Genomic DNA, 57,671 nt, shown 5'->3' with positions numbered 1-57,671 from the left:
TACTGGTGATCGTCGATCAGTTGCGTCGTGGCGTCGAAAGCGAACAGGTTGTCCACCGTCGCCGCCAGTTCGAACGCGCCCTTGTAACCGTGACGCTTGACCCCGTCGATCCACTTCGGATTGGCCGCCCGGGAACGGATGACCCGGTTGAGCTCTTCCTTGAGGGTGCGGATCCGAGGCAAGTCCGGTTGGCTGTGATCGCCGTGGTAGCTGGCCGCGGCGGTTCCACCGAGGGTTTCCACCGCCGCCAGCATGCCGCCCTGGAACTGGTAGTAATCGTTGGAATCGAGCAGGTCATGCTCGCGATTGTCCTGGTTCTGCAGCACCGCCTGCACCTGGCTCAAGCGCCGGGAAAACTGATCCCGCGCAGCAGTGCCTTCATCTGCGCCACCGTAGGCGTAGCCGCCCCAGTTCAGGTACACCTCGGCCAAGTCCTCGCGGCGCTGCCACAGACGACCGTCGATGGCGCCCTGCACCCCCGCGCCATAAGCACCGGGCTTGGCGCCGAAGATCCGCCAGCCAGCCTGCCGGGCAGCCGCGTCCGGCTCGAGGCCCGACGCCAACAAGGCCTCCCGCTCGCTCCGCACCTTGGCCGCCAAGGGGTTCATGTCTTCCGGCTCATCGAGGGCGGCAACGGCCTGCACCGCCGCATCGAACAGCCGGATCAGGTTGGCAAAGGCGTCCCGGAAGAACCCCGATACCCGCAGCGTCACATCGACCCGGGGCCGATCCAGCAGGCTCAGCGGCAGGATCTCGAAATCATCCACCCGTTGGCTGCCCGTAGCCCACACCGGGCGTACACCCATCAGCGCCATGGCCTGGGCGATGTCATCGCCGCCGGTGCGCATGGTGGCGGTGCCCCACACCGACAGGCCGAGCTGGCGCAGGTGATCGCCGTGATCCTGCAAGTGCCGCTCCAGAATCAGATTCGCCGACTGGAAACCGATGCGCCACGCCGTGGTGGTGGGCAGGTTGCGTACGTCCACCGAGAAGAAGTTGCGTCCGGTGGGCAACACGTCCAGGCGCCCACGACTCGGCGCACCGCTGGGGCCCGCCGGCACGAAGCGTCCGCTCAAGGCATCGAGCAGGCCGCGCATTTCCGCCGGGCCACAGGCATCCAGGCGCGGGGCCACGACGGACCGCAGACTCTCGATGATGCTGCTCACGTCCTGCCAACCCGGCGCTTCCAATTGCTCGACCCTGCCTTCCAAGGCCTGCTCGATCAAGCTTGCCGCAAACAGCTCCAGGCGCTCGCGGGTATCGCCGGCGGTGCGCCAGGGCTCATCGCTGACCTGCCGCAACGCCTCGGGACAGTCGCCAGCCCACGGGTCGGCCAAGGCGCAATCCAACGGATCGAAGCCCAGCCCGAACGCCTTCGACAGTGCCCGCAACAGGCTCGACTGCGCGCCTTTGCCATCGCCCCGGGGAATGCGCAGCAACGCCAGCAAGGTGTCGATACGCAACCGTCCGCTGGGCGACTCGCCAAAGATGTGCAGACCATCACGGATCTGTGACTCCTTCAGATCGCACAGGTAGGTGTCCAGGCGCGGCAGCCAGATCGCCGCGTCCGCGTCGGCGTCCAATTGCAGCTCGCGATCGATATGGGTTTCGCGCACCAGGTTCAGGATGTCCCGCTGCAGTTCCCGGGCACGGCGCGGGTCGAGCAATTGCGCTTCGTAATACTCGTCGGCCAGCAACTCGAGGTTACGCAGCGGCCCGTAGGTTTCGGCGCGGGTCAGCGGCGGCATCAGGTGATCGATGATCACCGCCTGGGTACGCCGCTTGGCCTGGGCCCCCTCGCCTGGGTCGTTGACGATGAACGGATAGATATTCGGCAGCGGTCCCAGCAGCGCGTCCGGCCAGCAGCTTTCCGACAACCCGACGCCTTTGCCCGGCAGCCATTCGAGGTTGCCGTGCTTGCCGACGTGAATCACGCCATGGGCACCATAGGTATGGCGCAACCAGAAATAGAACGCCAGGTAGCCATGGGGCGGCACCAGGTCCGGGTCGTGGTAGACCGCACTCGGATCGACCTGATACCCCCGGGCCGGTTGGATGCCGACAAACGTCAGGCCCAGGCGCAGGCCAGCGATCATCAGGCGACCGGCGCGGAACATCGGGTCCGTCTCGGGCGCACCCCAGCGCTCCAGCACCGCCTGGCGATTGGCCTCGGGCAGCGTGTCGAACATGGCCTGGTAAGCCTCCAGCGCCAGGCTCTGATGACACGGCCGCAGGTCGAGACTGTCCAGGTCGTTGCTGACCCCGCCCAGCAACTGCTGGATCAGCGCGGTGCCACTGGCAGGCAGTTCGGCGGGCAGCGGATAGCCCTCGTCCTGCATGGCCCGCAGGATGTTCAACGCCGCCGCCGGGGTATCCAGGCCGACGCCGTTGCCGATGCGTCCGTCCCGGGTCGGGTAGTTGGCGAGGATCAACGCCACGCGCTTCTGCCCATTGGGCAGGCGCGCCAGTTCGGTCCAGCGCCGGGCCAGTTGCGCAACGAAATCCATGCGCTCGGGCACGGCCCGGTAGCAGACCACATCGCTCTGACTGCGCTCGCTGCGCCAGGCCATGTCCTTGAAGCTGATGGGGCGGCTGATGATCCGCCCGTCCAGTTCCGGCAAGGCAATGTGCATCGCCAGGTCCCGCGGGCCGAGGCCCTGCTCGCTAGCCCGCCAACCGGGTTCATTGTCTTGGGCGCAGATCGCCTGGATCACCGGAATGTTGCGACGAAACGGCCGCAAGTACGGCGTCTCCGGACTCGACTGGGCGAACCCGGTGGTGTTGAGGATCACTCCGGCCGCCACCTCGTCCAGCCAGTCTTCGACCTGCGCCAGGCAACCAGGCTCCTTGAGGCTCGCCACCGCTATCGGTAACGGATTGAGCCCGGCCACTTGCAACCGCTGGCAGAACACATCGATGAACGCCGTGTTCGCCGCTTGCAGATGGGAACGATAGAACAGCACCGCCGCCACGGGTTGATCGGCCTGCCAGTCAGCTTGCCAGTCGTCGAGGCTGGCACCGGTTTTCTGCGGATGGTAGATGGCCGTGCGCGGCAGGGTCTGCGGTTCAGCCCAAGCGTAATCGCGCCCGAACCATTGACTACCGAGGTTGTGAAACAGGTCCAGGGCATTGCCCAACCCACCCTGGCGCAAAAACTGCCAGAGCCGGTCGCGGTCAGCAGCGGGCACGTTGCTCAAGTCGCTGAGTTCCGGGTCCGGACGGTCGTCCCCCGGTACCAGGATCAACGTCACCCCGCGTCCGGCCAGTTCCATCAAGCGCTCGATGCCGTAGCGCCAGTAGCCGATACCGCCGTGCAGCGACAACAGGATGACCTTGGCGTGACGCAGCACGTCCTCGACGTAAAGGTCCACCGAGGCGTGGTTCTGCACCTGCATCGGGTTGGCGAGGCGAAACTGCGGGTAGTCGTCCGGCAACTGGCGCGCCGCTTCGGCCAACAGCGCCAGGCTGGAATCGCCGCTGCACAGGATCACCAGCTCGGCGGGGGTTTGCCCCAGGTCGGCGATGTTGTCATCCGAGACGAAGCCGCCAGGCTGGGTCCTGAGCAGGTGCATGGCTTAGACGCTGAGGGCGGCGCGCAACTGCGCTTCAAGCAGCCCGGCATCCAGCGCCTGGCCGATCAACACCAGACGCGTCACCCGGGCTTCGTCGGCCCCCCACTGGCGGTCGAAATGCTTGTCGAAACGCGTGCCGACGCCTTGGATCAGCAAGCGCATCGGCTTGTTCGGGATCGCCGCGAAACCCTTGACCCGCAGCACGCCGTGCTGGACCACCAACTGGGTCAGCGCGTCCAGGAGCAAGCTTTCGTCCGCCTGGGGCAGTTCGATGGAAATGGAGTCGAAGGCGTCATGATCGTGATCATCCTCGTCGCCGTCATGATGGTGATCGTGATGACTATGGCGGCTATCGATGTGCTCTTCGGAACCGGCACCCAGGCCGATCAGCACTTCCAGCGGCAGGCGACCGTTGCTGGCTTCGATGACCTTGACCGCCGGTGGCAGTTCTTCGGCCACTTCAAGACGGACTTTCGCCAGGTCTTCCGGGCTGATCAGGTCGGCCTTGTTGAGGATCACCAGGTCGGCGCTCGCCAACTGATCGGCGAACAGTTCATGCAACGGCGACTCGTGGTCCAGGTTCGGATCGAGCTTGCGCTGGGCATCGACCTGATCGGGGAAGGCGGCGAAGGTGCCAGCGGCCACGGCTGGGCTGTCGACCACGGTGATCACCGCATCGACGGTGCAGGCACTGCGGATTTCCGGCCACTGGAAGGCCTGGACCAACGGCTTGGGCAAGGCCAGGCCGGACGTTTCGATGAGGATATGGTCGAGGTCGGCGCGCCGGGCCACCAGCTCGCGCATCACCGGGAAGAACTCCTCCTGCACGGTGCAGCACAAGCAACCGTTGGCCAGTTCATAGACTCGGCCGCTGGCTTCTTCTTCGGTGCAACCGATGGAGCACTGCTTGAGGATCTCACCGTCGATGCCCAGCTCGCCGAACTCGTTGACGATGACCGCGATACGCCGGCCCTGGGCATTGTCGAGCATGTGTCGCAGCAGCGTGGTCTTACCCGAGCCGAGGAAACCGGTAACGATAGTGACGGGAAGTTTGGCCAGTGTTTTCATCGGATGCCCTTTGGCAAGGTGGCGGGCAAACGGGACGACAACCGCAGGCACAGGCGTGCGCGGAAGATTTCGCCACCGGATCACCCCGCCCGGTTGTAGTGAGAATCTGTCTCGAGGCAGGTCTCCTGGCTGACGGCGGGCCGATCCCGGCTTTTCATAGAAAGCCCTGGCAATTCCTGCGCCTTCCCGTGCTGCATGCACAGTGGCCTGGCAGGAACGTCACCGTTCACAGTTGCGGGGGCAGCCGCGGCTTGGACCGCGTTCCCTTCTTAGCTTCGGCGCAAACCGAAGAACCTCGAAGGCGCAAGGCTACGCAGGGTGTGCGGGCGGGTCAATGTCTGCGGATAAGTTCGCGGGTGCATGAGCGGGCCCCATCGCGAGCAGGCTCGCTCCCACATTGGAAGCGCATTTCCCTGTGGGAGCGAGCCTGCTCGCGATGGCCACAACTCGGTTTCATTGACGCCCCACCCCCACCCATGCTCTCCTGTGCAGGGTCTGTGTCGCTACACAGACCATTTGTTACGGGTGCCCTTCACAGGGTGAAACGGGAAACCGGTGAATCGTGTGCTTTACTTCAAGGCCACGTCAGTCCGGTGCTGCCCCCGCAACGGTAAGCGAGCGAAGCGTCAGATCCACTGTGCCCCATGGCATGGGAAGGTGACGCTTGCAGGCAAGGCCAAGGGCCCTGCCCCTCGTGAGCCCGGAGACCGGCCCGCAATTCAAATATCAACAAACCCGCGGTGGGCGGGCGCTGTTCGAATCCTGGCGGGCTTTGGCCCGGGGTTTCATTGCGCTCGATTTACCCACTGGCCAAGACAAGAACAGAGGGAAGCGCCATGTCGACCATCAGCACCACCGCCCGCACTACCAGCAGCACCACGACCCTGAGCCAGCGCCTGAGCGCGGCGATCCTCGCCTCGATCCTGGGAGCAGGCCTGGTCTATTTCGCCGGTTTCTCCCACATCGAGGCGGTGCACAACGCGGCCCACGACACCCGCCACAGCGCCGCCTTCCCGTGCCATTGAGACCTGCCGACATGATCAAGCGTATCGCGCAAACCGCTGGGTTCAGTGGTTTGCTGGCCGCCCTACTGCTGACCCTCCTGCAAAGCCTATGGGTTTCGCCGCTGATCCTGCAGGCCGAGACCTATGAAAAAGCCCCGGCGGCCGAAGCCCCTGTGGAGGCCCATCAGCATGCCGACGGCGCCGCTCACACCCACGATGCCGAAGCCTGGGAACCCGAAGATGGCTGGCAGCGCGTGCTGTCCACCACTGGCGGCAACCTGGTGGTCGCGGTGGGTTTCGCCCTGATGCTGGCGGGCCTGTACACCTTGCGTACACCTACCCGCACCTCCCAAGGTCTGCTCTGGGGCCTGGCCGGTTATGCCACCTTCGTCCTCGCGCCAACCCTTGGCCTGCCGCCGGAACTGCCCGGCACTGCCGCGGCCGACCTGGCTCAACGGCAAATGTGGTGGATCGGCACCGCGGCGTCCACGGCCGTGGGCATCGCCCTGATCGCGTTCGGCAGGCATTGGCTGCTCAAACTGCTGGGCGTGGCGACTTTACTGGTGCCCCATGTCATCGGCGCACCGCAGCCGGAGGTCCACTCGATGCTGGCGCCCGAAGCCCTTGAAAGCCAATTCAAGATCGCCTCGCAATTGACCAACGTCGCGTTCTGGCTGGCCCTCGGCCTGATCAGCGCCTGGCTGTTCCGCCGTGACGGTCAAGCTCACCACGAGGCATGAGTAGCGGGCAGGTGCTGGTGGTCGGCCTGGGCTGCCAGCGCGGTTGCCCGGCTAGCGTGTTGCGCGCATTACTGGATGAGGCATTGATGACCCACGGCATCGCGCTTGAAGCGGTGGGGGCCCTGGCCAGTATCGATCTCAAGCGTGACGAACCAGGCCTGCTGGCATTGGCGGGGCAACTGGCCCTGCCGCTGACCTTCTTCAATGCCGGCCAGTTATCGGGCTATCGGGAACGCCTCAGCCACCGCTCGCAGATCGCTTTCGAGCGCACGGGTTGCTACGGCGTTGCCGAAAGCGCGGCACTGGCCCTCGCCGAACAACTGGGGCAGACCGCTGCCACCTTGCGTATTCCTCGCCAAAAGTGCGCCCAGGCCACACTGGCATTGGCGGTCGCGTCGTAAAACCCGATAATCGCCCTCCATGGATCATGAGCGATCTTCATTCAGAGATCGCTCCCCCACCCTTTTTCAGGAACCGGTCATGACCGTCTACTTCATTGGCGCCGGCCCCGGCGATCCGGAATTGATCACCGTCAAGGGCCAGCGACTCGTGCGCAGCTGCGCGGTGATCATTTATGCCGGCTCCCTGGTGCCCGCCGCCGTGCTCGAGGGCCATTGCGCCGAACAGGTGATCAACAGCGCCGAACTGCATCTGGAACAGATCATCGCACTGATGGAGACAGCCCATCGCAACGGCCAGGACGTCGCCAGGGTGCATTCCGGCGACCCGAGCCTGTACGGCGCCATCGGCGAGCAGATTCGTTGCCTGCGGGAACTGGACATCCCCTTTGAAATCATTCCAGGCGTGACCGCGACCTCAGCCTGCGCCGCCCTGCTGGGCGCCGAACTGACCTTGCCGGATATCGCCCAGAGCGTGATCCTCACCCGCTACGCGGACAAGACCGCGATGCCCGCCGGAGAAGAGTTGGGTAGCCTGGCGCAACACGGAACGACCATGGCGATCCACCTGGGGGTCAATCATCTGGGAAAAATCGTCGGTGAGCTGCTGCCCCACTACGGCGCGGATTGCCCGATTGCCGTGATTCACCGGGCGACCTGGCCGGATCAGGATTGGGTGATGGGGACGCTGGCCGACATTGCCGCAAAAGTGCAGGCCAAGGGCTTTCGCCGCACGGCGCTGATTCTGGTGGGACGGGTGCTGGGCAACGACGTGTTCAGCGAATCATCGCTCTACCGCGCCGGGCATGCACATCTCTACAGGCCTTGACCCGTCAGCCGAACAGCACAACTCCCTTGTGGGAGCGGGCTTGCTCGCGAAAGCGGTGGGTCAGCCTGCATCGATGTTGACTGTGCTGACGACTTCGCGAGCAAGCCCGCTCCCACAGGGGGTCGGGGTGGCCGCAAATTATGTATCCACCACAGATCCTGTGGGAGCGAGCCTGCTCGCGATGGCGGCAGGCCGGCCCGCAACGATCAGTAGTAAGCGTTTTCTTTCTGCGTATGGTCGGTCACGTCGCGCACGCCCTTGAGTTCCGGGATACGCTCGAGCAGCGTGCGCTCGATACCTTCCTTCAGGGTCACGTCAGCCTGACCACAGCCCTGGCAGCCGCCGCCGAACTGGAGCACGGCGATGCCGTCTTCCACCACGTCGATCAGCGACACCTGGCCGCCGTGGCTGGCCAGCCCCGGGTTGATTTCGGTTTGCAGGTAATAGTTGATGCGCTCGTTGATCGGGCTGTCGGCGTTGACCATCGGCACTTTGGCATTCGGCGCCTTGATGGTCAGTTGGCCGCCCATCCGGTCGGTGGCGTAATCGACGACCGCATCGTCCAGGAACGCTTCGCTGAACGAATCGATGTAGGCGGTGAAGCTCTTGAGCCCCAACGCGGTGTCTTCGGGCTTTTCTTCCCCCGGCTTGCAGTAGGCAATGCACGTCTCTGCGTACTGGGTGCCGGGCTGGGTGATGAAGATGCGGATCCCGATACCCGGCGTGTTCTGCTTGGACAGCAGGTCGGCCAGGTAATCGTGGGCGGCATCGGTAATCGTAATGGCGGTCATGGAAACTCCTCGCAGGCTTGCCGGCAGTTTACGCCAAATCAGGGCGCCGGACAAAGTCCCAGTATTTTTGTCAGGAAAGCAGCCGGCGGCACGGGTTTCGCCGCCGGGACATGCCGGTCAGAGGTTCTGGTAGCGATTCATGTCCAGCACGCCGGCCTCCAGGGGCTCGGTTTCCTCGATGTAACGGCTCAAGTCATGGAAGTAGTGCCAGAACTGCGGGTGACTGCGACGAATCCCCCAACGCTCGACAATCCGCTCGAAAGCTTGCTCATCCTGGGCGTTTTCCATGGCGTCGACGAACGCCGGGACTTGTCCGGCCGGGATATTGAACATGAAGTTCGGGTAGCTGCTGAGCACGCCCGGATAAACCGTCAAGGTGTCCAGCCCCGGCTGATAGCGCCGCTCCTCGCCCAGCAGGAACGCCACATTACTATGGGCGCGGTTGCGCAGCAGGCTGTAGATCTCGCGATGACCGTTGGAGGTTTCGATGCGCAGCATCGTCGCTTCCGGCAACTGGTCGATGACCCGAAGCCCCGCCGCCGGGCGCGACACCAGGCGACTGAGGGCCTGCTCAGCGTTCTGCAAGGCCGGATCGATGTTCGGGCGCGAGCAATAGGCGCCGTCGCAGCGATTGATCGGATCGGGCCGCGCATTCAGCTCGCCATAGCGGACCAGCAATTGCCGGGCGAAATCGCCCTTGGGGTCGCGTTCGTCCAGCTTGAGAGCGGTCGGCTTGTCATTGTCGATGCTCTCGTAATCCAGCCACATCTTGAATTTGCCGCCGGACTGATACCAGTCGTCGAGATAGTCTTCACGGGAATCGGCCGGCATCAGGCGCAGGAAGTTCTGTTCCGCGCCATTGCGAATCAGGTCGAAGTACAGCCGCGTCTGGGCCTGATGGGAGACGTTGCCGAACACATCGAAATTCACCGCCAGTTGGTAATAGGTGCGCTCCAACAACGGGAAGTCGAACAGCCACATCGTCTGCGGTACTTCGCCGATCAGGCCCTTGGTGACCGAGGCGCTGTCGAAGTGCCGGAAAATACTCAGCAAGGCATTGTCGTTACCGGCCCACAGCGTCGACCAGCTCGGTGCCGGCAACTCGGCGTAATTATCCCGGCGCAGGGCCTCGTAGGCGTTGCGCTTGTCCCGATAGTCGAGCCACAGGCTGACAACGCTGCCCACATCGTCGTTCTGCCCCGGCATCGCCAGCAATGGCGTGGCCTGGCCGCGATAGTTCGGATCGGTGATGTACAGATCGTGCTCAGGGGCCTGGAACAGCGCCCAGAAATTGTCGCGGATCACGTCCGTGGCGATCTGGCCCCGACAGACCGGGCCGCGGATAAAGGTGCGCACGAAATATTCGGCGTTATCGAGCATGAACTGATAGCGGGCTTGGGCCGGGATCGCTTCAAAGGTGGAGAACGGGTTGGAGCGGCGCTCCGGGCCGTAGCCGGGCAACGCCGTGACCTGCCAGTTGCCCTTGTAAAACAGGCTCTTGATCCGCGCCATCTTGGCCGCACTCAGCCCGTAGGTGATGTGGGTCTTGTGCACGATCACCCCTTGCACAGCCCAGAGCCGGTAATAGACGCGGGTGCCGGGATCGTCGTTCGGGCGACGGGTGTTGATCAGGTCGATCGGCTGGCCACTGGGCGTGCGCGAACGCACCCACTGGAAGAAATGCCCTGGCTCGCCGTCCTTGAAATAGATGTGCGCCAAAAACCAGTGCTCAAACAACCAGCGGGCCACCAGGCTCTCCCGGGCGCCGGGGGCGTTAAGCAGGTTTTCCCATTGCACCACCTGCAAGGCTTCAGCGGAACTTGGGGCCAGAGCTTGCTGGTCGATGGGCGCGCCGGCGGCCAGCCAGCGCTGCAAGGTCTGGTATTGCTGCTCGGTCAGGCCGGTGACCGCCATGGGCATACCCTCCCTGGGGTGCGCGGCGGCGTACCCATCGAATTGCCCCGGCATCGCGCAGCTGTTTTCACGCCCGAGACCCAGCACGATCTCTTCCGGCAGCTTGGCGTTGGGCTGCAGCGGCGCGCCGTGCCCCAGCGCCAGCATCTGCGCCATCAACGCAGCCTGGCTGCCCTGGGCATCGAGCACCGAATAAAAGCCCTTGCGCTGCCAGGCCTGCGGGCCGGAGGCGTCATAGAACAAGCGGGTCGGGACGGCGGCCTCGCGGCGCTCGCCGTCATACACCGACATTTTGCTCGCGCCCCGGGCCGCACCTTCGCCGCTGCCCAGGTTCAACTGGCAAGCGGAGTCGTAGCAAGCGTGGCAGGCCACGCACTTCTCGGTGAAGATCGGCTGGATGTCGCGGGTGTAGGACAACGCTGGCACGGGATCCTTGGCGGCTGCGGCAAAAGACAACAGCAGCAACAGACTGCCGAATAAGACGCGGTACGGCATGTCTCGGTCCCTAAGAGATAGAGCAGCGATTCTACCGGGCCAGCAGCCGGTTGCAAACATGAGCGAAATTCATGCAAAAGCCACCCGCGATCAAATCCGGCACAGGTTTGCTATGATTCCTGGCTTCGTAATGGTCTTTTTTCCAGGTAGTCCTATGTCTGATCGCAGCGCTCGCCTTTATCTTCTCCAGCAAGCCCTCAAGGAACGCATCCTGATCCTCGACGGCGGCATGGGCACGATGATCCAGAGCTACAAGCTGGAGGAGCAGGACTATCGCGGCAAGCGCTTCGCCGACTGGCCGAGCGACGTCAAGGGCAACAACGATTTGCTGGTGCTGACCCGTCCCGACGTGATCGGCTCCATCGAGAAAGCCTACCTGGATGCCGGCGCCGACATCCTCGAAACCAACACCTTCAACGCCACCCAGGTGTCCCAGGCCGACTACGGCATGCAGGGCCTGGCCTATGAGCTGAACCTGGAAGGTGCGCGCCTGGCCCGCAAGGTGGCCGACGCCAAGACCCTCGAGACCCCGGACAAGCCGCGCTTCGTCGCCGGCGTGCTTGGCCCGACCAGCCGCACCTGCTCGCTGTCGCCAGACGTGAACAACCCCGGCTACCGCAACGTGACCTTCGACGAACTGGTGGAGAACTACACCGAGGCCACCAAGGGTCTGATCGAGGGCGGCGCCGACCTGATCCTGATCGAAACCATCTTCGACACCCTGAACGCCAAGGCGGCGATCTTCGCCGTGCAAGGGGTCTACGAAGAACTGGGCGTCGAACTGCCGATCATGATTTCCGGCACCATCACCGACGCCTCCGGCCGCACCCTCTCCGGCCAGACCACCGAAGCCTTCTGGAACTCCGTGGCCCACGCCAAGCCGATTTCCGTCGGCCTGAACTGCGCCCTGGGCGCCAGCGAACTGCGCCCGTACCTGGAAGAGCTGTCGAACAAGGCCAGCACCCATGTCTCGGCGCACCCGAACGCCGGCCTGCCCAACGAATTCGGTGAATACGACGAACTGCCGGCGCAAACCGCCAAGGTCATCGAAGAGTTCGCCCAGAGCGGCTTCCTGAACATCGTCGGCGGCTGCTGCGGCACCACGCCGGCGCACATCGAAGCCATCGCCAAGGCAGTGGCCGGTTATGCGCCACGACCGATTCCGGAAATTCCCCGGGCTTGCCGCCTGTCGGGCCTGGAACCGTTCACCATCGATCGAAGCTCGCTGTTCGTCAACGTCGGCGAGCGGACCAACATCACCGGCTCCGCCAAGTTCGCCCGGCTGATCCGCGAAGACAACTACACCGAAGCCCTGGAGGTGGCCCTGCAGCAGGTCGAGGCCGGCGCCCAGGTGATCGACATCAACATGGACGAGGGCATGCTCGATTCGAAGAAGGCCATGGTGACCTTCCTCAATCTGATTGCCGGCGAACCGGACATCTCCCGCGTGCCGATCATGATCGACTCGTCGAAATGGGAAGTGATCGAAGCCGGCCTCAAGTGCATCCAGGGCAAGGGCATCGTCAACTCCATCAGCATGAAAGAAGGCGTCGAGCAATTCATCCATCACGCCAAATTGTGCAAGCGCTACGGCGCCGCCGTGGTGGTGATGGCGTTCGACGAAGCCGGCCAGGCCGACACCGAGGCGCGCAAGAAGGAAATCTGCAAGCGCTCCTACGACATCCTGGTCAATGAAGTGGGCTTCCCACCGGAAGACATCATCTTCGACCCGAACATCTTCGCTGTCGCCACCGGTATCGAAGAACACAACAACTATGCCGTGGACTTCATCAACGCCTGTGCCTATGTCCGCGACGAGCTGCCCTACGCGCTGACCTCCGGCGGGGTGTCCAACGTGTCGTTCTCATTCCGGGGCAACAACCCGGTGCGCGAGGCGATCCACTCGGTATTCCTGCTGTATGCGATCCGCGCGGGCCTGACCATGGGTATCGTCAACGCCGGCCAGCTGGAGATCTACGACCAGATCCCGGTGGAACTGCGCGACGCCGTGGAAGACGTGATCCTCAACCGCACCCCGGAAGGCACCGACGCCCTGCTCGCCATTGCCGACAAATACAAGGGCGACGGCAGCACCAAGGAAGCGGAAACCGAGGAGTGGCGCAACTGGGACGTCAACAAGCGCCTGGAGCATGCCCTGGTCAAGGGCATCACCACCCACATCGTCGAGGACACCGAGGAATCGCGCCTGTCGTTCACGCGCCCTATCGAAGTCATCGAAGGTCCGTTGATGGCCGGCATGAACATCGTTGGCGACCTGTTCGGCGCCGGCAAGATGTTCCTGCCCCAGGTGGTCAAGTCCGCCCGCGTGATGAAGCAGGCCGTGGCCCACCTGATTCCGTTCATCGAGGCGGAAAAAGGCGACAAGCCGGAAGCCAAGGGCAAGATCCTGATGGCGACGGTCAAGGGTGACGTCCATGACATCGGCAAGAACATCGTCGGCGTGGTGCTCGGTTGCAACGGTTATGACATCGTCGACCTGGGCGTGATGGTGCCAGCGGAAAAAATCCTGCAGGTGGCCAAGGAGGAGAAATGCGACATCATCGGCCTGTCCGGCCTGATCACCCCGTCCCTGGATGAGATGGTGCACGTGGCTCGCGAGATGCAGCGCCAGGATTTCCATCTGCCGCTGATGATCGGTGGCGCGACGACGTCCAAGGCCCACACGGCGGTGAAGATCGAGCCCAAGTACAGCAATGACGCGGTGATCTATGTCACCGACGCCTCCCGCGCCGTCGGGGTGGCAACCCAATTGCTGTCCAAGGAACTGAAACCGGCGTTCGTCGAAAAAACCCGTCAGGACTACATCGAGGTTCGCGAGCGCACCGCCAACCGCAGCGCCCGTACCGAACGCCTGAGCTACCCCGCCGCTGTCGCCAAGAAGCCGCAGTTCGACTGGAGCAGCTACCAGCCGGTCAAGCCGACGTTCACCGGTGCCCGGGTGCTGGACGACATCGACTTGAACGTCCTGGCCGAATACATCGACTGGACGCCGTTCTTCATTTCCTGGGACCTGGCCGGCAAGTTCCCGCGCATCCTCACCGATGAAGTGGTCGGCGAAGCCGCCACCGCCCTGTACGCTGACGCCCAGGCCATGCTGCGCAAGCTGATCGATGAGAAACTCATCAGTGCCCGCGCAGTGTTCGGTTTCTGGCCGGCCAACCAGGTGCATGACGACGACCTGGAAGTCTACGGCGACGACGGCAAGCCACTGGCCCGCCTGCATCACCTGCGCCAGCAGATCATCAAGACCGACGGCAAGCCGAACTTCTCCCTGGCCGACTTCGTTGCGCCGAAGGACAGCGGCGTGACCGACTACGTCGGCGGCTTCATCACCACCGCAGGCATCGGTGCCGAAGAAGTGGCGAAGGCCTACCAGGAAGCTGGCGACGACTACAACTCGATCATGGTCAAGGCCCTGGCCGACCGCCTGGCCGAAGCCTGCGCCGAGTGGCTGCACCAGCAGGTGCGCAAGGAACATTGGGGTTATGCCAAAGACGAAAGCCTGGACAACGAGGCGCTGATCAAGGAGCAGTACACCGGCATCCGCCCTGCCCCCGGTTACCCTGCATGCCCGGATCACACCGAGAAAGCCACCCTGTTCCGCCTGCTTGATCCCGAGGCCAGCGAACTGAAGGCCGGCCGCAGCGGCGTGTTCCTCACCGAGCACTACGCCATGTTCCCGGCGGCGGCGGTCAGTGGCTGGTACTTCGCTCATCCCCAGGCGCAATACTTCGCCGTGGGCAAGATCGACAAGGACCAGGTCCAGAGCTACACCGGTCGCAAGGGCCAGGAGCTGAGCGTGACCGAGCGCTGGCTGGCGCCGAACCTGGGCTACGACAACTGAGTGAAGGATCACGGTCGGCAACGGCCGTGATCCTTTTTTTCACGGGTTGTCTATGCTTGTCCCATACCCATGGCAGACGAGGGATTTATGGACGATCCAGTCGACAACAAGCCGCCAACCCTGCTGCAGATGATGCACAGCGTACTGGCCGCCGCCTTTGGCGTGCAGAGCGGCAAGAACCGCGCCCGTGACTTCACCCACGGCAAACCGAGTCACTTCGTGATCCTGGGGATCGCGTTCACGGTGATCTTCGCCCTGACGCTGTTTGGCATCGTCAAGCTGGTGGTGCATCTGGCGGGGATATAGAACGATCTTCCTGCACATCAATCCCTGTGGGAGCAAAGCCTGTGGGAGCAAAGCTTGCTCGCGACGCAAACGACACGGTCGAGACCGCGTCATCGATCATCGCGAGCAAGCTTTGCTCCCACAGGCTTTGCTCCCACAGGTTTTTATTGCGTTGGACGACCGACTACTGATGACTGACCCAGAACACCGCCGTGCCTACCACCAGGATTATCAGGAACAGAATGGCCCAGGCATCAACAGTGCTGTCGCTTTTCCTTGCTTTGGTCGGATTGCTCATTGCATCGCCTCTTGTCGGTTTTTTAGGTGATTGCATAGGGACTCGACCACAGTTAAGACGATGATTGCCCATACGACAAATGTGGGTTCCATGCCGATAGACCCCATTAGGTCATTTGGTTCTTTACATATACTCAAACATCACTTTTGCGCATAACTCAAAACAGGTATCGTGCACCGGCTCCTTTAGGAGTGCGCGGCCGTGCGCGCAGAATTGCCGAGGCAGAACCCGATTCCAGCGAGCCAATACGCAGCTGTTTCTGATCGGCCCAAGCCTGAGACCGAGACTTATATGTACGTATATGACGAGTACGATCAGCGGATCATCGAGGACCGCGTCAAGCAGTTCCGTGATCAGACCCGACGCTATCTGGCAGGCGAGCTGAGCGAAGAAGAATTCCGCCCTCTGCGCCTGCAGAACGGCCTGTACATCCAGCGTTTCGCCCCGATGCTGCGGGTGGCGGTGCCTTACGGCCAACTGACCGCACGCCAGGTGCGCAAGCTGGCCCAGATTGCCCGCGACTACGACAAGGGCTACGCCCACATCAGTACGCGGCAGAACGTCCAGTACAACTGGCCGGCCCTGGAAGATGTCCCCGAGATCCTGGCTGAGCTGGCCACCGTGCAAATGCACGCGATCCAGACCAGCGGCAACTGCCTGCGCAACGTCACCACCGACCAGTTCGCCGGTGTCGCGGCCGATGAGTTGATCGACCCACGTCCATGGTGCGAGATCGTCCGTCAGTGGACCACGTTCCACCCGGAATTCGCCTACCTGCCGCGCAAGTTCAAGATCGCCATCAACGGCTCGACCTCGGACCGCGCCGCCATCGAAGTCCACGACATCGGCCTGGAGGCGGTCTACAACGCTGCGGGCGAGCTGGGCTTCCGCGTGCTGGTGGGCGGTGGCCTCGGTCGCACGCCGGTGGTGGGTGCATTCATCAATGAGTTCCTGCCCTGGCAGGACCTGCTGAGCTACCTCGACGCCATCCTGCGGGTGTACAACCGCTATGGCCGTCGCGACAACAAGTACAAGGCGCGGATCAAGATCCTGGTCAAGGCCCTGACACCTGAAGTGTTCGCCGAGAAGGTCGAAGCCGAAATGGTTCACCTGCGTGGCGGCCAGACCACCCTGACCGAAGCTGAAGTCCACCGCGTGGCCAAACACTTCGTCGACCCGCAATACAAGGCCTTGGACAACCAGGACTTCGCAGCACTCGACAAGGAACATCCGGGCTTCGCCCGTTGGCGCAGCCGCAACACCCTGACCCACAAGAAGCCTGGCTACATCGCGGTCACCCTATCCCTGAAGCCGACCGGTGTTGCGCCGGGCGACATCACCGACAAGCAGCTGGACGCCGTGGCCGATCTGGCCGACCGCTACAGCTTCGGTCAGTTGCGCACGTCCCACGAGCAGAACATCATCCTGGCCGACGTCGAACAGAGCCAGTTGTTCACCCTGTGGGGCGAGTTGCGCGAGCAGGGTTTCGCCACACCGAACATTGGCCTGCTGACCGACATGATCTGCTGCCCGGGCGGCGATTTCTGCTCCCTGGCCAACGCCAAGTCGATCCCGATCGCCGAATCGATCCAGCGCCGTTTCGACGATCTGGACTACCTGTTCGACATCGGCGAACTGGACCTGAACATTTCCGGTTGCATGAACGCCTGCGGTCACCACCACGTCGGCCACATCGGCATCCTGGGCGTGGACAAGAAAGGCGAAGAGTTCTACCAGGTCTCCCTGGGTGGCAGCGGCAGCCGCGACGCCAGCCTGGGCAAGATCCTCGGGCCTTCGTTTGCCCAGGACGATATGCCAGACGTGATCGAGAAGCTGATCGACGTGTACATCGAACAACGTACCGAAGACGAGCGTTTCATCGACACTTACCAACGTATCGGCATCGACCTCTTCAAGGAACGCGTCTATGCAGCGAATCATTAAGAACAACGAGGTCATCGACGAAACCTGGCACCTGCTGCCCAAGGACGCGACCCTCGATGGTATTTCCAACTGCGACGACCTGATCGTCCCCCTGGCCCTGTGGCGTGATCATTCCCGTGCCCTCAAGGCCCGCGATGGCGGCCTGGGCGTGTGGCTGGATGCCGACGAAGAAGCGGAAGAGATCGGCGACGACGCCAATCAGCTCCAGGTCATCGCCCTGAACTTCCCGGCCTTCACCGACGGCCGCAGCTACTCCAACGCCCGCCTGTTGCGTGATCGCTACGGCTTCAAGGGCGAACTGCGGGCCATTGGCGATGTGCTGCGCGACCAGCTGTTCTACATGCGCCGCTGCGGTTTCGACGCGTTCGCCCTGCGCGCCGACAAGGACCCCTACGAAGCCCTCGAAAGCCTCAAGGACTTCTCGGTGACCTACCAGGCCGCCACCGACGAACCGCTGCCGCTGTTCCGTCGTCGCTGAGTCCGCTGTAATGAAAAAGCCCTGATCCGGATATTCCGGTTCAGGGCTTTTTCATTTCCAGCAATCACCGAAGTTCAGTGTGGGAGCGAGCCTGCTCGCGATGGCGGTGATCCAGTCGATACTGCAGTGACTGACAGACCGCTATCGCGAGCAGGCTCGCTCCCACAGGGATTGAGGTAGCAGAGTTACCAGAACCGCTGCTGGGTCAGGCGGCTCCACCAGCTCAGCAGGACACGGTCCACCGAGCCGCTGGCCGCGATGCCGACGCGCTCCTGCAGGCTTTTGCGTTCGGCATAGTGCAGGTGGTACAGCTCGGCGCTCTTGGCGCGCTCGGCCAGGTATTCGTCGCTGGTCTTCAACTCGTCCACCAGATGTTTGCCGAGCGCGGCGACACCCAGCCAGACCTCGCCGGTCGCCACTTCATCAATGGCCAGTTGCGGGCGGTAGTTGGACACGAAGCTCTTGAACAAGTCGTGGGTGATGTCCAGGTCCTGCTGGAATTTCTCCCGGCCCTTCTCGGTATTTTCGCCGAACACCGTCAGCGTGCGCTTGTACTCGCCGGCGGTCAGGACTTCGAAGTCGATGTCATGCTTCTTCAGCAGGCGGTTGACGTTCGGCAACTGGGCCACGACGCCGATGGAGCCGAGGATGGCGAAAGGTGCGCTGATGATCTTCTCGCCGATGCAGGCCATCATGTACCCGCCACTGGCCGCGACTTTGTCGATGCACACGGTCAGCGGTACGCCGGCCTGACGGATCCGCACCAGTTGCGACGAGGCCAGTCCATAGCTGTGCACCATGCCGCCACCGCTTTCCAGGCGCAGCACCACTTCGTCCTTCGGCGTTGCCAGGGTCAACAGCGCGGTGATTTCATGACGCAGGCTCTCGGTGGCCGATGCCTTGATGTCGCCGTCGAAGTCCAGCACGAACACCCGGGGCTTGGCCGTCGGTTTTTCCTTCTGTTTCTTCTGCGCTTTCTCAGTCTTGCCTTCGCGCTTGCGCAGGGCCTTGAGCTGATCCTTGTCCAGCAGTGTCTGTTCCAGGCGCTCGCGAAGCCCCTTGTAGAAATCGTTGAGTTTGCTCACCTGCAACTGGCCGGCCGACTTGCGCCGCCCCTTGCTGCGCAGGGCAGCAAAACTGGCCAGCACCACCAGGATGGCGATGACCAGCGTCACGGTCTTGGCCAGAAAGCCGGCGTATTCGATAAAGAACTCCACGATCACTCCTAATTGATTCTCGACTCACCGCTCGAGGGCGGACATTAAACGCTCCCAGCATACCCATGCGCCTGCGTCGCTACCAGCCGGGAAACCTGTGGTTACCTTAAGCCCGGACCAGGCAGGACAAGGCTGTAACGGACATTTCAAACAAGCGTATGTTTTTTCATTGACAGCTCACCGCCATCCTCATAACCTCGCCAAACCTTCAACGTACCGGGATGACGCGGACGTGGGCAGTATCTATCTGATTCGACATGGCCAGGCCTCCTTTGGTGCGGACGACTACGATGTCCTTTCACCCAATGGCGTACGCCAGGCACAGGTGCTGGGTAACCACCTGGCGGAGCTGGGTGTCGTGTTCGATCGTTGCCTCTCGGGCGACCTGCGTCGGCAGCAGGATACCGCCACCGGCGCCCTGGGCCAGATGTCCGCCGCCGGGCTGCCGGTTCCCGAGGTGGAAACCGACTCCGCGTTCAACGAATTCGATGCCGACGCCGTAATCCGAGCCCTGCTGCCGGACATGCTGCCCCAGGAACCCGAGGCCCTGTACATCCTGCGCAATGCGGCGCAGAACCGCGCCGAATTCCAGCGCATCTTCGCGCTGGTGGTCGAGCGCTGGCTCAGCGGCCAGTACGACCCGCCCGGGCTGGAGAGCTGGCTGGGTTTCGTCGAGCGGGTCCAGGCCGGCCTGCAGCGCATCCTGGAACAGGCCGACAACAGCCACAAGATCGCCGTGTTCACGTCCGGCGGCACGATTACCGCCCTGCTTCACCTGATCACCCGGATACCGGCCCGACAGGCCTTCGAACTGAACTGGCAAATCGTCAACACCTCGCTCAACCACCTGAAATTCAGGGGGCGCGACGTGGCCCTGGCTTCCTTCAACAGCCATGCTCATCTGCAACTGCTGAAGACCCCGGACCTCATCACCTACCGCTGAGGCCGAATTAATCGTAGACCCTTGCTGTATCAACCCGATAAGGATCGAAACCATGACCTCCGTAGTCGACGCCGTACAAAAGATGAAAGAAAAATTCAACCCAGCTGCCGCTGCCGGCCTGGACCTGGTATTCGGTTTCAACATCACCGACGAAGACAAGCAGTACGCCCTGATCGTCAAGGACGGTACCTGTGAATTGCAGGAAGGCGAGAATGCCGACGCCAACTGCACGCTGGTGATGGACAGCGAAACCCTCAAGGGCATCGTCAGCGGTGAAACCGACGGCATGCAAGCGTTCATGGGCGGCAAACTGCGTGTCGAAGGCGACATGATGCTGTCGATGAAGCTCTCCGAGCTGTTCCCGGCCTGAGCCTGCGCACCCTCCCAGGGTGCCCTCGGCTGTAACGAATCCCGCCCCCGTGGCGGGATTCGCGTTTCTGCCTCCCCCGATTTCGCCCAGCACACGCAACCTTGATCCCGGTCAGTTGCCCCTCGCCTTCCAACCGCTAACTTAACGCCTCCATCAGATGCCAAGGACGGCTCATCGGGAGCTGGCACTCGTTTATCTCAAGGAAGGGAATTTCATGCCCACATTGAAAATCATTTTGCTATCGACCGCGTTCAACGGCCTGACCCAACGTGCATGGCTGGACCTGCGCGAGGCCGGTCATCGTCCCAGCGTGGTGCTGTTCACCGATCCGGATTCGGTGTGCCGGCAAATCGAACACAGCGGGGCCGACCTGGTGATCTGCCCCTTTCTCAAGGACCGGGTCCCCGAACAACTGTGGCGTAATCCCCGCCGGCCGGTGGTGATCATCCACCCGGGCATCGTCGGTGATCGCGGTGCCAGCGCGCTGGACTGGACCATCATGCGGCAACCCGAACGCTGGGGCGTCACGGCGTTGCAAGCAGTGGAGGAAATGGACGCCGGGCCGATCTGGGCCAGCTGCGAGTTCAACTTGCCCGAAGGTCTGCGCAAATCAGAGTTGTATAACGGCCCGGTCAGCGATGCGGCCATCCGCTGCATCCGCGAAGTCGTGGAAAAGTTTGCCGGCGGTTTCGTCCCGGTGCCGCTGGATTACAGCCGCCATGACGTGGTCGGGCGCCTGCGACCGAACATGACCCAGGACGACCGCACCTTCAGCTGGCACGACAGCGCCGTGTTTATCAAGCGCTGCATCGACGCCGCCGATGGCCAGCCAGGCGTGCTGGCGAGCTTGGTCGGCGGCCAGTTCTATCTGTATGACGCTCATCTGGATAGCCGTCGTGGCCTGCCCGGCACACTGCTGGCCGTGCGTGATGATGCGGTGCTGGTGGCAACCGGTGACGCAAGCCTCTGGATCGGCGCCCTGCGCCAGAAACCGCGTCCCGGCGAACCGACCTTCAAGCGGCCGGCACGTCATGTCCTGTCGGAGCGACTCGACGGCGTGCCGGTGCTCGACAGCTCATTGGCCCGAGAGCCGTTCAGCGACGAGGCTTATCAACCCATTCGCTACCGGGAATGCGGCGAGGTGGGCGAACTGACGTTCGAGTTCTATAACGGCGCGATGAGCACCGAGCAATGCCGGCGCCTGGTGGACGCGCTGCGCTGGGCCAAGTCCAGGGATACTCGGGTGCTGTTGATCCGCGGCGGGCGTGGCAGTTTTTCCAACGGTGTGCATCTGAACGTGATCCAGGCCGCCGCCCAACCGGGCCTGGAGGCCTGGGCCAACATCCAGGCCATCGACGATGTCTGTCTTGAGTTGTTGAGCGCCCGGCAGTTGGTGGTCAGCGGCCTGACGGGCAATGCCGGTGCGGGCGGTGTGATGCTGGCCCTGGCCGCCGATGTCGTGCTGGCTCGCAGTGACATCGTACTCAATCCCCACTACGCAACCATGGGCCTGTACGGCTCCGAATACTGGACCTACAGCCTGCCTCGCGCAGTCGGGCCGGACCGGGCCTGGACACTGACCCACGACTGCCTGCCCATCAGTGCCCGCCAGGCGTTGCGCTATGGGATGGTCCAGGAGATCGGTCCACGCTGCCCCGACGAGTTTGGCCTGTGGTTACTACAACGGGCCAACGGGGCCTGGCACGACCCCGCCTACGAAGCCATCCGGGCCCGCAAGGCCGAACGAAGCCTGTCGGCGATCCAGGCGTGTCGGGATGGCGAGCTGCAGCACATGCAGCGCGACATGGTGGAGAATCGCCACGGTTTCGCCGAAAAGTGCCGCAACTTCGTGTTCAAACGCAAGGCCTGTCGCACGCCGGAACGCCTGGTTGCGCCATGGGCGCGGATGACGAAGACCGAAGCCGTCCAGTGATTGTTGGTATCGGGGAGGCGTGCCAGCTCTTACAATGCCCGCTCCCCCCGCATCGGCCCGACCATGGACATCGATCTCGCCCGCACCTTCCTGGAAATTGTCCGCCACGGCAGTCTCGCCGCAGCGGCCGACAAGCTGCATGTCACCCAGACGGCGATTACCGCTCGGGTACAGAAGCTGGAAAGTCAGCTCGGTTGCGCGCTGTTCGTGCGCAACCGAGCCGGTGCGCGACTGACCACCGACGGTGAAGCCTTCGTCGTCTACGCCAATCAGCTCGTGCAGACCTGGGAAGCGGCTCGTCGGGACCTGCCCCTGCCCGAGGGCTATCGCAATGTCCTGCACATCGGCGGCGAGGTCAGCCTGTGCAATCCCTTGATGCTCAGTTGGGCCCGTGAACTGCGCCAGGCGATTCCCGGCCATGCCTTGCGCATGGACATCCGCGACGGCGAGAAACTGCTGCAACAGCTGGAACTGGGCCTGCTGGATGCCGCGCTGGTGTATCAACCCGAATACTGGCCGAGACTGCAGGTTGAACAGCTGCTGGAAGAAAAACTGATCCTGGTGCGGCTGGCCAGTTGCCCGGAGCCGTACGTGTACATCGACTGGGGCATCGATTTCCGCCATCAGCACGACACCGCCCTGCCGGACAAGGCCAAGGCTGCCGTCACCTTCAACCTCGGCCCCCTGGCCTTGCAATACATCCTGGAAAACGGCGGCAGCGGCTACTTCCGCACGCGGGTCGTGCAGAGCTACCTGGACAGCGGCATCCTGGAACGAGTGCCCAAGGCACCGGAATTCAACTATCCGACTTACCTGGTCTATTCCCGGGACCGGGATTCGGCAGCGTTGCAACAGGCGTTCGAAGTGCTGCGTACAGTCGTCAAGAGCGGCAGCGATTGGTCCCAGCGCTGGGATCCGCTGAGTTGATGCATTGGGTTAAAGAGCGGGGGCCGCTTTGCAGTCCGCGGAGCGGTGCGACGTTTCGCTGAATCCCACCACGGAAACAGCCCCCGCGCCATCAGGTTACTTGCGCAAGTGCTCCATGATCTCGTCCTTGACCTGCAATCGTTTCTTCTTGAGCGTCTCCAGGGCAACGTCGGACAGTGCGGCGGACGTCGGTTTCTCGGCGTCTACCACCTCGGCATCAAGCTGGGAGTATTTTTGAAGCAGCGAGTCGAGTCTTGGATTCTCGCTGCGCTTTTGCTGGATGTGGTCTTTTTCGCACTTGAGATCCTGGCACAGATCATGGGACACCGGCATGGAACACCTCCTTCTGACGGTCAATGACAGGCGCCTTTGAGGGACGCCTCAACCATCAGGATGGCCTTGCCGACCGGGTTCTGTCGACCGCCAATCCGACCAGCGGTGACCGTTCGTCGTACCGTGTCGCTTTGCGATCAAACCTTTGTCCACACGTCGCTCTCCATTGAACAGTGACATCAAGATCACTTGTACAACCTGTTTGGAGAATACCTATGGACGGATTTACCCTGCGTCAACTCGGTCTGGCAGTTGCCCTGAGTACCAGCATGGGCATGGCATGGGCCGCGAGTTCCAACGACTTCGTCGACAACGCGGCGGCCGGCGGCATTGCGGAAATCGAAACCAGCAAACTGGCATTGGAAAAAAGCGCATCGGCGGACGTCAAGGAGTTCGCCAACAAGATGATCGCCGACCACACCAAGGCCAACCAGGAGTTGATGACCCTGGCGAAAAAGCACGACATCGAAGTGCCGGACGAAACCACCCTGGTGAAGAAAGCGAAGGCCAAGATTCTTGACATGCGCGACGAATCCTTCGATGCCGCCTATGCCAACAATCAGGTCAAGGCCCACGAAGAAACCATCACCTTGTTCAAGAAAGAAGCCGAGACCGTGACGGACGACAAGAAGCCCGGCAACACCGAGCTCAAGGCGTTCGCCCAGAAGATGCTGCCGGATCTGCAGCACCACCTGGAACTGGCCAAGAAACTCCAGGCCGCGCACCCCAGCAAGTAATCTCTTCCTGACTGTACTCAAAGGCTCGTCCTCCCAGGAGGACGAGCCTTTTTTGCGCAGATCGGTCAACCGCCGTCGGTGTCGATATCGGCGTCAGTATCATCGCCGGATTTCGGCCGGTCAGGATCGGGCTTGAAACCCGGGCTGAAGGTGTTGTCGTTTTCCTGGTGATGTCTTTTCTGATCGACCTCCTCGGCAGCGCTCTGGGCCTGGTCCGATCCAGCCGGGCTGACCGGCTTGGCATCGGGCAGTTGGGGATCGATGGCCGGGTCGTTGCGGGGTGACGGGTTCTGCGTCTGACCTTGTTGCGCCGTGTTTGCACGATCGTCGTTCATGGGCACCTCTTCATGACAGAGGCCGGTTGATGACCGGCCTTGATCATTCGAAGGGAACGCAACGGCTTCGGTTCCATTTGTTTGCGGTGGTGCGATCAGCCGCCAAGCACCGACCGGACCATACGGGTCAACGCGTCCGGCCCATAGGGCTTGCTCAGCAGATGGGTATCGGGACTCAGTTGATGGTTGCGGGAAATGATGTCCCGTGTGTGACCTGACGTGAACAGTACCGGCACCGGCGGCGTCTGCACCTTGGCCCAGGCCGCCAGGTCGGAACTCTTGATCAGGCCGGGCATGACCACGTCGGTGAAAATCAGGTCCACCTTGACGCCTTCGAGCAACAGCTTCATGGCCGCGTCGGCATTGGCGGCGGTGAGGGTTCGATAGCCGGACTGCTCGAGCAACTCCACCGATGCACTGCGCACCGCATCGTTGTCCTCCACCACCAGGATCGTCTCATGCCTGCCGGGTTGCGGCGTGTAGTCGTGGATCTGTTCACCGGCTTCAGGCTGATAGCTGCGAGGAAAGTACATCTGCGCCCGCGTGCCCTTGCCCATGTCGCTGGCGATCTCGATATGCCCGCCGCTCTGCTTGACGAACCCGAACACCATGCTCAGGCCCAAGCCGGTGCCCTGGCCATCGGTCTTGGTGGTGAAGAACGGCTCGAATACCTGTTTGAGAATATCGGGCGGCATGCCTGTGCCACTGTCGATGACCGACAACCGCACATACTCGCCCGCCGGGATGCCTTTGCCGGCACAGGACGCTTCGTCGAGCACGATGTTCTCGCCCAGTATCTGGATGGTGCCATCGCCGCCCATGGCATCGCGGGCATTGATCGCCAGATTCAGCAGGGCATTTTCCAACTGGTTGCGATCCACATGGATGCACCAGGGCTCGTCGGGCAGGGTCACATCGATCCGGATGGTCTCGCCCAAGGCCCGTTGCAGCAATTCCTCCAGGTCGTCGTAGATGCGCCGGGGGTTGTAAACCGCCGGTGACAGCGGCTGGCGACGGGCGAAGGCCAGCAGTTGCGATGACAGCTTGGCGCCCCGCTCCACCGCCTCGATGGAGGCACTGATCCTGCGCTGCACATTGGCATTGTCCGGCTCGTGACGTGCCAGCAAGTGCAGGTTGCCAGCGATCACTTGCAGCAGGTTGTTGAAGTCATGGGCGACGCCGCCGGTGAGTCCGCCAATGGCCTCGAGCTTCTGCGACTGGCGCAACTGCTCTTCGGCCGCCAGCCGCGCCTGGACCTCATCGGCAACCCGCTGCTCCAGGTCACGGGTAAACCTGAGCAACGACGCTTCGGCGATCTTGCGTTCGTTGATGTCAATCAGCACACCGGGGAAACGCAGGGGCTTGCCCAACGCATCGAACTCGCATCGACCGCTGGCCTGCACCCACAGGTCATCGCCCTCGGGGCGTCGCACCCGGTATTCGGCATTGAAGGTCGAACCGGTGCGCAAGGTCAGGTCAATGCGCTGATTGACCTCGTCAAGGTCATCGGGATGAATACGCTGGCGGGCAATCTCGATGGGCAACGCCTCCAGCGGCGTGTCTGGCGGGTAGTCGAACGTGCGGGCGAAACGCTCGTCCCCGGACAGCGTGTCGGCCTGGACATCCCAGACAAAAGAGCCCAGCAGCGGCCCGGCCGAAAGGGCCAGCTGGATGCGTTCATTGACGGCGCGATAGCTGCGCTCCGCTGCCTGGCGAGCCCGCTCGGACAGGACCAGCTCGGTGGTTTCCACGACAATCGCCAGCACGCCGGCCGGTGCCTGGTCATCGTCGGGTACCGGGCTGTAGAAAAGGTCCATCCACACATCTTCGGGCTTGCCATCACGCAACAGGACCAGTTCCTTGCTGCGATAGGACAACGTGCCCCCGGCCAGGCATACGTCCAGCACGTGACGATTGAACTCGGCCACTTCCGGCCAACCCAGCTCCACCGCGCATCCCAGCAGATAGGGATGGCGCCCGCCGGCGAACTCGGCGTAGGCATCGTTGTAGATCATGAAGCCCTGGCGGCCCCATAACATGACCATCGGCAACGGCGAAGCCAACAATATTTGAACAGCGCTGCGCAGGCTGGCAGACCAATGTTCGATAGGGCCCAGTTCAGTCTGGCGCCAATCATATGCCCGGATACGCCGGGCCATTTCACCGTCCCACCCGGGACATCCGTGAGGCTGGGATAAGAACTGCATGGGCGACTCTGAACCTCGAATGGCTGCTGGGAATCGACAATCGCGAGCCCCTTGTGCTCAGACCTTCGAGCGCGAGGTTGGCATTTGGTTTCATGGGCAAGTCACGAAGCCGTCCACCGGTCCCGGCCCCAAACAAGGTCTGTGGCGAGGGGATTTAGCGAAACGTCGCACCGCCCCGCTGGGCTGCGCAGCAGCCCCCTCAACCGTCTGGCGCACCGCATGCTCAGATTTGGGGCGCTTCGCGCCCCAGCGGGGATAAATCCCCTCGCCACAGGTTGCTGTGATGCGACAGCCGTGTCAGCGGAAATCGCGGCTTTGCACGTGAATGCCCGCCAGCAATTCAGTCAGGTCGCTCAGGCGCCCGGCGATCAGGTGGCGGACTTCGCCGACGCTTTCCCAGCGCCCGTCGACCCGCAGCAATTGCGAGCCCACCAGGACTTTGTGTTGGCGCTCCGCCAGGTCGCGCCAGACCACCACATTGAGATTGCCGAATTCATCTTCCAGGGTGACGAAGGTCACCCCACTGGCCGTGCCGGGGCGCTGGCGACCGGTGACCAGGCCGGCGACGCTGACGTTGCGGCCATGCTCCACCTCCTGCAACTCCCGGGAGCTGCGACAGTGTCGGGCGCGCAGTTCTGGGCGCAGCAAGGCCAGCGGATGCGGGCCCAGTGTTGTGCCGAGGGTGGCGTAGTCGGCGAACAGGTCCTCCCCCAGCGAAGGCTTGGGCAGGTGCACCGGCGGTTCTTCCTGACTGGGCAAACCGGCAAACAGACCCAATTGCTTTTGCACGCCAGCCACTTCCCAACGCGCACGATGGCGATCACCGACCAGGCCACGCAAGGCACCGGCGTCGGCCAATTGCGCCTGGGCCCGAGCATCGAGTTGCGCACGCTCGCCCAGGTCGGCCACGTCACTGAACGCCCGCTGCCGACGGGCCGCTTCGATACGCCGGGCATCGTCTTCACGAAAACCCTTGATCAGGCGCAAGCCCATGCGAATCGCCGGTTGCCGCCCCTCCAAGGGTTCGAGACTGCAATCCCAATCACTGGCGCGCACGTCCACCGGACGGATCTGCAATTGATGCCGGCGGGCATCCTGCAGAATCTGGTCCGGACTGTAGAACCCCATAGGCCAGCTGTTGATCAGGGCGCAGGCGAAGGCTGCCGGCTCGTGGCATTTGAGCCAACTGCTGGCGTAGGTCAGCAAGGCGAAACTGGCGGCGTGGGACTCCGGGAAACCGTAGTTGCCGAAGCCCTTGATCTGCTCGAAGATCTGCGCGGCGAATTCGGGGGTGTAGCCGTTGCGCTCCATCCCCTCTGCCAGGCGCTCGCGATGCGGTTCAAGCCCGCCGTGACGTTTCCAGGCGGCCATGGAACGGCGCAACTGGTCCGCTTCGCCGGGGGTATAGTCGGCCGCCACAATGGCGATCTGCATGACCTGCTCCTGGAACAATGGAATCCCCAGGGTACGCCCGAGCACTGTCTTCAATTTTTCCGAAGGATAGGTGACTTCCTCCTCGCCATTTCGCCGCTTCAGGTACGGATGCACCATGCCGCCCTGGATTGGCCCCGGCCGCACGATCGCCACTTCGATCACCAGGTCGTAGAAATCCTTGGGCCTGAGCCGGGGCAACATCGCCATCTGCGCCCGTGATTCAATCTGGAACACCCCGATGGTGTCCGCACGGCTGATCATCTCGAAGGTGGCGGCATCTTCACGGGGCAAACCCGCCAAGGTGTATCGCTGCCCGCGGTAGTGCGCGATCAGGTCGAAACATCGGCGGATCGCGCTGAGCATGCCCAAAGCGAGGATATCCACCTTGAGCAGCCCGACCGCATCCAGATCGTCCTTGTCCCACTGGATGATAGTGCGCTCGGCCATGGCGGCGTTTTCCACCGGCACCAGGGTGTCCAGGGGCTGCTGGGAAATCACGAAGCCGCCGGGGTGCTGGGACAGGTGTCGGGGAAAGCCGATCAGTTGCTGGGTCAGGCCCAGCACCCGGCGCAAGATCGGACTGTCCGGGTCGAAACCACCCTCGCGCAGACGCTCCACGGGGGGCGCCTCGTCGCTCCAGCGACCGCAACAGTCGGCCAATGCGTTGACCTGATCCGGCGGCAAGCCCAGGGCCTTGGCGACGTCCCGCACCGCCCCGGCACCGTGGTAACTGCTGACCACCGCCGTCAGCGCCGCGCGATGGCGACCGTAGCGCTGGAAGACGTATTGCAGCACCTCTTCGCGGCGCTCATGTTCAAAATCCACGTCGATGTCCGGCGGCTCGTTGCGCTCTCGGGACAGGAACCGCTCGAACAACAAGTTGGTTCGGCTCGGGTCGATTTCGGTAATGCCCAGGGCATAACACACCGCCGAGTTGGCCGCCGACCCACGCCCCTGGCAAAGGATGTTGCGCTGGCGGGCAAAGCTGACGATGTCCTGCACAGTGAGGAAATAGCTGTCGTAGCCCAGCTCGGCAATCAGCTCCAACTCGATGTCTATCTGTCGCCGAATCCGATCCTCCACACCGTTCTTCCAGCGCTCGCGCAGGCCCCGTTCGGTCAGTTCCCGCAACCACGACGTCGGATCATGCCCCTCGGGCACCAGCTCCCGAGGGTATTCATAGCGCAACTGATCCAGATCGAAGGTGCAACGCCGGGCGATCGCCAGGGTTTCATCGAGCAACCGGCGGGGATAGAGATCGGCCAGATCCTTACGGCTGCGCAGATGGCGCTCGCCGTTGGGATGCAGGCGCTGGCCGGCCTCGGCCACCGTGACGTGATGCCGGATGGCGGTCATGGTGTCCTGCAAGGCGCGGCGGCCGCGCACATGCATGTGTACATCGCCGGTGGCGACGGCAGGCAGTGCCAGGCGGTCCGCCAGTGCCAGCAAGTCGGCCAGGCGACGCCGGTCGTCCTGTCCGCAATGCAACTGGACCGACAGCCACAGGCGCCCGGCGAAGACCGACTGAAGCCAGCGGCCCTGCTCCTCGACGTCGTTGCCATCGGGTACCCACAGTGCCAACAACCCCGGCCAGGGATCGTCGAAGTCTTCCCGCACGATGCGATAACGGCCCTTCTCGCTGCGTCGGCGGGCGCGGGTGATCAAACGGCACAGAGCTTGATAGCCTTCGAGATTTTCCACCAGCAGCACCAGCTTCGGACCGTTCTCGATCCGGATCTCACTGCCGACGATCAATGGCAGGCTCAATTCCTTGGCCGCTTGCCAGGCCCGAACGATACCGGCCAACGTGCACTCGTCGGTGATCGCCAGGGCCCGATAGCCTTGCTGGCTGGCCCGGCGACACAGTTCCAATGCACTGGAAGCGCCACGCTGGAAACTGAAATTCGACAGGCAATGCAGCTCGGCGTAGTCGACGTTCATGCGAACCAACCCTGCAACCACAACGGACCGCCCTCGCCCACCGGTCGATAGGCCCAGCCCCGTTGCCCCCCACGGGTTTCGACCAGGTAGTAATCGCGGCGCACGTCGGCGCCGTCCCACCAGCCGGTCTCGATGCGTTCCGGGCCCATGAGAACGCGCGCCTGGCCTTCCGGCAACGCCTGGGGTTCGTTCAGCAGCCAGCCGGGACGCTGCACGCCACTGCGCACCGTACATACCTGAGGCCGGGGTTGAGGTGTCATCTGCCAGGCGCACTCAGGCCGATGGTCGTCGCGAAACCCCAGGCCCTGCACCGCCTCGTCCCCCAACCGTGCGCGCAACCGCTCCCGCAGTTGCTCCCAAGGCAAGGACTGCTGGGGACGCTCATCGAACAGCTCCAGGCGCTGGGGCACGAAGCTCGGCAGGTCCTCGGCGCACAAGCGAAAGCCACGCACTGGCGCCTCGACCTGCACCTGTTCCAAACGGCCACGGGCCAGTTCGAAGAGCATAGAGGGGTCCCGCTCGGCACTGAGCAGGCCGACCTTGATGATCGTGTCCGGCAATCCGGCGTGTTCCAGGTGCAGGTCAAAACGCTGCACACCACTGTCACGGCCGCACAGGAAGGCCGACAGGTCACCGGTCAACCGGCGTAACGGGAACAGCAGCGCCTGATGGGATTGGACGTCGTAGTTGAGTTCGATGCGCACATCGAAACGGTCCGGCGGCAGGTAGAACGACAGCGCCAGGGTGCGACTGCCAACCAATGCGTCGAGGTGCTTGAGGACCTGGGCTTCGAAGCGCCGTGCCAGCGTGTGCCGGGGCAAGGCCTGGACCTGTTCCAGGCAGCGCAGCCCCATGCGCGACAACGCCGTGGCGACGTCGGCGGGTAGGCCGATCCGATCCACCGGCATTTGCCCCAGGCGTTGTTGCAGGCTATCGGCATCCGGTACCACCAGGGCATCATGGGCATTGGCAAGCACCCGCGCCGCCACCGGGTTCGGGGCCGCGACGATGCGATGACGGAAGCCCAATTCCGTCAGTTCGGCCCGCAGCCGTGCCTCGAAGACCGGCCAGGGCCCGAACAGGCCCAGGCTCGACTCGATCTCGAACAGCAGCGTGCGCGGGTAATGCACGCTGACTTGGGAACTGAACCGGTAAGCCCAGGCCGCCAGGAACTGTTGCCAGTGCTCAATCTGCGCGGCGTCGTATTCGGCGGTGGCAAAGCCTTTGCTCAGGGCCTGGGCGGCGGTCATGGTCTGGCCGGGGCGCAGGCCCAGGGCCCGGGCGGACTCGTTGACCGCTTGCAGCACCCGACGCTGGGCCGGGCCGGTCAACAGCGCAAGGGGCTCCTCGGGATCGGGGCGCTGACGCAGCGCGGCGTCCAGCGCCAATTGCGGAAAGAGAATGCAGACCCAGCGCATCGCAACCTCAATGCCCTGTTGGCGTGGCGTGAGCAAAGGCAATCGGTGCCGAACGGACCAACCCGCCGCGGCATTTAAGCACCCGCAACTGCCCGGGCCCGGCATCGATGGCAATGCGCAGGGCCGCCGGCGACGGATTGATGGCTTCCTGGATCGGGCGCCAGGCGAATGCCAGGGTCTGGCCGGTTTCCGCGGCCACTTGCAGGCGGCGCAAGGCACGATCGTCCGCCTGGCGAGGCCAGCACAGGACCGCCCCGCAACTGCCCGAACGCAGGCATTGTTCAACGGCCCACAGGGCATCGCGCTCATCGGCCCGGATCACCGACAGTTGGCTCAGGTCCACCCCGGCGCTCTGCCAGGCCTGGGGATAGGGCACGAACGGCGGTGCCACCAGCACGATCCGCTCCCCCTGCGCAGACAGTCGCGCCAGGGTCGGCCACACCAGTTGCAACTCACCCAGGCCCGGCGCGGCAAGAAGGATTTCCGTCAGCGCCGCTTCCGGCCAGCCACCACTGGGCAACGCCGCGTCCAGTGCGGCATGGCCGGTGGGTTGCGGGCTGGCAGCCGGAGGTGCAGGCCGGCCTTTCCAGACCTGGCCGCCATTGAACAGCGTGTCCAGCGCTACGACCGCGCCCATCAGCCTTGCCTCAACAGGCCACAGAACACCCCTTCTATCGCCAGGTCCTGGTCGGCCTCGACGATGATCGGCTGATAGGCCGGATTGCGTGGCAGCAAGCGCACCCGCTCGCCGATTTGTTCGAAACGCTTGATGGTGACTTCACCATCGAGCCGCGCCACCACGATCTGTCCGTTCGCGGCCTGGGGCGTGCGCTGGACCCCCACCAGGTCACCGTCGAGGATGCCGTCGCCGATCATCGAGTCGCCCTGGACCCGCAACAGGTAATCCGGCGCCCTGGTGAAAATCGCCGGGTCCAGCATCAGACGATCGTGGACCTCGGCATCGGCGCCGATCGGCCGGCCGGCGGCCACACGCCCCAGCACCGGCACATCCAGCAGCTCGGGACGCGGCGGCTGATTCAGCAAGCGGATGCCCCGGGCCTGGTGCGGATTGACTTCGATAAAACCGGCCTCGGTCAACGCCAGCACATGCTTGCGCGCCACGCTGCGGGAGGCGAAACCGAACGCCTCGCTGATTTCAGCAAGGCTGGGAGGCTGACCCTGCTCGGCGATGCGTTCGCGGATGAAGGTCAGGATGGCGGTGCGGCGAGGGGTAAGAGTCGTCATGGAGTACATTTGTACTCCTGTCGGTTTTTTCTGACAAGCACCACCAGTCAGTTCACAGCCATGCACATCCCTGTGGGAGCGGGCTTGCTCGCGAAAGCGGTGGATCAGCTGATATTGATGATCTGGCGGCTAGCTCTCGGCCCCCTCGCTGCGAAACGCGCTAGGGCTCATCCCGGTCCAGCGCCGGAAGGCCCGGCGGAAACTGCGTACATCGCTGTAGCCGACCTCTTCGGTGATCCGCTCGATGGACAGCTCGGGGTTGGCCAGCAGGCTCAGCGTCCGGCCACGGCGCACCTGTTCGAGCAAGGCTTCGAACGTCAGGTTGTGCTCGGTCAGGCGCCGTCGCAGGGTCCGGCTGCTCATATTCAGATCACCGGCAACTTTCTCGATGTGGCTGCCCCGGGTCAGGTCCCGGGCAATCGCCCGCTCCACCGCCTGGATCAGGTCGATCTTCTGATGAACCTCGGCCGCTTCCTGGTCCAGCAAGGCCAATGCCTGACGCAGGGCCAGCGGGTGATGATTGGGCAAGCGCACGTCCAACCAGCGGATATCGATCAGCATGCGATTGTATCGGCAACCGAAGCGCACCTCCGGCCCGAGGATCCGCTGGTACTCCGGGGCATAGGACGGCGCCGCGTGCATGAACTCCACGGCCTGGGGCTTGAAATCCGGGCCCGCCAGCGCCCGGCCATACACCATCAGGCTGGCGAAGAACTCTTCGACCGCAAACACCTGGACCTCGGCGAAGGGCAGGCGGCAGGTTGCGTCGACCATGATCCGGTCGGCGGCCTCTTCGACACTGGTCACGGCGATGCCACCGGTGGTGTGCTGATAACGAATCCCCAGTGCGAAGGCATCGCGCAGGGTTTCGCACAGTGACAACACATGCCCCAGCAGGCCCAGGGTGCCGAGTACATTGCGATCGCCGACCCACAACCCCAGGCCCTGATCCGGCAACAGCTTGAGTGCCCGTTGGATCATGACCACGGCCTGGCGATGGGAAATGCGCTGGGCGGGATCCTGCAAATCATCGAGGCCGAACCCGAGGCCGCGACACAGGCTGGCGGCATCGAAACCCTTGTCCGCCACGACTTCAGCCAGAGTCTGCAGCAGGAATGGCGAGACCAGCGCCAGCTCATAGGTGGGGTCGATGACTTTCATCTGCATGGCGGGTTCCGGGGCACGTTAGGTGGCGTTTTTGTAACCGGTTGTTTCATAAACGTTAGCATGCCCACATGGGAAGAGGGACGCTAAATCTGGCCGCTCAAGCCCCCCTGTATGGCCGCCAATACCCTGCCCTGCCAGCTGCGAACGGCTTATTTGTATGGCTCGGACCTTCGGTGTACCTCCAACAATAATAATGAGCGCCTCACATGAACCCGATCCGCACGACATTCGCCTTGCAAATGACCCTGGGCCTGGCCTGCAGCTGCGCGCTGCCCGCCCTGGCCACCGAAAACGGAGTCGACAACATCGGCCCCGGCACCGACGGCTTCTTCGTGTTGCCGCTGGAGGTCGACAGCCTTCCGGACAACATGGTCGCGTTCAACCTCTACTACAACCATTACAAAGCCCGGACATTCAACATCAGTTCGCTGGGCGGCAAGGTGCCGGGGGTCGAAATCGAGTCCACTGCCGTGATCCCGCGCATCGATTACCTGAGTCCGCTGCGGTTCGCCGGTGGGCGACTGGGGATCTATGTCGCCCAGCCCTGGATCAAGCAGGAGGTCGCGCTGTTCGGCATGAGCGACACCCGCGAAGGCATGGGCGATACCACCATTTCCCCCATCGTGCTCTGGGACATGGGCAAGAACCTGACCCTGGCCGCGGCCGTGGAAATCACCGTGCCCACCGGCGAATACAGTTCCGATCGACTGGCCAACACCAGCAATAATTTCTACACCTACAAACCGCTGTTTTCCTTCACCTGGCTGCCCACGGAAAACACCGAGGTGTCGATGAAAACCACCTACAGCTTCAACCAGAAGAACAAGGACACCGACTACCGCTCGGGGCAGATTTTTCATTTCGATTATTCCGCCAGCTACCGGCTGACCGACAACCTGAGGGTGGGGCTCAACGGCTACTACCTCAAGCAGACCACCGACGACAAACAGTTCGGTCGCACCGTGCAATTCGCCGGTCAGGATGTGGACGATGGCGTGCGCGGCCAGGTCTTCGCCATCGGCCCGGCGCTGTACCTGACCTTCCTCAAGTACGCCAGCGCCGAGGTTCGCTGGGCCAAGGAATTCGACGTGGAGAACCGCCCCGAAGGCGAAATGCTCTGGGCGAAGCTGAGTATTCCGTTTGAGCTATAAGCGCCTCTTCTGATTGTTCCCACGCTCTGCGTGGGAATACAGCCAGGGACGCTCCGCGTCCCGAAGAGCCGAACGCAGAGCGTCCGTTGAGGCATTCCCACGCAGAGCGCGGGAACGATCACTGCCACACTGGATCAACCATAGACCGGCCACGTCTCGACAATCCGCCCCCCCCGCACCGCCAGCAGATCACCGAACTGCAGCAGCACCGACTCGACCTGGGTCGGCCTCAGGAACACCTGGTCCTCCACCGCCAGCCCCACCGCCTCGGAGCCATTGGCCATTTCCTGGTTGGAACTGCGGCCATAGAGACTGTTGCTCTTCAGACCGGGAGGGGATTCGAAATCGGCCATCCAGTTGCCACCGTAGAGGAAGAAGGTCTCGCGCTGGTTCACGTCCCACCAGGAAAAGATCCGCGACTTGTCGTCCAGCGCCGGAAGGTTCACCGCGCCGGTGCGCTTGAGCACCGGGGTCGCAATGTAGGCCGCCGGCACATGCTCGCTCAAGGAGGGCAGGTCGTAATGACTGGGTTTGAGCATGGCCGTGCCCACCGACACTTCGCTACTGAGGCGTTCCTGTTCATGCAGGCGATAGCTGGGGCTGCCCGCGGTATTGAGGGTCAGGCCCGGGTGCCACAGGTCGGGGTAGCGCAACCGGAGGAAATCCACCCGCGTGGTGTAGGTCGCCATGACCCGCGCCAACAGCGTTTCAGGGCTCGCCAACAGTTCCGGCACGCCCATGCCTACGAATGGGTCATAGCCCATGAACCCGGCGAACTCCAATTGCGCCGGATGGGCACGAATCAGCTTGAGCATCGCGTCCAGGCTCGCGTCATCGGCCACCCCGCCCCGGTGCAGGCCGACGTCCAGTTCGATATTGACCCGCATGCGCGTGCCCAGCCCTTGGGCCAGGGCCTGGTATTGCTGGACGCGCTCGGGCGTATCCAGCAGCCACTGCAACTGGCGGGACGGGTCGAACGGGCCTTTGTGAAGCTGATAGAACAGCTCCGCGGAACGCACCGGCAGCGGCTTGCCCAGCAAGATATCGGCATCGGGAAACTGCAGCGCGTCGTGGTTGAGAAACGGCTGGTGAAACGACATCAACCGCCGGGTCTCGGCCCGCTCGCCGATGTACTTCAGCAATTGAGGCGAAGGCAGAGACTTCTCCACCAGCCGCAACTGCTTGCCCGCGCGCCGGACCGAAGCCTTCACCACATCGATATTGTGATCGAGGCGATCCAGGTCGATCAGCATCACCGGACGCATGGGGCCATGGGCCTTGAGCTCGCGGTTCAACTGACGGAAATAATCACTGTACGGCCCGCCCCGGTCATCCGGCCGCAGCCAGGTCCCGGCACCGGCCAGCAATATCCCGGCGCCCAACGTTCCCTTCAGCAAACCACGACGATTGAAAGCCATCAGCTCACCCCCAGGATCGTTGAAAGATGCCCATTTAGAAACTTCCCAGCGGGATCCAGGGCCTGACGCACCTGAATGAATTCGTTCCAGCGCGGGTACAGCGCCTGGAGCGCCCTGGCGTTAAGGGAATGCAATTTCCCCCAGTGCGGTCGGCCCTGGTATTTCCAGAAAATCGGCTCGATGGCGGCGAAGAAATTGTGATGATCCATCTGGTAATGCTGGTGGACGGAGATCGAACAACTGTCCCGTCCTTCGAACATGCTCAAGGGGATGTCGTCAGCCTTCACGTAGCGGTATTCGATGGGAAACCAGGTCCGCAGGTCCTTGTCGCGAATCAGCGCGAGGATCTCCCGCAGACACGCCGGTCCATGCTCGGCCGGTACTGAATACTCCATTTCATTGAAACGTACAGTGCGGGCATTGGCGTAGATGTCATGGGAATCACCGACCCGGTCGTCGAAGTCGGCCATCAGTCGCAGGCTGTTGAGCAACGATCGGCGGATCGCCGGAAAGTCGCTGCCGTACTTGTCGAGCTTCTCGATCAGGGTGACGAACTCGTTGCCGCCCTCCTCCTCGGGACTGATGGGCGGCGTGGCCGGATCGGTGGTTTCGTTCAGGGTGATCGACAGCGCATAGTCGGAGTGGGTAACCACCTGCATTTCCCAGTGCTGGTTATCCCGGGTATTGGCGTCCACCTCTTCCAGCAACTCTTCGGTTTTCGCCACCCATTGGCGCTCGCGCAACCGATAGGCAGCGCGGTTCTGCAAGCGCACACGGGTCACCAACCCCAGCGCTCCGAGCGACACACGTCCCGCCTTGAACACCTCGGGGTGACGCTTGGCATCGCAATCGAATACCTCGCCGCTGGCCGTCACCAGTTGCAGGCCGACGACCTGGGAGGCATACGAGCCGAAGGCCTTGCCGGTACCATGGGTCGAGGTAGCGATGGCGCCGGCCAGAGTCTGATAATCCACGTCGGCCATGTTCGGCAACGCCTGGCCGATGGCCTTGAGCGCCGGGCCCATGCGCGACATCGGTGTACCGCCGCCGAACTCGGCTTGCAGACTGGCTGCGTCATGCTCCAGCAGGCCGCTGAAAAAACTCAGGGACAACAGAGTTCCATCGGTGGGCACCAGGGCACTGAAGGAATGACCGGAGCCCACCGGACGGATCCGCCCATCGGCGCGGATCACCACTTGCACCAGTTCATCGAGGTCCTTGGGCGCCAGCCGCGCGGCAGGCAGGCAACTCTGTGCACCGGACCAGTTGCGCCATGGGATCAATCGTGGCGCGCGCATCAGGTCGGCCAGGGCGCCCTGGCTGCCCATCGCCGTGAAGGCGGCAACCACACCGGCCCGCTGCAGCCATTGGCGTCGTGAGTAGTCCATCGTCATGCCCCTGCTATTGGAATTGTTGGCCGGACATGAAGGCGATCAACGCCAGGAACTGCTCTTCGGAACAGTGCATGCACATGCCCATCGGCGGCATGCCGTTGTAGCCGTTGATCGCGTGGTCCAGCAGGGTATCGGCGCCCTGGGCCACCCGCGGCGCCCAGGCATTGACGTCGCCGGTCAGGGGCGCACCGGCGCCGGGGTTGGCATGGCAGAGCTTGCAACTGCTGTCGTAGACCTGGGCCAGCGCCGCATCGGCGGGCATGGCGTTGACGGCCGCGGGCGCAGGCGGCTTGGCCTCTTCGCCGCATCCGGCGAGCAGCGCGCCAAGCAGCGTGAGGGTCGCGGTTTGAAGCAGGACAGAAGGAAAAGTTGCCGACATAAAGCCCCTCTCGGCGGCGCATGGGTGCGCCTTTCTTGTTGTGGGTCTGGCAGTTCCCACGTTAAGGCACGCCGGCGTGTCGGCTTGAGGTCATTGGGGGCCAGAAAAGGGGGCTTGGGCGGCCAGGGCTGATATCTGTCCATGAGGACCTGTGGCGAGGGGATTTATCCCCTCGCCACAGATGAATGCCTTGCCACAGGGCCATGTCCACCTGATGCAGATCAGGGCAACAATGTCCCCTGCTCCCGCTCGCACAGCTGCACCACGTAATCCCACAGCACCCGCAGGCGCACGGATTTGTGCAGTTCGCGACGGGTGCTGATCCAGTAGCTGCGGCGCAGGGTTTCGTCGGGCAGCAAGGGCACCAGCGCCGGGTCGTTGCTGGCCATGTAGCACGGCAGCACGGCGATTCCGAGGCCCGAGCGTGCGGCCTGTTGCTGGGCGATGACGCTGGTGCTGTGGAACACCACTCGCGGGTTGCGGCAAAAGCTGTTGAGAAACATCAGTTCCTGGCTGAACAGCAGGTCATCGACGTAACCGATCCAGGCGTGACGGGCCAGGTCCTCGCGACTGCGCAGCGGTGGCGCGCGGTCCAGGTAAGCCTGGCTGGCGTACAGCGCCAGGCTGTAGTCGGTGAGCTTGCGGGTCACCAGCAGGTCGGCCGCCGGGCGTTCGAGGTGAATGCTGATCTCCGCCTCGCGGTTGAGGATGCTGACGAATCGCGGCACCGCCACCAGCTCCACCTCCAGCCCCGGATAGCGTTGGAACAAGCCGTCCATGCGACTGGCCAGGAACATGATGCCCAGCCCCTCGGTCACCCCCAGGCGAATCTTGCCCAGGGGTGCGCTGGACTGGGTAATGTCCTCCTGGGCCAGCAACGCCACGTTCTCCATGGCCTCGGCGTGCTTGAGCAGCGTCTCGCCAGCCGGGGTCAGTTCATAGCCTTGGGCGTGCTGGACAAACAACGCGGTCCCCAGGCTTTTCTCGATGGCTTCGATGTGCCGGGCCACGGTGGCGTGGGTCGTGTTCAGCCGCCGCGCCGCGGTCAGCAGGCGGCCGCTGCGTTGCAGCTCCAGAAAATAACGCAGGTCATTCCAATCGAACATGAACGCTCCTTGCCCATCGCTGTTTATAAACGCACAGCCGTTGCGCAAAAACTAACATTCTTTTAACGAAAACTAACAACTAGGATGGGTCAGACAAAAACAAAAAATGAGGTCGCGGATGCAACCTGTCGTCGATGAATACGATTACGTGATCGTGGGCGCCGGTCCTGCCGGATGCCTGCTGGCCAATCGGCTTTCGGCCAATCCCCAACATCGGGTGCTGCTGCTCGAAGCCGGCGGACGCGACAATTATCCATGGATTCACATCCCGGTCGGCTACCTGTTCTGCATCGGCAATCCACGTACCGATTGGTGCTTCAAGACCGAAGCACAACCCGGCCTGCAAGGGCGTGCCTTGAGTTATCCGCGCGGCAAGGTACTGGGCGGCTGCTCCTCCATCAACGGCATGATCTACATGCGCGGTCAGGCCGCGGACTACGACGGCTGGGCCGCCGATGGCAACTCCGGTTGGGCCTGGAAAGACGTTCTGCCGCTGTTCCGGCAAAGCGAAAATCACTTCGCCGGGGATTCCGAACTGCATGGCGCCAGCGGCGAATGGCGGGTCGAACGCCAGCGCCTGTCATGGCCGATCCTCGACGCCTTCCGCAGCGCCGCCGAACAGAGCGGCATTGCCAATGTCGACGACTTCAACGGTGGTGACAATGAAGGCTGCGGCTACTTCCAGGTCAATCAGAAAGCCGGCGTGCGTTGGAACGCGGCCAAGGCGTTCCTGAAACCGGCTCGACAGCGCGCCAACCTCACCGTCCTCACCGAAGTCGAAGTCGACCGCGTGCTGCTGCGCGATGACCGGGCCCACGCCGTCAGCGCCCGCTGGCAAGGCAAAGGCATGACCTTCAAGGCACGCAAGGAGATCGTCCTGTGCGCCGGCGCCATCGGCTCGCCGGGAATCCTGCAGCGCTCCGGGATCGGCCCGCGCAACCTGCTGCAGCGCTTGGGGATCGGCGTGGTGCATGAACTGCCGGGGGTGGGCGGCAACCTGCAGGACCACCTGCAACTGCGGCTCATCTACCAGCTGGAAAATGCCCGGACCCTGAACCAGGTCGCCGGCTCGCTGTGGGGCAAGATGGGCATGGGCCTGCGTTACCTTTATGACCGCAGCGGCCCCCTGTCCATGGCGCCCAGCCAGCTCGGTGCGTTTGCCCGCTCGGGACCGGAGCAGACCTCGGCCAACCTCGAATACCACGTGCAGCCATTGTCCCTGGAACGCTTCGGCGAGCCCCTGCACAGCTTCCCGGCGTTCACCGCGTCGGTCTGCGACCTGCGCCCGCAAAGCCGCGGCCGGGTAGACATTCGCTCGGCCGACCCGCACGAGGCGCCGTTGATCCAGCCCAATTACCTGAGCCATCCCGAAGACCTGCGGGTCGCCGCCGACGCCATCCGCTTGACCCGACGCATTGTCGCCGCGCCCGCCCTGCAAGCCTTCAAGCCAAAGGAATACCTGCCGGGCCCCAGCCTGCAGAGCGAAGAAGAACTGCATCGGGCCGCCGCCCGCATCGGCACGACGATTTTTCATCCGGTGGGCACCTGCCGTATGGGCCAGGACGCTGACGCGGTGGTGGACGCGCAACTACGGGTCCATGGCATCAAGGGCCTGCGCATCGCCGATGCCTCGATCATGCCGCGCATCACTTCGGGCAATACCTGCTCGCCGACGCTGATGATCGCAGAGAAGGCCGCGCGGATGATGCTTGAGCCGAACGCGACGAACAACGTCGTTGCAAAGGAGCCTGCCACAGCCTGAAGAACAACCAAATCCCTTGTGGGAGCGAGCCTGCTCGCGATAGCGGTATGCCTGTTAGCGAATAGGTTGACTGACACACCGCCATCGCGAGCAGGCTCGCTCCCACAGGGAACAGCAGTCACTCAAGGAATGCGTCAAAGCAGGAGATGCCAAACCGGCATCGACAGTGGAACAACAAAAACAATCACTGTGAGGGTTACCGCTATGTCCGAGCATGTTCAACCCCTGGAAGCCACGCGGAGCGTCGGCGCCAGTCGGGATATCCAGAAAGTCATCTTCGCCTCCTCCCTGGGGACGGTGTTCGAGTGGTACGACTTTTTTCTCTACGGCGCCCTGGCCGCGGTGATCAGCAAACAGTTCTTCGCCGGTGTCAACGACACCACGGCCTTCATCTTCGCCCTGATGGCGTTCGCCGCCGGCTTCGTCGTACGGCCGTTCGGCGCGCTGGTGTTCGGGCGGCTGGGGGACATGATCGGGCGCAAATACACGTTCCTGGCGACCATCATCCTCATGGGCCTGGCGACGTTCTGCGTCGGCCTGCTACCCAACTACGCCAGCATCGGCATCGCCGCGCCGATCATCCTGGTCGCGCTGCGCATGCTCCAAGGCCTGGCCCTGGGCGGTGAATATGGCGGCGCAGCGACCTACGTCGCCGAACACGCGCCCATCGGCAAGCGCGGCTTCCACACCAGCTGGATCCAGTCCACGGCCACCCTCGGACTGCTGCTCTCGCTGCTGGTGATACTGGGCTGCCGCTACTTCACGGGGGACCAGTTCGAAGTCTGGGGCTGGCGCATTCCGTTCCTGCTGTCGATCCTGCTGTTGGGCATCTCCACCTGGATCCGCATGAGCCTGCACGAATCGCCGGCCTTCGTGAAAATGAAAGAAGAAGGCAAGTGCTGCAAGGCGCCGATCCGTGAATCGTTCGGCAAGTGGGAAAACCTCAAGGTCGTGCTGATCGCGCTGTTCAGCATCAATGCCGGGCAAGCGGTGACCTTCTATGCCGCGCAGTTCTATGTGCTGTTTTTCCTCACCCAGTTCCTGAAAATGGACCCAGCCCTGGCCAACAGCCTGCTGATCGTCAGCGTGGTGATCGGCGCTCCGTTCTTCGTCTTCTTTGGCTGGCTCTCGGATAAAGTCGGGCGCAAACCGGTACTGATGATCGGCCTGCTGCTGGCGACGGCGTTGTACTTCCCGATCTTCAAGACCCTGGCCCACTACGCCAACCCGGCGATCGACCTGGCAAGCCGCCAGGCACCGATCAGCGTGGTCGCCGACCCGGCCACCTGCACCTTCCAGTTCGACCCGGTGGGCAAGGCGCGTTTTGATAGCCCTTGCGACAAGGTCAAGACGTTCCTGGTCAAGCAAGGCCTGCCCTACAGCAGCGTCGCGGCACCGGCGGGCAGCACGGTGCAGGTCAACGTCGGTGACGTGAAGATCGAGGGGTATGACGAAGCCGCCCTGCGCGGCGCGGTGACCCTGGCGGGCTATCCGCAAAAAGCCGACGCCCAGCAGATCAACCGGCCGATGATCGTCGCCTTGATCGTGGCGCTGATCATCATCTCGGCGATGTGCTACGGCCCGCTGGCGGCGTTGATGGTCGAACTGTTTCCGACCCGCATCCGCTACACCGCCATGTCCCTGCCCTACCATATCGGCAACGGCTGGTTCGGTGGCTTCCTGCCCACCGTGTCGTTCGCCCTGGTGGTCTACACCGGGGATATTTTCTACGGGCTGTGGTACCCGGTAGTGATCACCGGAGTGAGCCTGATGGTGGGCATGCTTTGCCTGCGCGAAACCAAGAACGTGGATCTGGAAAAGAACTGAGAAACAGCAGCATCACTCCTGTTTGTAGGAGCATAGCCTGCTCGCGATTGCGGTAAGTCGGCCAACCACAATGTTGACGGGTCTACCGCTATCGCAAGCAAACTATGCTCCCACAGGTTCGTGGTTCAACTGACTGGCATCAGGCTCCCACAGATACTCATCTGTATCCGTCAATGGAGCTGGTGATCCTTCACCGTGCTCTCCACCAGGTCCAGCATCTGCCCCAGCGCCCAGGGCTTGGCGATGAATGCAGCGTGGTGCTTGATCCCGGCGCTTTCCGGCGTTTCGAAACCGGACATGATCAGCAACGGTATCTGTGGCCAGCGATCTCCGGTCAGGTTTGCCAGGTCCGCACCGTCCAACGTGCCTGGCATGGTGATATCGGTCAGCAACAGGTCGACAAAATCCGCGCTCTGCTCAAGGAATGTCAGCGCCGAATCGGCGCTTTCCCGAGGCTCCACGACAAACCCTTCGTCCTCCAGGATTTCGCACAGGAATTCCAGTATCGTCGGGTCATCCTCAACAACGAGAATCAGACGCGTGGTGGCCTGTCCGTCGCCCTTCGGCATCGAATTCATAAAGTGACTCTCCTTGATCCCGCCAATGGTTTACGCGGTTTCAGCCGCTCTGAAAGTTATGAGCGACGCACTCGCGAGAAATTCATTCCAAGTACAGACCGACCGCCGAACGTCACCCCAGACGCTCCAAACGCCCCAAACGCTCCAAACGCAGCGCAACGCTTTGTCTGTATATCCATACAGATAAAGCTTGCTCTCGGGCCGATCCCTGACCATGCTATCGCCCCATGAAACCTGCTCAGGAAAAGGGCGTTATGCGGTTGTACCTGTGTGAGAAACCGTCCCAGGCCAAGGACATCGCTGCGGTGCTTGGCGCCACACGGCGCGGTGACGGCTGTTGGTTGGGCGCGAACGTCACGGTGACCTGGTGCATCGGCCATCTGCTGGAAACCGCCCCGCCCGATGCCTACGATGCCCGCTACAAGCGCTGGGTACTGGCGGACCTGCCCATCGTGCCGGCGCAATGGAAAATGACCGTCAAGCCAAAAACCGCCAGCCAGTACAAGGCGGTCAAGCGCCTGCTGGGGGAAGCCAAGGAACTGGTGATCGCCACCGACGCCGACCGGGAAGGCGAAATGATCGCCCGGGAGCTGGTGGAGCACTGCCGCTATCGCGGGCCGATCCAGCGGCTGTGGCTGTCGGCCCTCGACGAAGCCTCGATCCGCAAGGCCCTGGCCGCCCTCAAGCCGGGAGCCGAAACCTTCAACCTGTATCACTCGGCCCTGGGTCGCTCCCGGGCCGACTGGCTGATCGGCATGAACATGAGTCGCCTGTTCACGTTGCTGGGACGTCAGTCCGGTTACCAGGGCGTGCTGCCGGTGGGTCGGGTGCAGACGCCGACCCTGCGACTGGTGGTGGACCGCGACCGCAGCATCGCCGACTTCGTGCCGGTCGCCTATTGGGCCATCGATGTGCAACTGCGCCACGATGGCACGGCCTTCACTGCCCAGTGGCGCGCCGCCCCGGACGCCTGCGACGACCAGGAGCGCTGCCTGAACCAGGCCCTGGCCCGCGATGCCGCCCAGGCCATGAGCAACGCCCATACCGCCCTGGTGACCAAGGTGCGCACCGAACGCCTGCGTGAAGCGGCACCGCTGCCATTCGACCTGGGCACCCTGCAGGAAGTCTGCTCGAAGAAACTCGGCCTCGGCGCCCAGGAAACCCTGGACATCGCCCAGTCGCTCTATGAAACCTACAAAGTCATTACCTATCCCCGCAGCGATTGCGGCTACCTGCCCTTGAGCCAGCACAGCGAAGCCCCCGCCATCCTGGCCGCCCTCGCCCAGGCCGACCCGGGCCTCGCGCCGCTGCGTGAACACCTGCAACCGCAACGCAAATCCCGGGCCTGGAACGACGCCAAGGTCAGCGCCCACCACGGCATCATTCCCACCGCCGCGGCGAAGAACCTCGACAAGCTCGCTGGCAAGCAACGGGCCGTCTATACGCTGATTCGCGCACGCTACCTGGCGCAGTTCCTGCCCAACCATGAGTACGACCGGACCCAGGCCGACTTCGATTGCGCCGGCCAGGCGCTGCGGGCCGTGGGCAAGCAGATCGTCGAGCCCGGCTGGAAACGCGCCTTGCCCGAAGCCTTGGCCCCCGCCAAGGGGCGTGAAGCGGCGCAACCACAGACTTTGCCAGCACTGGTCGAAGGTCACGACTGTGACGTGGACAAAGTGACACTCAAGGACCTGTGGACCCAGCCTCCCAAGCCGTTCACCGAAGGCGACCTGATCAAGGCGATGAAGAACGTCGCCAAACTGGTGGAAGATCCACTGCTCAAGCAGAAGCTCAAGGACACCACCGGCATCGGCACCGAAGCGACCCGGGCTTCGATCATCCAGGGCTTGCTCGATCGCGGCTACCTGGTGAAAAACGGCAAAGCCTTGTCCGCCACCCCGGCGGCCTTCAGCCTGATCGACGCCGTCCCCCGCGCCATCGCCGACCCCGGCACCACCGCCATCTGGGAACAGGCGCTGGACATGGTGCAAAGCGGTGAGATGAGCCTGGAGGAATTCGTCACCCGGCAAGCCGCCTGGATGAGCAAGCACATTGCCCGTTGCCAGGGCATGAGCCTGACCATCAGCGGCCCGGCCAGCCGCGCCGCAGCGCCCTGGAAGAAAAAGCGCAAGCCGGCCAAGCGCAGACCCGCCAAAACCAAAACAACCTGAAGCACCTTGTGGCGAGGGGATTTATCCCCGCTGGGGCGCGAAGCGGCCCTAAACACCAACACCTCGTATATCAGATAGATTGAGGCGACTCACTTGGGGCCGCTTCGCAGCCCAGCGGGGATAAATCCCCTCGCCACAAATAATCCCAAACCTGACCTGCCCCCACTGCGCGCTCCAAGATTTTTCATACCCAAACCATTTTGTCCGACAATATGTAGTGAACAAAAATAATCACTACAAAACCGTTGACGACGCCGATTTGCCCTTGCATGATGCAGACGTCTCCCCGATCGGGAGTACAGGCAACCGTTTGAGCAAGCTCGTCTGACCGCCGAGCTGTTTTTTTGGATAAGGGACTGCCCACAAGGCAGATTGAAGGTGCTGACCTGGCATGACCGTCCGGTAACAAGGACGAGAAACGTCGGTGAAGGTCCTCATGACGCGAGTGGTCGACCCTCGAAAGTTGACACTGCCTTAAGGTTCTTCGCTGTTTCTCTTCGTTGTAGCGCATTTGCGTAGCAGCCCTTCGATAGCACTACACAACCGATGCACGGCTCCGTTGAAGTCTGACGGACGAACGCTGACGGCCTGGTTTCGGTCGCAGGCAGGCACTGACCGAGAAGCGAAATCTTTGCGAACCACCAGACAGATCAACCAAATGGTCAAGGGGCTTACACATGAATCTGAACAATCAACCATCTATTGATGAACTGGCTCGCATGTTCGCAGCACACAAGGACACACTCGACAGCCATATCCTGTGGATCAGCAAGACTGGCCAGGTCCACATGGATTGCCTGTCGCCCTACGCGCACGAAGGCGAGTTCGAACAGCACCAACAAGACCTGTGCGCCCGGCTGAAGATGTACCGCCGCGGCCAAGGTTACGTGGGCAAGAAGGCTGCGGCCGACAAGGACTTTATCGGTCGCGTGCTGCAAACGCTGACCCAGGCCTGGCAGTCGGTCCAAAACACTTCGCAAGTGCAGGTCATCGACCGCTTCTGCTGATCGCAGTTGAAAAAAAGGCCCGTTCCTGGTGGAGGAACGGGCCTTTTCTTTGCGGCCTGGTGGCCTGTACTCAAATGAGCCTCACTAGAACACCGACCAGCCGATTCGCTGGCTGAGCAATTCCAGCGCCGCCATGCCGGCCAGGGAATTTCCGGCGGCGTTGAGCTCTGGCGACCAGACGCACACCGTGAAGCGCCCCGGTACCACGGCGACAATCCCGCCGCCCACACCACTCTTGCCAGGCAGACCGACACGGTAGGCAAAATTACCCGCCTCGTCGTACAGCCCGCTGGTCGCCATGATGGAGTTGACCTGCTGGGTCTGGCGGGCACTCAGGATCTGTTCGCCGCTGTGCTTGCAGAAGCCGTCGTTGGCCAGGAAACAGAACGCTCGGGCCAGGTCGATACAGCTCATCCGCAGCGCACAGTGACTGAAATAACTGCGCAACACCGCTTCCACGTCGTTATGGAAGTTACCGAACGATTGCATCAAGTAAGCCATCGCCGCGTTCCGGGCACGGTGCTGGTATTCCGACTCAGCGACCTTGCCATCCACCATCACCTGGGGATTGCCCGACAGCCGTCGCACGAAATCACGCATCGACAACGCCGGGGCGGCGAAACGCGACTGGTTGATATCGCAGATCACCAGGGCACCGGCGTTGATGAATGGGTTGCGTGGGCGACCGCGCTCGAACTCCAGCTGCACCAGGGAATTGAACGGCTGGCCGGACGGCTCATGGCCCAGGCGCTCCCAGATGGCTTCGCCGGAATGCTCGATAGCCTGCACCAGGCTGAAAACCTTGGAAATACTCTGTACCGAAAACGGCGTTTCAGCATCACCTGCGCAATACATCTCGCCGTCGTTGCCATACACGGCAATGCCCAACTGGTTGCCAGGCACGCTGCCCAGGGCCGGAATGTAGTTGGCCACCTTGCCCTGACCAATCAGGGGGCGGACCGCATCGAGGATCTCGTTCAACAGTGCTTGCATGTGCGGGGGTCCGGTCATTTCATTCCCCGTTCGAGTGCGGGGATACAGACCCTAGACGCTGGTGGACGGGATCAGAGCACACTCATGTATCAAGCCGCTCACCTTTCGCTGGGAAGGAGAGTAGCTGTGGGAGCGAGGCTTGCCCGCGATAAAGTCCATGCGGTCCCTCCTGGAACCGAGTCGCTGCCTCGCGGGCAAGCCTTGCTCCCACAGAGCACTCAATCGAGCGGTCTATAGTGAAAGACCAACCGGCAGGAGGATACGATGCGCCAGATCATGCAGAAAGAACCCTGGTGGGCCTCGCCGCCCAGGCCAGGACAGGATGAAAGCGAGTTGGAATGGGGCTGGCTGGTGATTTACAGCGAAGGCGAGCCACGCTTCGAATTCGTCAGGGAACGCCCTTCGGACGAACAGATCCGTCACCGCAAGGGTTGTCGCGTCACGCTTGGTGCAGAATGAACCCGCCCGTCACGGCTTGATGTCGGGCAGCGCCACCGCCTGATTCGCCAGCTCCGCCTCCACCAGGTTGCCTTCGATTTCTTCGTCCAGGTAGTACACCGGTGCCAGCACACCACTGAGGGGATGCTTGAGTGACTTGAACCAGGCTTCATCGAACGCGGCGCTCAGGCTTTTGCGAATCTGAGCCTCCATTTCCGGCCGCTCGCCTTCGTGGATGACCGCGCGAACACCTGCCACGCCCACCGAAATCAGTGCCCCTACCGCCTTCCCGGCCACGGCTGCGGCCGCACTGGCCGCCCCTCGCGTGGCAAATTGGGCTTCGATCTTTTCACTGGTGCGTTGCGCCACCGTGGCAATCACTGCATCCGACGGACCCGCCCCCGTGTCGGCGGCCTTGTTGACGTGGTCGATCAACGCGGCGTAGGCCGGCAGCGTATTCAGCGGCTCGGTGTGGACCATCTCATACAACGAAGCATTGCGCGCCGCCGGTGGCCCCAGGTTTATCGCGGTAATGCCGTGCAGGCGCCGGTTCATCAGCTCGTCTGGGATTTGATGCCTCTGTGCGATCACCTGGGCCTGCTGATTGAGCAGGCGCACGTAATAACTTGTCGCGGCGGCCCTGATCGCTTCAGGATCGATCTCCACGGCCACCGGTTCCAGCACCCGCTCGCGATACTGCTCTTGAAGGTAGAGCGCCAGGCGGTTGGAGGCGGAATCCGCTTCGCCCTTGGCACTGGCGGCGTACCAGCTGACCTTCACCGCCATCCATTCCTGGGTCCAATAGCTGCTGAACCAGGGGATGAACTCAGCCTCGGTCCGTTCGTACACCAGCACCCGCCAATGCTCCATCGACCCGCGGGCATAGACTTCAGCCTGCCCGATAGCGCTTTTGGAAGCCGCGATGAGCTGCTGGTCGACCTGCCGCCAGGTGTCCTGGGCAACCGCGCTCACCTGCTGGCCGCGCGGGGGCGTGGCGCACCCCGCCAGAGCGATCAAAACGGCCAGCATCAGCGAACGCAGCACGATCGCGCCACCCCGGATTCATGTCATCCATGGCATTGAGTATAGGTGGCAGGAAACAACAAAGCTGACCCACCGCTATCGCGAGCAGGCTCGCTCCCACAGGGGATTCGCGGTGGACGCTGTTGTCATGAACACCTCAGGACCACTGTGGGAGCGAGCCTGCTCGCGATGGCGGCGGTACAGTCGACATCAATAACGCAAGCTGACCCTCAGCCCAGCGCCGTGTCGAGGAACATCATTACCGCGAACCCCATCATCAAGCCCAGAGTAGCCGGGGTTTCATGGCCGTTGCGGTGGGTTTCGGGAATCACCTCGTGGGACACCACGAAAATCATCGCCCCGGCCGCCAGGCCCAGGCTGATGGGATAGGCCACGGCCACGCCCGAGGACATGCCCAGGCCGATCACCGCCCCCAACGGCTCCATCAGCCCCGAGCCGACCGCAATCAACGCGGCCCGCAGGGTACTGATGCCGGTGACTCGCAGGGCCATGGCAATGGCGAGCCCTTCGGGAATGTCCTGGATAGCAATCGCCGTGGTCAGGGGCAGGCCGACCTTGAAGTCACCGTCGGCAAAACTGACGCCGATGGCCATGCCCTCCGGCAAGTTGTGCAAGGTAATCGCGAGCACGAACAGCCAGACGCGATTGATGCGTTCGGCTTGCGGCCCACGCCGGCCGCTCAATTCGTGTTCGTGGGGAATAAACCGGTCAAGGCCGATCATCAGCGCAACGCCCAACCCCAGGCCCAGCACCACGACAAACGCGGCGAGCAACTGATTGCCGCAAATCACTCGGGCGGCTTCGATGCCGGGCAATATCAGCGAAAACGAACTGGCGGCCAGCATCATGCCGGCGGCAAAGCCCAACATGATGTCCTGGGTGCGAGAGGAGATATCCCGCAACACCACGGCCATGATTGCGCCCAAGGCCGTGGCGGCGAATCCGGAGGTTCCGCCCAGCACCGCATAGCCCAGGTGGTGACGGTCGGCGCCTACCAATGCGTTATAACCGCTGTAGAGCAACAACGCAGCGACCACCGCCAGCCCGAGCCAGAAGCTCGCGCCCAGCAGCAGGTTGTCGTGCAGGGGATCCAGCCAGGTGCGCCAGGGCGATCGGATCCGGGAAGTCGGCTGGTCCATCAAATATCCTTACAGGCTTTAGCCAGGCCCTATGAAAGATTCGGCGAGGAAGCCAGACCCCCTCGCCGCGTTGTACCTACAGTTTGTCACCTTGCATTCCCGAACCCAAGTCGGCACCTGTGGTGGGGTCGCTCTCGGGGTTGGACATCGTCCGCGCCTTCATGTCCATCAGCAGGGCTTCGTCTTTTTTACTTAGCTGTACGCTGGCCAGGCCATCGCCGCCATCCACCGCCGGCGTGGGGTTTTCGACGAACTCCCAGTCGTCACCCTGGTTCCACGGGCCGCGAACAGCCGGCTCGCCCTGGGACATGTTGAAGTACACGTTGGTGAACTCCGGCATGCCTGGCAATTTACCTTGAGGAAAATTGGGCTGGATGGAATGCAGGGCTTTTTCAAATGACAACTGGTGTGCGATTTCCCGGGTCATCAGGAAACCCAATGCCTCTTTTACACCCGGATCGTCGGTGACGTTCATCAGCCGTTCATAGACAATTTTCGCCCGGGCCTCGGCCGCGATGTTGGAGCGCATGTCCGCGGTCGGCTCGCCGATGGTGTCGACGTAGGCTGCGGTCCAAGGCACACCCGCCGAGTTGGTCAGGGGCGAACCCGCGCCGTACAGCAGGCTGGTGATATGCGAATCGTTGCCGGCACCGTTGATGTCCCGGTACAGCTGCCCTTCCTTTTCCACGCCTTCGGCCATCTTGCCCTTGGCGCCCTTGTTCAGCATCACGATGATCGAACCGATGATCTCCAGATGGCTGAGTTCCTCGGTGGCGATGTCCATGAGCAGATCCTTGCGACCCGGATCATCCTCGGAGAGCGCCTGGGTGAAATAACGAGAGGCCGCCGCCAACTCCCCCTGGGCCCCACCGAACTGTTCCAGCAGCAGGTTGGCAAGACCTGGATTCGGTTCTGCCACACGCACGGTGTACTGCAGTCGCTTATTATGTAGAAACATGTTTGAACTCCTCGATCAGGGCACAACTTATGGGCCTACCGACAAACGGCAGACTGACGAATATCTGAATAAATAAAGGAAATTAAATTTACTTTTTACTCAATAACGACAGCAGGCGGAAAACTCGATCACGCCAATCTTCAAATCATTGAATAACGCAGCCAATGGGTATTTTTATAGCTTGGCAGTACAAGCCCCCTGTCAGCGCCAAGGGGCCTGCCTGTCATGGCGTGTTACGACTTGCGCCCACCGCCGTGGCTACTTTCACCGCCCTTCTTGCCGGCTTCCGAAGCTTTTTCCCGGTCGTTGGCGAAATTGCCACCCGATGCCTGTCCGCCTTTGCGACCAGCTTCCGAAGCACGCTCAGGGTCGTTGGCAAAATTGCCACCGGACGCCTGCCCGCCCTTGCGCCCAGCCTCTGCGGCACGTTGAGGGTCATTGGCGAAATTGCCGCCGGACGCCTGGCCACCTTTGCGGCCGGCCTCCGAAGCGCGTGCAGGATCGTTGGCAAAATTGCCCCCGGACGCTTGCCCGCCTTTTTTCCCGGCTTCCGATGCCTTTTCACGATCGTTAGCGAAATTGCCAGGGTTTTTATTGCCTGTATTAGCCATTTCATTCACCTCGTTAGTTACTATCCGCGAACCTGTCGGCTCGTATTATTCGGAGAACACGAGGCCGATAAGGTTTGAACAGAGTTCGGCAACCGGCGACGAACGGTCAGCACTTGTGAGTTCATTAAAAACACACAATCCGATGCTATCGAACAAGCGGCAGCCGATAAATTCACTTAAATAATTAAAGGCTATCGACGGACCTGAAACAGGCCGGCAAAAAGCCCAATGAACAGTGCGTGTCTTTCCACGCCGTCCGCCAAAGGCCGGATGGCGCCGGCACCCCACTGCACCGGTCTCGTCACCCATACCTCGCGCCGTTCCAGGAAGCCAAAACTCGCGGGCTGCCGGCGTTATCTTGCACCGCCGCACTGTCCGGCTTGCGGCGTCCGGGCACCCTGTCGCCACTGCCCGGATATAGACGTGCCGTTAATCAGGGAGAAATCGGATCACTGGCCGGGAAGGTTTCCTCCAGCGCATCGTCCAGTTGCTCATTGGTCACGTCCCGCTCCCCGACCTTGCCACTGCGCTCGCAATGGCAGTCGGGCGCCGGACAGGGTTCGCCATTGGGGTGCTGCTCGGCGCAGGCCTGACTGCAATAGGCCTCGCCGTCACGGTTGAACATCCGCTGTGGGTCCACCTCACATTGGCAATCGGGGCAGCCGCATTTCATCTTCGATTCGCTCATGCTTTTTCTCCTAGGAGCCCACCAGCAACTGGACCTCGAGATTGGCTGCCGCGATACCGTGCTTGACCACGTACACCTCGGCGTCCCAGCCTTTGGTCAGGTTGCGGTAGGACTGGATGCCAAGGGCCGTGCCGCTGCTCCATTCCATGACGTCACCGACGTCGATGTCATTGGCCGAACGCAACTCAAGCACGGTGTGGCCTTCCTCCTGCGCCACGTACACACCCACCATTGCGCTCTGTCGATTGATGGCTCGTACCTCTCCGCTGGTCTGATTCATACACCTCCTCTATGCGCCGGTTGGCGAACGGCCGGCCCTGGGTCGGCCGCTCTTCACGTTCAGCGCTTGGCTTCGGTATGGGGATTGTCGGAGCGTTCCAGGAACGCCTGGGTGATCTCCGGCAAGTGGTCGCGCAGCCAATCGGCCATGGCGATCTCTTGTGGCAGGATCTGCTCGCAGGCCCGCTGGGTCTCGACGTCGCCGGCCACTTTCGCCGCCGCGATCAGCACGGTATAGGAAGCGATTTCCAGGTTCTCGAACACGTAGCCGCTCATCGCGCCCTTGACCACCTCATCGCTCATGGTCATGCCACCGACCGCCTGACCGAAAGCCATGAGCTTGCCGGCCATGTCCTTGATCATCGATGTGCTGCCGCCCAATCGCTGGATGCATTGCTCCACCAGCTTCTGTTGCCCGAGGGTTTCCTGCAGATGCTCTTCGATGCGGGCCTTGAGCACCGGGTAGTGCTTCAGCCGCTCGGCCTGGGCCTTGAGCATTTTTTCCGCTTGCTGCTCCATGGCATGGGCGTCGTTGAGCCAGTCCAGCAGGTTCTCTTTAGGCGTTGCCATTTCCTTCTCCTTTTCCGTGGTCGAGACTGCACCGCAGCGCGACGGTTCTGAAATACCGCACATAAAAGTGGATGTTCCAGGCAGCGGGAAAGTTTGAAGAAAGCGCGATGCAGGGCGACGAAAGGCACGGGTGGCGGTTCGGCTTGCATTTGTGTTGAATGTTCTGCCCCTTCGCGAGCAGGCTCGCTCCCACAGGAGGTCGCCGCTGTCCCCTGTGGGAGCGAGCCTGCTCGCGAAGGCAATTTGTCAGCGACATCAATGTAAGCTGACGCCCGAAGGTCCGGGCTCAGTGCATCCCCAATCGAGCCCCCAGGTCCTGATCCTTGAGGGTATCGAACAGCGCCTGCGCCGCCGCCGAGAGCTCATGCCCCGGTTTGGTCAGTACACCAATGGCGCGCTCCACCACCGGATCGCCCAGGGTGATGCAGCGGGCACCGAGTTCATGCATTTGCCCGACGCACAACGCCGGCACCGCGCTCACCCCCAGGCCGCTGGCGACCATGCGTCCGACCGTCGCCAACTGATGGCTCTCGAACTCCACCGGCAGCTTCATGCCCCGGGCCTGGAGATGCTCTTCCAGCATCACCCGCACGGTGGAGGGCCGTTGCAGGGTGATGAACGGCTGTTCCAACAAGGTCTGCCACTGGATTTCGCTGCGTTGGGCCAACGGCGAATCCAACGGTACCACCGCGACGAAACGATCCAGGTACAACGGCGTGAACGCCAGGGATGAACCCGGCAGCGGCTCGAACGCAACGCCCAGTTCGACGTGACGGTCACGCACCATCTCCAGCACCTGTTCGTTGATCACATCGTTGACCGTGACGTTGACATTCGGATAGCGGACGCGGAAGGTCTTGAGGATCGGTGGCAGCAGGTTGCCGGCGAACGACGGCATGGCCGCCAGGGTCACCCGTCCGCGTTGCAAGGTAAAGCGCTGGCGCATCTCATCCTCGGCGTTGTCCCAGTCGGCAATCAGCCGTCGGGCCAGGGGCAACAGGGATTCCCCCTCAGGCGTCAGGGCCACGTTGCGGGTGTTGCGGCTGAACAGGCGCCCGCCCAAGCCTTCTTCCAGGGCCTTGATGGTCAGGCTCAGGGCCGACTGGGACAGATGCAGTCGCTCACACGCCACGGCGAAGCTCAGGCTTTGGGCCACGGCCAGAAAGGCACGGATCTGCTTGAGGGTCATGGTCACTTTGCTCCGAGCCGCAAGAGGTGGGCGGCGATTATTGAGATTTATCAATCAATCTAATCTAAAAATCAACTTAACAAATATATGACTTGGCGTAACACTGCATTCCATTGCGACCCCATCAAGAATAAAAGAGGTGTCTATGGCAGGTTTCGACAAACGCGTGAGCTCCTATGAAGAAGCGCTGGCGGGCTTGAAGGACGGCATGACCGTCATCGCCGGCGGCTTCGGCCTGTGCGGCATTCCGGAAAACCTGATCGCCGAGATCAAGCGCAAGGGCATCCGCGACCTCACCGTGGTGTCCAACAACTGCGGCGTCGATGGCTTCGGCCTCGGCGTGCTCCTGGAAGATCGGCAGATCCGCAAAGTGATTGCCTCCTACGTGGGCGAGAACGCCCTCTTCGAGCAGCAGTTGTTGAGCGGCGAGATCGAAGTCCAACTCACCCCCCAAGGCACCCTCGCGGAAAAAATGCGCGCCGGCGGTGCAGGCATCCCCGCGTTCTTTACCGCCACCGGCGTCGGTACTCCGGTGGCCGAAGGCAAGGAAGTGCGTGAGTTCCATGGTCGTCAGTACTTGATGGAAGAGTCCATCACCGGCGACTTCGCCATCGTCAAAGGCTGGAAAGCCGACCACTTCGGCAACGTGGTCTATCGCCACACCGCCCAGAACTTCAACCCACTGGCCGCCACGGCGGGCAAGATCACCGTGGTCGAAGTCGAAGAGATCGTCGAACCCGGCGAGCTGGACCCGACGCAGATCCATACCCCTGGCATCTACGTCGACCGGATCATCTGCGGCACGTTCGAGAAGCGCATCGAACAGCGCACCGTACGCAAGTGATCCCCAGCCTCCAGCCACAGAAGGAATAACGACATGGCACTTTCCCGCGAACAAATGGCTCAACGCGTCGCCCGCGAAATGCAGGACGGCTACTACGTGAACCTGGGCATCGGCATTCCCACCCTGGTCGCCAACTACATCCCCGAAGGCATGGAAGTCATGCTGCAATCGGAAAACGGCTTGCTCGGCATGGGCGCGTTCCCCACCGAGGCCGAGGTCGATGCCGACATGATCAATGCCGGCAAGCAGACCGTTACCGCGCGCATCGGCGCATCGATCTTCTCTTCGGCCGAATCGTTCGCCATGATCCGCGGCGGTCACATCGACCTGACCGTGCTCGGCGCGTTCGAGGTGGATGTCGAAGGCAACATCGCCTCGTGGATGATCCCCGGCAAGCTGGTCAAGGGCATGGGCGGGGCGATGGACCTGGTGGCCGGTGCCGAGAACATCATCGTCACCATGACCCATGCGTCGAAGGACGGCGAATCGAAACTGCTCCCCCGTTGCAGCCTGCCGCTGACTGGCGCCGGTTGCATCAAGCGCGTGCTGACCGACCTGGCCTACCTGGAAATCCAGGATGGCGCCTTCATCCTGAAAGAACGGGCCCCAGGCGTCAGCGTCGAGGAAATCGTCGCCAAGACCGCCGGCAAATTGATCGTGCCGGACCATGTGCCTGAAATGCAGTTCGCTGCCCAATGAGGAGAGATGCGATGCAAGAAGTCGTGATTGTCGCCGCCACCCGTACCGCCATCGGCAGCTTCCAGGGTTCGCTGGCGTCCATTGCCGCACCGGAACTCGGTGCAGCGGTGATCCGTCGCCTGCTGGAACAGACCGGCCTTTCTGGCGAGCAGGTCGATGAAGTGATTCTTGGCCAGGTGCTGACCGCAGGCTCCGGGCAGAACCCGGCGCGCCAGGCGTCGATCCTGGCCGGGCTGCCCCATGCCGTGCCCGCGATGACCCTGAACAAGGTCTGTGGTTCGGGGCTCAAGGCGTTACACCTCGGTGCCCAGGCTATCCGCTGTGGCGATGCCGACGTCATCATCGCCGGCGGCATGGAAAACATGAGCCTGGCCCCCTACGTACTGCCGGCTGCCCGCACAGGCCTGCGCATGGGCCATGCGCAGATGATCGACAGCATGATCACCGATGGCTTGTGGGATGCTTTCAACGATTACCACATGGGCATCACCGCCGAGAACCTGGTGGACAAGTACGGCATCAGTCGCGAGGAGCAGGACGCCTTTGCCGCCGCCTCCCAGCAGAAGGCCGTGGCCGCCATTGAAGGTGGCCGGTTCGCCGATGAGATCACGCCGATCCAGATTCCCCAGCGCAAGGGTGACCCGCTGACCTTTGCCACCGACGAACAACCACGGGCCGGCACCACCGCCGAATCCCTGGGCAAACTCAAGCCCGCCTTCAAGAAGGACGGCAGCGTCACCGCTGGCAACGCTTCGTCACTCAATGACGGTGCGGCGGCGGTGCTGCTGATGAGCGCCGACAAAGCCAAGGCGCTGGGCTTGCCGGTACTGGCGAAAATCAGTGCCTACGCCAACGCCGGCGTCGACCCGGCCATCATGGGCATCGGCCCGGTTTCGGCCACCCGCCGCTGCCTGGACAAGGCCGGCTGGTCCCTGGAGCAACTGGACCTGATCGAAGCCAACGAAGCCTTTGCCGCCCAGTCGTTGGCCGTGGCCAGGGAGCTGAAGTGGGACATGGACAAGGTCAACGTCAATGGCGGCGCCATCGCCCTGGGCCACCCGATCGGCGCTTCGGGCTGCCGGGTGCTGGTGTCGTTGCTGCATGAGATGATCAAGCGCGACGCCAAGAAAGGCCTGGCAACGCTGTGCATCGGCGGCGGCCAGGGCGTGGCCCTGGCCCTGGAACGGCCATAACCGGCAACGGGCTCAACGGTGGCTGAGCGGACCCACGAATATCCGCACTGCCACCGGCACCACCACCGGCGCAACCTCGATTGCGCCGGTTTTTTTTGCCTGCTGACTGTCGGGGTGATGTTGGCTGTGATGGCGCTGTCGCGGGCAAGCCTTGCTCCCACGATGTCCGGTGGGGAATGGACTGTCGTGACCACGCAGCTTTCCGGTGGGAGCAAAGCTTGCTCGCAACCTCGGTTGCGCCGGTTTTTTTGCCTGCTGACCGTCGGGGTGGTGTTGGCTGTGATGGCGCTATCGCGAGCAGGCTCGCTCCCACAGGGGATCTGCGCCGGTCACAGAATGTGTGTC

At 62.6% G+C, this 57,671-nt stretch carries 50 protein-coding genes and 2 riboswitches (1 of these 52 running past the window's edge); of the genes, 22 read left to right on the top strand and 28 right to left on the bottom strand.

Annotated features, from left to right (window positions below; genetic code table 11):
• On the bottom strand, positions 1 to 3,572 hold the 5' portion of the coding sequence (gene cobN, locus ACODTO_RS00250) for a cobaltochelatase subunit CobN (RefSeq protein ID WP_489105812.1). The gene continues 190 nt to the left of window position 1, outside the view; the window shows 3,572 of its 3,762 coding nt (coding positions 1-3,572); it begins with the start codon at positions 3,570 to 3,572; its stop codon lies off the left edge, out of view.
• Between the two features lie 3 nt (positions 3,573 to 3,575).
• Positions 3,576 to 4,640 (bottom strand): cobalamin biosynthesis protein CobW, encoded by a 1,065-nt coding sequence (gene cobW / locus ACODTO_RS00245; protein WP_489105811.1) that lies wholly within the window; start codon positions 4,638 to 4,640, stop codon positions 3,576 to 3,578.
• A 98-nt stretch (positions 4,641 to 4,738) separates the two neighbouring features.
• Positions 4,739 to 4,953, bottom strand: a riboswitch (cobalamin riboswitch).
• A gap of 193 nt (positions 4,954 to 5,146) precedes the next feature.
• Positions 5,147 to 5,370, top strand: a riboswitch (cobalamin riboswitch).
• A gap of 106 nt (positions 5,371 to 5,476) precedes the next feature.
• Between cobW and ACODTO_RS00240 the strand changes: the two genes are divergently transcribed.
• The 4 genes from ACODTO_RS00240 to cobM all read left to right on the top strand — a co-directional run bounded on the left by ACODTO_RS00240 (position 5,477) and on the right by cobM (position 7,611).
• Positions 5,477 to 5,665, top strand: a complete 189-nt coding sequence (locus ACODTO_RS00240) for a CbtB domain-containing protein (RefSeq protein ID WP_258632303.1) — start codon at positions 5,477 to 5,479, stop codon at positions 5,663 to 5,665.
• A gap of 11 nt (positions 5,666 to 5,676) precedes the next feature.
• Positions 5,677 to 6,384 carry a CbtA family protein gene (locus tag ACODTO_RS00235; protein WP_175361321.1) on the top strand — a complete coding sequence of 236 codons (708 nt, stop codon included), beginning with the start codon at positions 5,677 to 5,679 and terminating at the stop codon, positions 6,382 to 6,384.
• Entirely contained in the window at positions 6,381 to 6,785 is a 405-nt protein-coding gene (locus ACODTO_RS00230; protein WP_489105810.1) for a cobalamin biosynthesis protein, read from the top strand. Before ACODTO_RS00235 ends, ACODTO_RS00230 begins: the two co-directional genes overlap by 4 nt.
• A gap of 79 nt (positions 6,786 to 6,864) precedes the next feature.
• The gene (gene cobM, locus ACODTO_RS00225) at positions 6,865 to 7,611 is read left to right on the top strand and encodes a precorrin-4 C(11)-methyltransferase (RefSeq protein ID WP_489105809.1); all 747 of its coding nucleotides are present in this window, start codon (positions 6,865 to 6,867) and stop codon (positions 7,609 to 7,611) included.
• Between the two features lie 206 nt (positions 7,612 to 7,817).
• On the opposite strand, the gene nfuA is transcribed toward cobM, so the two are convergent.
• Both nfuA and ACODTO_RS00215 read right to left on the bottom strand, forming a co-directional pair.
• Positions 7,818 to 8,402, bottom strand: coding sequence for a Fe-S biogenesis protein NfuA (gene nfuA / locus ACODTO_RS00220; protein WP_024781251.1), 585 nt, complete (start codon positions 8,400 to 8,402; stop codon positions 7,818 to 7,820).
• A gap of 117 nt (positions 8,403 to 8,519) precedes the next feature.
• On the bottom strand, positions 8,520 to 10,811 hold the full coding sequence (locus ACODTO_RS00215) for a fatty acid cis/trans isomerase (RefSeq protein ID WP_175361318.1): 2,292 nt from the start codon (positions 10,809 to 10,811) through the stop codon (positions 8,520 to 8,522).
• 154 nt (positions 10,812 to 10,965) lie between these two features.
• On the opposite strand from ACODTO_RS00215, the gene metH reads away from it, so the two are divergent.
• The 4 genes from metH (at position 10,966) to ACODTO_RS00195 (ending at position 17,681) form a co-directional block, all read left to right on the top strand.
• On the top strand, positions 10,966 to 14,676 hold the full coding sequence (metH, locus tag ACODTO_RS00210) for a methionine synthase (RefSeq protein ID WP_464711162.1): 3,711 nt from the start codon (positions 10,966 to 10,968) through the stop codon (positions 14,674 to 14,676).
• Positions 14,677 to 14,763: 87 nt separating this feature from the next.
• On the top strand, positions 14,764 to 14,982 hold the full coding sequence (locus ACODTO_RS00205; protein WP_041021302.1) for a DUF2970 domain-containing protein: 219 nt from the start codon (positions 14,764 to 14,766) through the stop codon (positions 14,980 to 14,982).
• Positions 14,983 to 15,550: 568 nt separating this feature from the next.
• Entirely contained in the window at positions 15,551 to 17,203 is a 1,653-nt protein-coding gene (locus ACODTO_RS00200) for a nitrite/sulfite reductase (RefSeq protein ID WP_139641946.1), read from the top strand.
• Complete coding sequence (locus ACODTO_RS00195; RefSeq protein WP_139641944.1) at positions 17,187 to 17,681, top strand: DUF934 domain-containing protein; 495 nt, start codon at positions 17,187 to 17,189, stop codon at positions 17,679 to 17,681. Before ACODTO_RS00200 ends, ACODTO_RS00195 begins: the two co-directional genes overlap by 17 nt.
• 185 nt (positions 17,682 to 17,866) lie before the next feature.
• Here ACODTO_RS00195 and sohB read toward each other — a convergent pair whose 3' ends face one another.
• Positions 17,867 to 18,898 carry a protease SohB gene (gene sohB / locus ACODTO_RS00190; protein ID WP_489105808.1) on the bottom strand — a complete coding sequence of 344 codons (1,032 nt, stop codon included), beginning with the start codon at positions 18,896 to 18,898 and terminating at the stop codon, positions 17,867 to 17,869.
• A 232-nt stretch (positions 18,899 to 19,130) separates the two neighbouring features.
• Between sohB and ACODTO_RS00185 the strand changes: the two genes are divergently transcribed.
• The 4 genes from ACODTO_RS00185 (at position 19,131) to ACODTO_RS00170 (ending at position 23,071) form a co-directional block, all read left to right on the top strand.
• Positions 19,131 to 19,841: a histidine phosphatase family protein gene (locus ACODTO_RS00185; RefSeq protein WP_489105807.1), complete on the top strand. Its 711-nt coding sequence runs from the start codon at positions 19,131 to 19,133 to the stop codon at positions 19,839 to 19,841.
• 52 nt (positions 19,842 to 19,893) lie between these two features.
• Positions 19,894 to 20,211: an SCP2 sterol-binding domain-containing protein gene (locus ACODTO_RS00180; protein WP_139641940.1), complete on the top strand. Its 318-nt coding sequence runs from the start codon at positions 19,894 to 19,896 to the stop codon at positions 20,209 to 20,211.
• 214 nt (positions 20,212 to 20,425) lie between these two features.
• Complete coding sequence (locus ACODTO_RS00175; protein WP_489105806.1) at positions 20,426 to 22,144, top strand: hydrogenase maturation protein; 1,719 nt, start codon at positions 20,426 to 20,428, stop codon at positions 22,142 to 22,144.
• A 63-nt stretch (positions 22,145 to 22,207) separates the two neighbouring features.
• Complete coding sequence (locus tag ACODTO_RS00170; RefSeq protein WP_139641937.1) at positions 22,208 to 23,071, top strand: LysR family transcriptional regulator; 864 nt, start codon at positions 22,208 to 22,210, stop codon at positions 23,069 to 23,071.
• 96 nt (positions 23,072 to 23,167) lie between these two features.
• On the opposite strand, the gene ACODTO_RS00165 is transcribed toward ACODTO_RS00170, so the two are convergent.
• Positions 23,168 to 23,404: an HP1242/YdcH family protein gene (locus tag ACODTO_RS00165; protein WP_024781383.1), complete on the bottom strand. Its 237-nt coding sequence runs from the start codon at positions 23,402 to 23,404 to the stop codon at positions 23,168 to 23,170.
• 215 nt (positions 23,405 to 23,619) lie between these two features.
• Between ACODTO_RS00165 and ACODTO_RS00160 the strand changes: the two genes are divergently transcribed.
• Positions 23,620 to 24,141, top strand: a complete 522-nt coding sequence (locus ACODTO_RS00160; protein ID WP_139641935.1) for a DUF4142 domain-containing protein — start codon at positions 23,620 to 23,622, stop codon at positions 24,139 to 24,141.
• Positions 24,142 to 24,206: 65 nt separating this feature from the next.
• On the opposite strand, the gene ACODTO_RS00155 is transcribed toward ACODTO_RS00160, so the two are convergent.
• The 7 genes from ACODTO_RS00155 to ACODTO_RS00125 all read right to left on the bottom strand — a co-directional run bounded on the left by ACODTO_RS00155 (position 24,207) and on the right by ACODTO_RS00125 (position 33,888).
• On the bottom strand, positions 24,207 to 24,476 hold the full coding sequence (locus ACODTO_RS00155; protein ID WP_139641933.1) for a hypothetical protein: 270 nt from the start codon (positions 24,474 to 24,476) through the stop codon (positions 24,207 to 24,209).
• A gap of 95 nt (positions 24,477 to 24,571) precedes the next feature.
• On the bottom strand, positions 24,572 to 26,683 hold the full coding sequence (locus ACODTO_RS00150; protein WP_139641931.1) for an ATP-binding protein: 2,112 nt from the start codon (positions 26,681 to 26,683) through the stop codon (positions 24,572 to 24,574).
• 297 nt (positions 26,684 to 26,980) lie between these two features.
• Positions 26,981 to 30,079: an error-prone DNA polymerase gene (locus ACODTO_RS00145; protein ID WP_489105805.1), complete on the bottom strand. Its 3,099-nt coding sequence runs from the start codon at positions 30,077 to 30,079 to the stop codon at positions 26,981 to 26,983.
• On the bottom strand, positions 30,055 to 31,476 hold the full coding sequence (locus ACODTO_RS00140; RefSeq protein WP_489105804.1) for a Y-family DNA polymerase: 1,422 nt from the start codon (positions 31,474 to 31,476) through the stop codon (positions 30,055 to 30,057). The genes ACODTO_RS00145 and ACODTO_RS00140 overlap by 25 nt, the downstream gene beginning before the upstream one ends.
• A 7-nt stretch (positions 31,477 to 31,483) precedes the next feature.
• Positions 31,484 to 32,113 (bottom strand): translesion DNA synthesis-associated protein ImuA, encoded by a 630-nt coding sequence (imuA, locus tag ACODTO_RS00135; RefSeq protein WP_489105803.1) that lies wholly within the window; start codon positions 32,111 to 32,113, stop codon positions 31,484 to 31,486.
• Positions 32,113 to 32,730, bottom strand: a complete 618-nt coding sequence (gene lexA / locus ACODTO_RS00130; RefSeq protein ID WP_139641922.1) for a transcriptional repressor LexA — start codon at positions 32,728 to 32,730, stop codon at positions 32,113 to 32,115. Before lexA ends, imuA begins: the two co-directional genes overlap by 1 nt.
• A 120-nt stretch (positions 32,731 to 32,850) precedes the next feature.
• The gene (locus ACODTO_RS00125; protein WP_139641920.1) at positions 32,851 to 33,888 is read right to left on the bottom strand and encodes an AraC family transcriptional regulator; all 1,038 of its coding nucleotides are present in this window, start codon (positions 33,886 to 33,888) and stop codon (positions 32,851 to 32,853) included.
• A gap of 206 nt (positions 33,889 to 34,094) precedes the next feature.
• Between ACODTO_RS00125 and ACODTO_RS00120 the strand changes: the two genes are divergently transcribed.
• Positions 34,095 to 35,039 (top strand): SphA family protein, encoded by a 945-nt coding sequence (locus tag ACODTO_RS00120; protein WP_139641919.1) that lies wholly within the window; start codon positions 34,095 to 34,097, stop codon positions 35,037 to 35,039.
• A gap of 134 nt (positions 35,040 to 35,173) precedes the next feature.
• On the opposite strand, the gene ACODTO_RS00115 is transcribed toward ACODTO_RS00120, so the two are convergent.
• From ACODTO_RS00115 to ACODTO_RS00100, 4 genes are all read right to left on the bottom strand, one after another.
• Positions 35,174 to 36,382: a DSD1 family PLP-dependent enzyme gene (locus ACODTO_RS00115; protein WP_176562979.1), complete on the bottom strand. Its 1,209-nt coding sequence runs from the start codon at positions 36,380 to 36,382 to the stop codon at positions 35,174 to 35,176.
• Positions 36,383 to 36,456: 74 nt separating this feature from the next.
• Complete coding sequence (locus ACODTO_RS00110; RefSeq protein WP_464711911.1) at positions 36,457 to 37,785, bottom strand: D-arabinono-1,4-lactone oxidase; 1,329 nt, start codon at positions 37,783 to 37,785, stop codon at positions 36,457 to 36,459.
• A gap of 73 nt (positions 37,786 to 37,858) precedes the next feature.
• Positions 37,859 to 38,230 carry a c-type cytochrome gene (locus ACODTO_RS00105; RefSeq protein WP_139641913.1) on the bottom strand — a complete coding sequence of 124 codons (372 nt, stop codon included), beginning with the start codon at positions 38,228 to 38,230 and terminating at the stop codon, positions 37,859 to 37,861.
• Between the two features lie 221 nt (positions 38,231 to 38,451).
• Complete coding sequence (locus ACODTO_RS00100) at positions 38,452 to 39,336, bottom strand: LysR family transcriptional regulator (RefSeq protein WP_139641911.1); 885 nt, start codon at positions 39,334 to 39,336, stop codon at positions 38,452 to 38,454.
• A gap of 118 nt (positions 39,337 to 39,454) precedes the next feature.
• Here ACODTO_RS00100 and ACODTO_RS00095 point away from each other — a divergent pair, with 118 nt between their 5' ends.
• Both ACODTO_RS00095 and ACODTO_RS00090 read left to right on the top strand, forming a co-directional pair.
• The gene (locus tag ACODTO_RS00095; protein ID WP_139641909.1) at positions 39,455 to 41,098 is read left to right on the top strand and encodes a GMC family oxidoreductase; all 1,644 of its coding nucleotides are present in this window, start codon (positions 39,455 to 39,457) and stop codon (positions 41,096 to 41,098) included.
• A 204-nt stretch (positions 41,099 to 41,302) separates the two neighbouring features.
• Entirely contained in the window at positions 41,303 to 42,925 is a 1,623-nt protein-coding gene (locus tag ACODTO_RS00090) for an MFS transporter (protein WP_139641907.1), read from the top strand.
• A gap of 170 nt (positions 42,926 to 43,095) precedes the next feature.
• Here the strand turns inward: ACODTO_RS00090 and ACODTO_RS00085 are convergent, their stop codons facing one another.
• Complete coding sequence (locus ACODTO_RS00085; protein ID WP_024781367.1) at positions 43,096 to 43,503, bottom strand: response regulator; 408 nt, start codon at positions 43,501 to 43,503, stop codon at positions 43,096 to 43,098.
• A 254-nt stretch (positions 43,504 to 43,757) separates the two neighbouring features.
• Between ACODTO_RS00085 and ACODTO_RS00080 the strand changes: the two genes are divergently transcribed.
• The gene (locus ACODTO_RS00080) at positions 43,758 to 45,674 is read left to right on the top strand and encodes a DNA topoisomerase III (protein ID WP_139641906.1); all 1,917 of its coding nucleotides are present in this window, start codon (positions 43,758 to 43,760) and stop codon (positions 45,672 to 45,674) included.
• Positions 45,675 to 46,351: 677 nt separating this feature from the next.
• Entirely contained in the window at positions 46,352 to 46,681 is a 330-nt protein-coding gene (locus ACODTO_RS00075) for a hypothetical protein (protein ID WP_139641901.1), read from the top strand.
• Positions 46,682 to 46,765: 84 nt separating this feature from the next.
• Here the strand turns inward: ACODTO_RS00075 and glsB are convergent, their stop codons facing one another.
• The gene (gene glsB, locus ACODTO_RS00070) at positions 46,766 to 47,674 is read right to left on the bottom strand and encodes a glutaminase B (protein WP_041023651.1); all 909 of its coding nucleotides are present in this window, start codon (positions 47,672 to 47,674) and stop codon (positions 46,766 to 46,768) included.
• A gap of 264 nt (positions 47,675 to 47,938) precedes the next feature.
• Between glsB and ACODTO_RS00065 the strand changes: the two genes are divergently transcribed.
• Positions 47,939 to 48,133 carry a hypothetical protein gene (locus tag ACODTO_RS00065; RefSeq protein WP_041023650.1) on the top strand — a complete coding sequence of 65 codons (195 nt, stop codon included), beginning with the start codon at positions 47,939 to 47,941 and terminating at the stop codon, positions 48,131 to 48,133.
• A 9-nt stretch (positions 48,134 to 48,142) separates the two neighbouring features.
• Here the strand turns inward: ACODTO_RS00065 and ACODTO_RS00060 are convergent, their stop codons facing one another.
• The 9 genes from ACODTO_RS00060 to ACODTO_RS00020 form a co-directional block, all read right to left on the bottom strand.
• Positions 48,143 to 49,156 (bottom strand): hypothetical protein, encoded by a 1,014-nt coding sequence (locus ACODTO_RS00060; protein WP_489105802.1) that lies wholly within the window; start codon positions 49,154 to 49,156, stop codon positions 48,143 to 48,145.
• A gap of 209 nt (positions 49,157 to 49,365) precedes the next feature.
• Entirely contained in the window at positions 49,366 to 50,295 is a 930-nt protein-coding gene (locus ACODTO_RS00055) for a ZIP family metal transporter (RefSeq protein WP_139641897.1), read from the bottom strand.
• Positions 50,296 to 50,371: 76 nt separating this feature from the next.
• On the bottom strand, positions 50,372 to 51,253 hold the full coding sequence (locus ACODTO_RS00050) for a manganese catalase family protein (protein ID WP_139641895.1): 882 nt from the start codon (positions 51,251 to 51,253) through the stop codon (positions 50,372 to 50,374).
• A gap of 233 nt (positions 51,254 to 51,486) precedes the next feature.
• The gene (locus tag ACODTO_RS00045; protein ID WP_139642501.1) at positions 51,487 to 51,864 is read right to left on the bottom strand and encodes a con-10 family general stress protein; all 378 of its coding nucleotides are present in this window, start codon (positions 51,862 to 51,864) and stop codon (positions 51,487 to 51,489) included.
• Positions 51,865 to 51,909: 45 nt separating this feature from the next.
• Complete coding sequence (locus tag ACODTO_RS00040) at positions 51,910 to 52,173, bottom strand: hypothetical protein (protein ID WP_139641892.1); 264 nt, start codon at positions 52,171 to 52,173, stop codon at positions 51,910 to 51,912.
• A gap of 124 nt (positions 52,174 to 52,297) precedes the next feature.
• Positions 52,298 to 52,552, bottom strand: a complete 255-nt coding sequence (locus ACODTO_RS00035; RefSeq protein ID WP_489105801.1) for a metallothionein — start codon at positions 52,550 to 52,552, stop codon at positions 52,298 to 52,300.
• A gap of 10 nt (positions 52,553 to 52,562) precedes the next feature.
• A complete protein-coding gene (locus ACODTO_RS00030) occupies positions 52,563 to 52,832 on the bottom strand; it encodes a hypothetical protein (protein WP_139641890.1) in 270 nt (89 codons plus the stop codon).
• Between the two features lie 59 nt (positions 52,833 to 52,891).
• Positions 52,892 to 53,401 carry a ferritin-like domain-containing protein gene (locus tag ACODTO_RS00025; RefSeq protein ID WP_139641888.1) on the bottom strand — a complete coding sequence of 170 codons (510 nt, stop codon included), beginning with the start codon at positions 53,399 to 53,401 and terminating at the stop codon, positions 52,892 to 52,894.
• Between the two features lie 286 nt (positions 53,402 to 53,687).
• Positions 53,688 to 54,590: a LysR family transcriptional regulator gene (locus tag ACODTO_RS00020; RefSeq protein WP_041023643.1), complete on the bottom strand. Its 903-nt coding sequence runs from the start codon at positions 54,588 to 54,590 to the stop codon at positions 53,688 to 53,690.
• Positions 54,591 to 54,735: 145 nt separating this feature from the next.
• Between ACODTO_RS00020 and ACODTO_RS00015 the strand changes: the two genes are divergently transcribed.
• From ACODTO_RS00015 to ACODTO_RS00005, 3 genes are read left to right on the top strand one after another with little or no spacing between them, the layout of a single operon-like run.
• On the top strand, positions 54,736 to 55,434 hold the full coding sequence (locus ACODTO_RS00015) for a CoA transferase subunit A (protein WP_047703666.1): 699 nt from the start codon (positions 54,736 to 54,738) through the stop codon (positions 55,432 to 55,434).
• A gap of 33 nt (positions 55,435 to 55,467) precedes the next feature.
• Complete coding sequence (locus ACODTO_RS00010; protein ID WP_003180355.1) at positions 55,468 to 56,133, top strand: CoA transferase subunit B; 666 nt, start codon at positions 55,468 to 55,470, stop codon at positions 56,131 to 56,133.
• 11 nt (positions 56,134 to 56,144) lie between these two features.
• The gene (locus ACODTO_RS00005; protein ID WP_139641886.1) at positions 56,145 to 57,326 is read left to right on the top strand and encodes an acetyl-CoA C-acetyltransferase; all 1,182 of its coding nucleotides are present in this window, start codon (positions 56,145 to 56,147) and stop codon (positions 57,324 to 57,326) included.
• The last annotated feature ends 345 nt before the right edge of the window (positions 57,327 to 57,671 follow it).

The organism is Pseudomonas sp. FG13 (assembly GCF_057809755.1).
This window is presented reverse-complemented; position numbering and strand designations above follow the sequence as displayed.

Coding starts and splice junctions, on each gene's coding strand:
- cobW (WP_489105811.1), bottom strand. CDS start 4,640: ATGAAAACACTGGCCAAACTTCCCGTCACTATCGTTACCGGTTTCCTC.
- ACODTO_RS00240 (WP_258632303.1), top strand. CDS start 5,477: ATGTCGACCATCAGCACCACCGCCCGCACTACCAGCAGCACCACGACC.
- ACODTO_RS00235 (WP_175361321.1), top strand. CDS start 5,677: ATGATCAAGCGTATCGCGCAAACCGCTGGGTTCAGTGGTTTGCTGGCC.
- ACODTO_RS00230 (WP_489105810.1), top strand. CDS start 6,381: ATGAGTAGCGGGCAGGTGCTGGTGGTCGGCCTGGGCTGCCAGCGCGGT.
- cobM (WP_489105809.1), top strand. CDS start 6,865: ATGACCGTCTACTTCATTGGCGCCGGCCCCGGCGATCCGGAATTGATC.
- nfuA (WP_024781251.1), bottom strand. CDS start 8,402: ATGACCGCCATTACGATTACCGATGCCGCCCACGATTACCTGGCCGAC.
- ACODTO_RS00215 (WP_175361318.1), bottom strand. CDS start 10,811: ATGCCGTACCGCGTCTTATTCGGCAGTCTGTTGCTGCTGTTGTCTTTT.
- metH (WP_464711162.1), top strand. CDS start 10,966: ATGTCTGATCGCAGCGCTCGCCTTTATCTTCTCCAGCAAGCCCTCAAG.
- ACODTO_RS00205 (WP_041021302.1), top strand. CDS start 14,764: ATGGACGATCCAGTCGACAACAAGCCGCCAACCCTGCTGCAGATGATG.
- ACODTO_RS00200 (WP_139641946.1), top strand. CDS start 15,551: ATGTACGTATATGACGAGTACGATCAGCGGATCATCGAGGACCGCGTC.
- ACODTO_RS00195 (WP_139641944.1), top strand. CDS start 17,187: ATGCAGCGAATCATTAAGAACAACGAGGTCATCGACGAAACCTGGCAC.
- ACODTO_RS00180 (WP_139641940.1), top strand. CDS start 19,894: ATGACCTCCGTAGTCGACGCCGTACAAAAGATGAAAGAAAAATTCAAC.
- ACODTO_RS00175 (WP_489105806.1), top strand. CDS start 20,426: ATGCCCACATTGAAAATCATTTTGCTATCGACCGCGTTCAACGGCCTG.
- ACODTO_RS00170 (WP_139641937.1), top strand. CDS start 22,208: ATGGACATCGATCTCGCCCGCACCTTCCTGGAAATTGTCCGCCACGGC.
- ACODTO_RS00165 (WP_024781383.1), bottom strand. CDS start 23,404: ATGCCGGTGTCCCATGATCTGTGCCAGGATCTCAAGTGCGAAAAAGAC.
- ACODTO_RS00160 (WP_139641935.1), top strand. CDS start 23,620: ATGGACGGATTTACCCTGCGTCAACTCGGTCTGGCAGTTGCCCTGAGT.
- ACODTO_RS00155 (WP_139641933.1), bottom strand. CDS start 24,476: ATGAACGACGATCGTGCAAACACGGCGCAACAAGGTCAGACGCAGAAC.
- ACODTO_RS00150 (WP_139641931.1), bottom strand. CDS start 26,683: ATGCAGTTCTTATCCCAGCCTCACGGATGTCCCGGGTGGGACGGTGAA.
- ACODTO_RS00140 (WP_489105804.1), bottom strand. CDS start 31,476: ATGCGCTGGGTCTGCATTCTCTTTCCGCAATTGGCGCTGGACGCCGCG.
- imuA (WP_489105803.1), bottom strand. CDS start 32,113: ATGGGCGCGGTCGTAGCGCTGGACACGCTGTTCAATGGCGGCCAGGTC.
- lexA (WP_139641922.1), bottom strand. CDS start 32,730: ATGTACTCCATGACGACTCTTACCCCTCGCCGCACCGCCATCCTGACC.
- ACODTO_RS00125 (WP_139641920.1), bottom strand. CDS start 33,888: ATGCAGATGAAAGTCATCGACCCCACCTATGAGCTGGCGCTGGTCTCG.
- ACODTO_RS00120 (WP_139641919.1), top strand. CDS start 34,095: ATGAACCCGATCCGCACGACATTCGCCTTGCAAATGACCCTGGGCCTG.
- ACODTO_RS00110 (WP_464711911.1), bottom strand. CDS start 37,785: ATGGGCAGCCAGGGCGCCCTGGCCGACCTGATGCGCGCGCCACGATTG.
- ACODTO_RS00105 (WP_139641913.1), bottom strand. CDS start 38,230: ATGTCGGCAACTTTTCCTTCTGTCCTGCTTCAAACCGCGACCCTCACG.
- ACODTO_RS00100 (WP_139641911.1), bottom strand. CDS start 39,336: ATGTTCGATTGGAATGACCTGCGTTATTTTCTGGAGCTGCAACGCAGC.
- ACODTO_RS00095 (WP_139641909.1), top strand. CDS start 39,455: ATGCAACCTGTCGTCGATGAATACGATTACGTGATCGTGGGCGCCGGT.
- ACODTO_RS00090 (WP_139641907.1), top strand. CDS start 41,303: ATGTCCGAGCATGTTCAACCCCTGGAAGCCACGCGGAGCGTCGGCGCC.
- ACODTO_RS00085 (WP_024781367.1), bottom strand. CDS start 43,503: ATGAATTCGATGCCGAAGGGCGACGGACAGGCCACCACGCGTCTGATT.
- ACODTO_RS00080 (WP_139641906.1), top strand. CDS start 43,758: ATGCGGTTGTACCTGTGTGAGAAACCGTCCCAGGCCAAGGACATCGCT.
- ACODTO_RS00075 (WP_139641901.1), top strand. CDS start 46,352: ATGAATCTGAACAATCAACCATCTATTGATGAACTGGCTCGCATGTTC.
- glsB (WP_041023651.1), bottom strand. CDS start 47,674: ATGCAAGCACTGTTGAACGAGATCCTCGATGCGGTCCGCCCCCTGATT.
- ACODTO_RS00065 (WP_041023650.1), top strand. CDS start 47,939: ATGCGCCAGATCATGCAGAAAGAACCCTGGTGGGCCTCGCCGCCCAGG.
- ACODTO_RS00055 (WP_139641897.1), bottom strand. CDS start 50,295: ATGGACCAGCCGACTTCCCGGATCCGATCGCCCTGGCGCACCTGGCTG.
- ACODTO_RS00050 (WP_139641895.1), bottom strand. CDS start 51,253: ATGTTTCTACATAATAAGCGACTGCAGTACACCGTGCGTGTGGCAGAA.
- ACODTO_RS00045 (WP_139642501.1), bottom strand. CDS start 51,864: ATGGCTAATACAGGCAATAAAAACCCTGGCAATTTCGCTAACGATCGT.
- ACODTO_RS00040 (WP_139641892.1), bottom strand. CDS start 52,173: ATGGGTGACGAGACCGGTGCAGTGGGGTGCCGGCGCCATCCGGCCTTT.
- ACODTO_RS00035 (WP_489105801.1), bottom strand. CDS start 52,552: ATGAGCGAATCGAAGATGAAATGCGGCTGCCCCGATTGCCAATGTGAG.
- ACODTO_RS00030 (WP_139641890.1), bottom strand. CDS start 52,832: ATGAATCAGACCAGCGGAGAGGTACGAGCCATCAATCGACAGAGCGCA.
- ACODTO_RS00025 (WP_139641888.1), bottom strand. CDS start 53,401: ATGGCAACGCCTAAAGAGAACCTGCTGGACTGGCTCAACGACGCCCAT.
- ACODTO_RS00020 (WP_041023643.1), bottom strand. CDS start 54,590: ATGACCCTCAAGCAGATCCGTGCCTTTCTGGCCGTGGCCCAAAGCCTG.
- ACODTO_RS00015 (WP_047703666.1), top strand. CDS start 54,736: ATGGCAGGTTTCGACAAACGCGTGAGCTCCTATGAAGAAGCGCTGGCG.
- ACODTO_RS00010 (WP_003180355.1), top strand. CDS start 55,468: ATGGCACTTTCCCGCGAACAAATGGCTCAACGCGTCGCCCGCGAAATG.
- ACODTO_RS00005 (WP_139641886.1), top strand. CDS start 56,145: ATGCAAGAAGTCGTGATTGTCGCCGCCACCCGTACCGCCATCGGCAGC.